Origin of the sequence: Streptomyces sp. NPDC052687 (assembly GCF_040678395.1) — a bacterium.
Taxonomy (GTDB): Bacteria; Actinomycetota; Actinomycetes; order Streptomycetales; family Streptomycetaceae; genus Streptomyces.
The window spans coordinates 1-55,492 of the sequence record NZ_JBFATR010000039.1 but is presented as its reverse complement, the minus strand read 5'-3'; the positions used below and the strand labels follow the sequence as shown (position 1 = coordinate 55,492).

Sequence of the window (55,492 nt, the reverse complement as noted above, 5' to 3'; positions counted from 1 at the left end):
GTGGTCCACGCGCGGCTCCCGCGCGAGCCCGGAGTCGACGACCACCCGCACGCCCGGGACCGTCAGCGAGGACTCCGCCACCGCCGTCGCCAGCACCACGCGGCGGCGCGCGCCCGGCGAAAGCACCGCGTCCTGCACCGCCGCCGGCGCCCGTCCGTGCACCTGGAGCACCTCGACGTCCCCGAGATCCCCCAGCTGCGCGGCGACCCGCGCGATCTCGCCGACGCCGGGCAGGAAGCACAGCACGTCCCCCGGCCGCTCGGCCAGCGCCCGGCGCACCACCGACGCCACGTGCGTCAGCAGCGCCGGATCCACCCGCGTCCCGTGCGGCGGCCGCACCGGCCTCGGAGGCGGCGCCCAGACGGTCTCCACCGGGTGGGAGACGCCCCGCGCCTCGACCACGGGCGCCCCGCCCAGCAGCCGCGCCCACCCCTCGGCGTCGGTCGTCGCCGACGCGGCCACCAGCCGCAGCTCGGGCCGCAGGGCCTCCCGTACGTCCCACAGGAAGGCCGCCGCCGTGTCCGCGTCCAGATGCCGCTCGTGGCACTCGTCGAGCAGCACCACGTCGACCCCGGTCAGCTCCTGGTCGCGCTGCAGCCGCTGGAGCAGGACACCGGTCGTGACGACCTCCACGCGTGCGTGACGTCCCACGACCCGCTCCCCGCGCACCGTGTAGCCGACGCTCTCGCCGACCCGCTCACCGAGCAGCCACGCCATCCGCCGGGCCGCCGCCCGCGCGGCGATCCGCCGGGGCTCGGCGACCAGCACCCGCCGCCCCGGCCCGTCGCCCAGCAGCCCCGCCAGGGCGAGCGGCACCAGCGTCGTCTTGCCGGTGCCGGGCGGCGCCACCAGCACGGCGGCGCCGGGCCCCTCCAGGGCGTCGCGCAGCGCGGGGAGGGCACCACGCACGGGCAGGGCGTCCAGAGCGTCGTAACGGATCACGCCCCCAGTGTCGTACGACGGGGAAACGCCACCGGACCGGAGCGGCCCCCACGCGCGCGTGCCCGCGGCGCGCGTGCCTGCGGGCAAGCGTCGGACACCGGGACACGGCGCGGGGAGGACCTCAGTCCCGCTCGCACACGAAGATCGCCGTCCCCGGGATCAGCTTCCCGCGCAGCGGCGACCAGCCGCCCCACTCGGATGTGTTCCACGCGGGCCACTCCGGCTCCACCAGATCCACCAGCCGGAAGCCCGACGCCACGACGTCCCGGACCCGGTCGCCGAGCGTCCGGTGATGCTCGACGTACACCGCGCGGCCGACCCCGTTCTCGACGTACTCCTCCACGTACGGAGTGCGGTCGAAGTACGACCCGGAGACCGTCAGCCCCTCGGGGCCCGGCTCGTCCGGGAAGGCCCAGCGGATCGGATGGGTCACCGAGAAGACGAACCGGCCGCCGGGCCGCAGCACCCGGTGCACCTCCCGCAGCACCAGCCGCGGGTCCGCGACGAACGGCAGCGCCCCGTAGGCCGAGCACGCCAGGTCGAAGGAGGCGTCCGCGAAGGGCAGGGCGCTCGCGTCCGCGCACACCAGGGGGAAGGAGCCGCCGATGCGCAGGGCGTGCTGGAGCTGGCGGTGGGAGAGATCCAGGGCGACCGGGCGCGCCCCCTGGGCGGCCAGCCAGCGCGCGCACTGCGCCGCGCCCGCCCCGATCTCCAGGACGTCCCGGCCCTTCAGCTCCTCCGGCGGGCCCAGCAGCCCGGCCTCCACCTCGTCCAGGCCCTCGGGGCCCCACACGAACCGGTCGTCCCCGAGGAACGAGCCGTGCTCGATCTGGTACTCGTCCGCGTTGCGGTCCCACCAGCCCCGGTTGGCGCGGGCGCTCTCGGCGACGCCGGCATCACGCCGGGTGGCCTCCGGCTCGTCGGCCTCGGCGGGTGGTGCGGCCTCGGCGGATTCGGGCTCTTGGATGATGGGCTCCCTCGTCGTACTCTTCCGTCCAACCCGTCCCGGGGGTGTCACCGTAGGGGCGCGCCGGTGCCCGCGTGGCCTCACGGGACAAGTTTTCTGCCGGGAATGCGGCGATCCGCCCCGGGTGTGCGTCTTCGCGCATTGACCCTGCCCGGCTGCCCCCGTATGCTACAAGTTGCGCTGCGGGCCTGCGCACCTCAGACGTAGCAGGCTGCGCTCGCATCTGTTGTATGTCCCCTCGGTTGTCGAGGCGCCAACACCGGCTTCCGGCTGGTGAGGCGCTTCCTTGGCTGTCCGGCTTCTGCAGAGCGAAACGGGCTCCCGGCGTAGCAGTACCTACGACTTCAATGTCCGTACCGGAGCCCTTTCCCACATGACGAGCAGCACCGAGACCACCGCCACCACCCCGCAGGTAGCGGTCAACGACATCGGTAACGAGGAAGCCTTCCTCGCAGCGATCGACGAGACGATCAAGTACTTCAACGACGGCGACATCGTCGACGGCGTCATCGTGAAGGTCGACCGGGACGAGGTCCTGCTCGACATCGGTTACAAGACCGAAGGCGTGATCCCGAGCCGCGAGCTCTCGATCAAGCACGACGTCGACCCCAACGAGGTCGTCGCCGTCGGTGACGAGATCGAGGCCCTCGTCCTCCAGAAGGAGGACAAGGAAGGCCGCCTGATCCTCTCGAAGAAGCGCGCCCAGTACGAGCGTGCCTGGGGCACCATCGAGAAGATCAAGGAAGAGGACGGGATCGTCACCGGTACCGTCATCGAGGTCGTCAAGGGTGGTCTCATCCTCGACATCGGCCTCCGTGGCTTCCTCCCGGCCTCCCTGGTCGAGATGCGCCGCGTCCGCGACCTCCAGCCCTACGTGGGCAAGGAGCTCGAGGCCAAGATCATCGAGCTGGACAAGAACCGCAACAACGTGGTCCTGTCCCGCCGTGCCTGGCTGGAGCAGACCCAGTCCGAGGTCCGCCAGACCTTCCTCACCACCCTCCAGAAGGGGCAGGTGCGGTCCGGCGTCGTCTCCTCGATCGTCAACTTCGGTGCCTTCGTGGACCTGGGTGGCGTCGACGGTCTGGTCCACGTCTCCGAGCTGTCCTGGAAGCACATCGACCACCCGTCCGAGGTCGTCGAGGTGGGCCAGGAGGTCACCGTCGAGGTCCTCGACGTCGACATGGACCGCGAGCGCGTCTCCCTGTCGCTGAAGGCGACCCAGGAAGACCCGTGGCAGCAGTTCGCCCGCACCCACCAGATCGGCCAGGTCGTGCCCGGCAAGGTCACGAAGCTGGTTCCGTTCGGTGCGTTCGTCCGCGTGGACGAGGGCATCGAGGGTCTGGTCCACATCTCCGAGCTGGCCGAGCGCCACGTGGAGATCCCGGAGCAGGTCGTCCAGGTCAACGACGAGATCTTCGTCAAGGTCATCGACATCGACCTCGAGCGCCGTCGCATCAGCCTCTCGCTGAAGCAGGCCAACGAGTCCTTCGGTGCCGACCCGACGGCGGTCGAGTTCGACCCGACCCTGTACGGCATGGCCGCGTCCTACGACGACCAGGGCAACTACATCTACCCCGAGGGCTTCGACCCGGAGACCAACGACTGGCTGCCGGGCTACGAGAAGCAGCGCGAGGAGTGGGAGCGCCAGTACGCCGAGGCGCAGGCCCGCTTCGAGCAGCACCAGCAGCAGGTCATCAAGTCCCGCGAGGCGGACGCCCAGGCCGCTGCCGAGGGTGGCGAGGCCGCCGCTCCGGCCGCGACCGGCGGTTCGTACTCCTCCGAGGGCGGCGACAACTCCGGCGCCCTGGCGTCGGACGAGGCGCTGGCCGCGCTGCGCGAGAAGCTGGCCGGCGGCCAGAGCTGAGCGCAGCCCGCTGAGCACGGCTCCCTGAGGGCCGGCCGATAACGGGCCGAGGGCCCGCATCCCATCCGGGGTGCGGGCCCTCGGTGCGTCCGGGAACCGTCCCGCGACGCGGCCGTCGCGACGCGACCGTCCCGCGACGCGGCCGTCGCGCGCGTCCGCCCCGCGGCCGCGACCGTCCCCGGCGTCCCAATGAGGCCACCGCGCGGGGCAGTTGACGGGCAATTGCCGCTCGACTCGTACGGAGGGGAATGCCCATGTCCCTCACCACGTTGTTCCGTACGAACACGAGGAGGAGCGGTCACTGTGCTAGATCCACAGGGTTTGTACACGTGGGAGCCGAAGGGCCTGGCCGTCGTCGACATGGCGCTCGCCCAGGAATCGGCCGGTCTTGTCATGCTCTACCACTTCGACGGATACATCGACGCGGGCGAGACCGGCGACCTGATCGTCGACCGGCTCCTCGACTCGCTGCCGCACCAGGTCGTCGCCCGCTTCGACCACGACCGGCTCGTGGACTACCGAGCCCGCCGCCCGCTGCTCACCTTCCGGCGCGACCGCTGGGCCGGGTACGAGGAGCCCACGCTCGCCGTCCGGATCGTCCAGGACGCCACCGGGGCGCCCTTCCTGCTGCTGTCGGGACCGGAGCCGGACGTGGAGTGGGAGCGCTTCGCGGCGGCCGTCGAGCAGATCGTGGAACGGCTGGGCGTACGCCTCGCCGTGAACTTCCACGGCATCCCGATGGGCGTCCCGCACACCCGCCCGGTGGGCCTGACCCCGCACGGCAACCGGGCCGACCTGGTGCCCGGCCACCGCAGCCCCTTCGAGGAGGCGCAGGTGCCCGGCAGCGCCGAGTCGCTGGTCGAGTACCGCCTCATGGAGGCCGGTCACGACGTCCTCGGCGTCGCCGCGCACGTCCCGCACTACATCGCCCGCTCGCCCTACCCCGACGCGGCGCTGACCGTCCTGGAGGCCATCACCGCGGCCACCGGGCTGGTCCTGCCGGCCATCGCGCACTCCCTGCGCACGGACGCGTACCGCACGCAGACCGAGATCGAGCGGCAGATCCGGGAGGGCGACGAGGAACTGACCGCCCTCGTCCAGGGCCTTGAGCACCAGTACGACGCGGTCGCCGGCGCGGAGACGCGCGGCAACATGCTCGCCGAGCCCGTGGAGATCCCCTCGGCGGACGAGATCGGGCGGGAGTTCGAGCGGTTCCTCGCGGAGCGGGAGGGGGACGGCTGAGGCGGCGCGTGCTCCCGCGTGGGCGGGGCCGGAGCGTGGGAGGGCTGGGCGGGTGACCGGGTGACCGGGTGACCGGGGGATCGGGGGATCGGGGGATCGGCGGAGGTTTCCGCCCCCGCCCGTGCGTGGTCACCGGCAGGGCCTAAGCTTCCGCTCATGCTGACTGTGGGGCTGACCGGCGGGATCGGGGCCGGCAAGAGCGAGGTGTCGCGACTGCTGGTGGAGTGCGGTGCCGTGCTGATCGACGCCGACCGCATCGCGCGCGAGGTCGTGGCGCCCGGGACTCCCGGCCTCGCCGCGGTCGTCGAGGCCTTCGGGACGGACGTACTGGCTCCGGACGGCGGCCTCGACCGGCCCAGGCTGGGCGCGATCGTCTTCGCGGACCCCGAGAAGCTCGCCGTGCTCAACTCGATCGTGCACCCCCTCGTCCGGGCCCGCTCCGAGGAGCTGCAGGCCGCGGCGGCGGAGGACGCCGTCGTCGTGCACGACGTACCGCTGCTCACCGAGAACGGCCTGGCACCGCTGTACGACGTCGTGATCGTCGTCGACGCCGCCCCGGAGACCCAGCTCGACCGGCTCGTCCGGCTGCGCGGCATGACTGAGGAGGACGCCCGCGCGCGGATGGCCGCGCAGGCCGGCCGGGAGAAGCGCCGGGAGATCGCGGACATCGTGATCGACAACGACGTACCGCTGGAGGAGCTGGAGCGGCGGGTGAGGGAGGTGTGGGCGGAGCTGGTGCGCCGGGCCCGCGCGCCGAAGGAAGCGGGCGGGGAGTAGCGGTGGGGTGGTTTGCCCTGGGGGTGCTCTGGATGTGCCCTGGGGTGGTGGCGCCGCGGGAATAGCGGCGTCGTGCCACGGCGTTGAACGGGTGCAGCAAGGGAAGGAATGTGCCGTGCCCGAGACCAGCGGTTCGACCGGACGTTCACCGTCACCGGAGACGCACGTCATCGACTTCCGTGCCGCCGAGCAGTTGCTCGCCGCGCGGGACCCGCGCGGCGCGGTGAAGCTGCTCGACGGAGTCATCGCCGCCCACCCCGAGAACACCGCCGCCCGGCTGCTGCGCGCCCGCGCCTTCTTCGCCGCCGCGCAACTGCGTCCGGCGGAGCTGGAGTTCACCATCGTGCTGGAGCGCGAGCCGGACAACGCGTTCGCGCACTTCGCGCTCGCTCGCACCTACGAGCGCCAGGGCCGTCCCGACCAGGCCAAGCGCCACTTCCGGCTGGCGGCGGCGCTGGACCCGAACCCGCAGTACCTGAAGGCGGCCCGTTTCGAGTAGGGCCGGTCTCCTCCCCCGGTTGCCGTGACGGCGCACGACCGCGGGGAGCGCTGCCGTACGGCCGCTACCGGCGCCCGGGGCCCTCCGGCGGCCGGTACGGCGGGACGTCCGGGCCGGGCTGATAGTGCGGGCCCTGACGGATGTGGCGCAGGACCACGAGCATGTCGATCGTCGCCACCAGCCACAGCACCCCACAGGCGATCGCCCAGCCGACCCGCCCGGCCAGGGCGAACGCGGCCGTGCCGAAGACCGCCCAGACCAGCCCCCACACGCTCAGTCAGAACCGCGCCCGCAGCGCACTGCGCGCGGTCACCGGCTCACTGCCCGTACGCATCCGGACCACCATCCTCCTTGCAACGTACTCCGGCGTGCCGCCTCGCTCCAGCGCGGTTCCGACCGGTGTGAGCAGGGCTTCACGCGGCGCGGCCCGGTGTCACTCGAACGGGTGGTATGGGGGGAGGGGGGAACGGACGTGCGGGGCCGGGCCGTTGGCCGGGTATGGAGCTGAGGATGCGAGCGGGACATCAGGGGACGGGGCCGGGGCCGATCACCCCGGACGGCTGCGCGGTGGAGCTCTACACCCGGCTTCCGGTCGGGCCGGAGCCGGACATCATCGCCTCCGCCGTACCGGCGGGCGCGCGTCTGATCGAGCTGGGATGCGGGGTGGGGCGGATGACCCATCCGCTGGTGGAGCGCGGTTTCCGGGCGACGGCGGTGGACGAGTCCCCCGAGATGCTGGAGCACGTCCGCGGGGCGCGTACGGTCCTCAGCGCGATCGAGGACCTGGACCTTGGCGAGACCTTCGACGCGGTGGTGCTCGCCTCGTTCCTCGTGCACGCCGGTGACGAAGAGATACGGCGCGGGCTGCTCCGGACCTGTCTGCGGCACGTGGCGGAGGACGGCTGTGTGCTGATCCAGCGGGAGGGCGAGGACTTCCACACCGACCTGCCGCGCGAGCGGGTCGACCCCAGCGGGTTCACCGTGCGGATCGTGTCCTCCGAGCCGGTCGGGGAGGGGGTGCGCTCGGTGCGCGCGGAGTACGTGTTCCCGGACGCGACCTGGACCCAGACGTTCCGGGCGCGGCCGCTGACGAAGGAACAGTTCGAGGAGGCGCTGGGCGAGGTGGGGCTCAGGGTGGACAGGTATCTGACGGAGGACCGGATGTGGGTGAGGGCGGTGCCGGTGGCGGTCGGGTAGTGGCTGGTGGGCGGATGGGGGCGGACGGGGGCGTACGGGGGGCGGGCGTACGGGGCGCGCACTTCATGGCGGAGAGTTGCGGTGCGGCGATGGACTCGCGGTACGGCGATAAGTTTCCCTACGGCGATGAGTTTCCCTGCGGGCCGGGGTCTGTCTCTGTGACGACAGCACGAACCGCTTCCCGCAGGAGACCTCCATGTCCCGGACCACCGCTTCCCACCCCGCCACCGCCACCGGCACCCCCGCCAGAGCCGCCACCGGCACCGGCACCGCGCCGGCCTCGCGCGGCGTTCGCGCGGCCCGTATCGCCCTGCGTGCCGTGCAGGTGCTGCTGGCCCTCTTCTTCGCCGTCGCGAGCGCGCTGCCGAAGCTGGTCGCACACTCCTCGGCCGTAGAGCCGTTCGAGCGGATGGGCTGGGGGGACGTGGGGATGTACGGCATCGGCGCGCTGGAACTCGCTGGAGCCGTAGCCCTGTTGATCCCCCTGCTTCAGTCGGTGGCGGCGCTGGCACTGAGCGGGCTGATGGTGGGCGCGTTCGTCGTCCAGCTGACCGTCTTCGACGGGGAGCACGCGGCGACACCGCTGATCCTGCTGGTGCCGCTCACCCTCGTCGCCTGGGCGCGACGAGGGCACACCGCGGAGCTGCTGCGGAGGCTGCGGCCGGTGCGGCACTCGGTGTGACCGTGCCGGTCATCACCCTCCGGGGCGGCCGCCGAGGCCGCCGAACCCGCCGAGGCCGCGGAGGCGTTCCAGCTCGCGACGGTCGCGCTTGGTCGGCCGGCCGGCGCCGCGGTCGCGGATGCCGGCCGGTGCCACGGCCTCGCGGGGCGGGGGCGGCGGGCTGTTGTCGATGTAGCACTGGGCGGCGACCGGGGCACCGACGCGCTTGCGGATCAGACGCTTGACCACGACGATCCGCTCGCGCCCCTCCTGCCGCAGGCGCACCTCGTCACCGATCCGTACGGAGTGGGCCGGCTTGACCCGCTCGCCGTTCACCCGGACATGCCCGCCCTTGCAGGCGGCGGCGCCGAGGGAACGGGTCTTGACCAGCCGTACCGACCAGATCCAGCTGTCGATCCGCACGTTCTCACCGTTCGGGGGAGCCGCGGCCTCGGCGGCGGCGATCGCAGCGGCGACCTTGGGATCCGGGGCGTTTTCGGGGCTCGCGGGCGCGGGGGAGCCCTCGGGTGCGGCGGCCTCGGAGGCCGGGGCGCTCACGGGTGCGGGGTCCCCGGCCTGCCGGACCTCATCGCCGGCGCTCAGCCGACGGTCGTCCTGGCGGTCGTCGCCCCTGTTCCTGTCCGTACGCTCGGAAGCCATGCCCCGACCTTAACGCCGTCACCCGTACCGTTGAGCCATGGACAGCCTGGCCGACCTGGACGCGCGGATCGCGGGCTGTGCGGCGTGCCCGCGGCTGGTCGACTGGCGGGAGGAGGTGGCCCGCGCCAAACGCGCCGCCTTCGCGGACTGGACGTACTGGGGGCGCCCCGTCCCGGGCTTCGGACCGGCGGACGCCCGGCTGCTGATCGTCGGGCTCGCGCCGGCGGCGCACGGCGGCAACCGCACCGGCCGGATGTTCACCGGTGACCGCTCGGGGGACGTGCTGTACCGGGCGCTGTACGACGTGGGGCTCGCCTCCCAGCCCACCTCCGAACGCCCCGACGACGGCCTGGAGCTGTACGGGGTGCGCGTCACCGCGCCCGTGCACTGCGCACCGCCCGCCAACAAGCCGACGCCCGGGGAGCGGGACACCTGCCGCCCCTGGCTCGTCCAGGAGCTGCGGCTGCTGCGCCCGACGCTGCGGTCGGTGGTCGTCCTCGGCGCCTTCGGCTGGCAGGCGGCGCTGCCCGCGTTCGCCGAGGCGGGGTGGACGGTACCCAGGCCGCGCCCCGCGTTCGCCCACGGCACGCACGTCCGCCTCACCGCTGCCTCCGCTGCCACCGCCGCCTCCGCTTCCGATGCCACCGCCGGCTCGACCGGCCGCGCCGCCCCGGCCGCCCCCGATGGCCTCGATCTCTTCGGCTGCTTCCACGTCAGCCAGCGCAACACCTTCACCGGCCGCCTCACCCCCGAGATGCTGCGCGAGGTGCTGCGCACGGCGGCGACCGCGGCCGGACTGCCGTAGCCGAAAGGGTTCCGGGCCGCTGTACGGAAAGCGCCGCGACACGGCCCGTGCCGCGGGGTTACGGTGCCCGGATGCCTCTCTACCCGGAGACCGAACCGTACGACCACGGCATGCTCGACGTCGGTGACGGCAACCGCGTCTCCTGGGAGACCAGCGGCAACCCGCACGGCAAGCCCGCGCTGGTGCTGCACGGCGGGCCCGGCTCCGGCAGCCTCCCCTCCTTCCGGCGCCTCTTCGACCCCGCCGCCTACCGGATCGTCCAGCTCGACCAGCGCGGTTGCGGGCGCTCGACGCCGCACGCGAGCGCGTACGAGACCGACATGAGCGTCAACACGACGGCGCACGTGATGGCGGACCTGGAGCTGCTGCGCCGCCACCTCGGGATCGAGCGATGGCTGGTGTGGGGCGGGTCGTGGGGCTCGGTGCTGGGGCTGCGGTACGCGCAGACACACCCCGGAGTGGTCTCCGAACTGGTGCTCACCGGGATCGCCACCGGGTCCAATCCCGAAGTGGCGCTGATGACCAGAGGCTTGGGCAAGATCTTCCCGGAGGCCTTCGCACGCTTCGTGGCGCTGGTGCCCGAGGACCAGCGGGACGGCAACCTCGCGGCGGCCTACAACCGGCTGCTGGAGTCCCCGGACCCGCGCGTGCGGGAACGGGCGGCGCGCGGCTGGACCGACTGGGAGACGGCGATCGTCCCCGCCCCGCCGCGCTCGGTGGAACGCTACGAGGACCCGGTGTTCCGCATGGGCTTCGCCCGCACCGTGACGCACTACTGGGGCAACGACCACTTCCTCGGCGACGGCAACGACGAGGGGGTCGTCCTGCGCGACGCCCACCTGCTGAAGGGCATCCCCGGCATCATGGTCCAGGGCGCTCTCGACTTCGGGAACCTGCTCGGCGTCTCCTGGCGCCTGCACCAGGCCTGGCCCGGCAGCGAACTGCGGATCGTGGACGAGGCCGGGCACAGCGCGGGCGCGCCCGGCATCGCGGATCTGCTGGTCGAGGCGACGGACGTGTACGCCCGGCACCGGGGTGTCCGGCACTAGGGCGCCCGGTTCCAGGGTGCCCAGCACCAGGGTCTCCGGCGACAGAGGCCGACGGCAGAGGCAAGGTCACGCCTCATCCGAGGACGCCCGTTCCGTACGCGCCTGATACGCCTGATCAGGGCGCCAGACATACCGCACGTCCGGCTCCCGCTCCTCGTTCCCGCTGCCGTCCGTCCACTCGACGGCGACGAAACCGTGACGCTCGTAGAAGCGGTGGGCGGGTGTGTTGACCTGGAAGGTCCACAGGTCCAGGCCGCGCGGCCGGCGCTCCTTGGCGAGGGCGACGAACCGGTCACCGAGACCGTGGCCGCGCCAGTCGGGGGCGAGGTAGAGCTGGGACAGCTCCGCCTCGTCGAGCACCATGACCCCGACGAGTCCGGTCCCGTCCGCGGTCTCGGCCACCCAGGTCTCCTGCCGGGGCACCACGACCGCCCGGAACCAGTCGCGGACCTCGTCGTCGGAGTGCGCCCGCACGACACCCGGCAGCGCGGCGGTGAAGGACCGCAGCCATACGTCGGCGGCGGGGCGGGCGTCGGCCGGGGCGGCCCGGCGCAGAACGACGGCCGGCGTCACGGCCGTATCTCCCCGGAGACCCGCGCCTCACCGGAGACCCGCGCCTCACCGGAGACCTGTGCCTCGCCGGAGACCCGTGCCTCTGCCGGTGCCCGGGTGTCCGTGTGCTCCGGGACGACGGCGGTGGCGGTGATCTCCACCAGCTGACCGGTGTAGCCGAGGCAGGCCACGCCGATCAGGGTCGACGAGTGCGGTCCGGTGCTCAGCCCGGACGCCTCCACCACGTCCCACACGCGGGAGAGGACCGACGGTTCGTCGCTCACCACGTACACGTCGGTCGCCACGACATGCGTCAGATCACTTCCCACGGCCGCCAGTTGACGCTCCAGATTGGCCATCACCTGCCGTGCCTGCCGGACCGGGTCGCCCTCGCCGACGAGCTTCCCCTCGGCATCGAGCGGGACGGACCCGGCGAGGAAGGCCAGCTTGGCGCCGGCCTCGACGACGGAGGCGTGCGCATAGCGCGGGGGTGGGAAGAGTTCGGGGACGGTGACGCGCTGGATCACGAGCGCTCCTGAGCCGGTCGGGACTTACGGCGGGTGATCAGTCGATCATCCAGGCGTCGGGACGCGCCCGCACCCGAATTCGGCCCGCGCAGCGGCGCCGCCGGGCGTCGTCCTTGCCGAGGCCCGCCGTGCCGGGGCGACGACGCGTTCGCCGCCTGCGCAGCGCCGTCGTCCGCGCCTCGGCGGTGCGCCGGGCCGCGGCGGCAGCGATGGCCCGGAACTCGTCGCCGCGCTCGGCGGCTTCGACGCGCTCGACGCGATACAGGCGGATCTGCCGGGCCGTTCGGAACAGCGGGTGGGGGCGCAGCAGATCGGGCTCACCGAGGAGCCTGCGGACCAGGGCGGCGGTCCAACCGCGCGCCCGCAGCCCGGCCATGGACAGATGCGTCCGGGTCTGCCGCCCCGGCTGGGGCCGCCGCGCTTCCCGGACCTGCCGGGCCCGTCCGGCGCGCTGCGGTTCGCCGTCCCGAGGCGTGTCCTGCGGCGGCGGCGTCGTCATCATCACTGTTCCCCCTGTCGTCATCACCCTGCGTGACGTACGACTTCATTGATAACGCGCCCCACTGACAATCGAGTCCGGCGAGCGGTACGGGCTGCTGACCGTCGTGCGGGGGCCCCCGACCCGACATGCGGGGACTGAGGCAGAGGAAAGACAGGGCGGACCCCCGAAATCCGGTGCGAAACCGCATCCCCGCGCGTAACCTGCCCCCCTCGCTGTCCCTTCGGTGCGGCCGCAGGCCCCAGCCCGACAGCAGCCAGGCCGCCGCACCAGGTACGCACGACGTATGACGACCGCCCGGAGCCGCCCATGCCCGCCCTCACCGACGCCGCCTTCCTCGACTTCCTCGCCGACCACCTCGCCGCCCTCCCCACCGTCCAGGCCGTCTCCCTCGGCGGCTCCCGCGCGCAGGGCACCCACCGCGCCGACAGCGACTGGGACGTCGGCATCTACTACCGGGGCCCCTTCGACCCCGCCGACCTGCGCGCGCTGGGCTGGGAGGGCGAGGTGTCCGAGATCGGCGGCTGGGGCGGGGGCGTGTTCAACGGCGGCGGCTGGCTGACCGTGGACGGCCGGCGCGTGGACGTCCACTACCGGGACCTCGACGTGGTGGAACACGAGATGGCGGAGGCCGAGCAGGGCCGGTTCCACATCGAACCGCTCCTCTTCCACCTCGCCGGCATCCCCAGCTACCTGATCGTCGCCGAACTCGCCGTCAACCAGCCCCTGCGCGGCACCCCGCCCCGCCCCGCGCGCTACCCCGACCGGCTCCGCCGCGCCGCCACCGACCGCTGGCACGGCCTCGCCCGCGCCACCCTCGCCTACGCCGAGGCCAACCACGCCCCCGCCACCCGCCACACCGAACTGGCCGGCGCCCTCGCCGTCGCCGCGACCCAGACGGCCCACGCCGTACTCGCGGCCGCGGGCGAGTGGGTGACCAACGAGAAACGTCTGCTGGAGCGAGCGGGATTGCGAGAGGTGGACCACATCATCGCGTCGCTGGGAGCGGCGAACGCGGACGCCATGATCGAGGCGGTCGGAAGGGCGGCAGCACTCTTCGACGCGCGCGTGCAGGAGGCTCGGGCCACGAGCGCATGAGGCGCGGATCCGCCTCGCAGAGTCCGTCACCCACCCGACCGTCACACCCCCGAAACACGCCCGTCCCACCCCCTCCAACAACGGCCCCTACCGTGGGCAGCACACTCACCGCCCGGCCACCGTCGCCCGAAGGCACATCCCGCCCTCGTCTCGGCAGGAGCCCTGTTGTCTCGTCTGTTCCGCCTGTTCCGCCCTTCCCGTGTATTCCGCCCGTTCCGGCGGCCGGCGGTCGCGCTGCCCGCCTGGCTCGCCCACGCGTTGCGGGCTCAGCGGGGGCCCGTGGTGTGGGGTGCGGTGGGGCGGGGGGCGCTGGCGGCGGGGCCGTTGGTGGCGGGGGCGCTGGTGGTGGGGCGGGGGTCCGCCGGGGTGGTGGCGGCCATCGCGGCGATGCTCGCGGGGATCAACGACCGGCCCGGGAGCAGGCGGGCCGCCGTGAAGCGGCTCGGGGTGCCGGCGCTGGCCGGGGCGGCCGGGATGGTGGCCGGGACGTACGCGGGGGAGTTCGGCGGGGCGGTCACGCTGACGGTGGTGATGGCTTTGCTGGGGCTGCTCGCGGGGTGTGTCAGTGCCGTGGGGCCCGTGGCGTCGGCGGCCGGCACGCAGGTGCTCGTCGCCTGCGCCGTGGGCGCCGGGATGCCGCTGCCCGAACCGGGATGGGTGCGGGGGCTCGTGTTCCTCGGCGGGGCCGGGTGGCTGCTGGTGCTGCGGCTGGTGCTGCCGTCGCCGGGCGCGTTCGCCGGGGACTACCGCTTCGACGGGGAGCGCAGCGCCATCGCGGGGGTGTACGACGCCGTCGCCGATCTGCTGGAGGCCGTGGGCGGACCGCGGGCCACCGCCCGGCGCGCCGCGCTCACCGCCGCCCTCGACCACGCCCAGGACGCCCTCGCCGGACCCCGGCTGCGGCGGTACGCCGGGTCGGGCGCCGAGCGGCGGCTGCACGCGCAGTACGCCGCCGCGCTCCCCCTCGCCGAGGCCGCCACCGCGCTCGCCTGGGCCGCGGAACCGGTCTCCGCGCGGGCCGCCGAGGCGCCCCGGCGGCTCGCCGCCGCCGTCCGCCGCGCCACGCACACGGGACCGCTGCCCGCCCCCTCGCGCTCCGCGCCCGCCCTGCGGGCCCTGGACGACGCGCTGCTGCGGGCCGCCGAGGCCTTCGACCGGGGCGACGGCGACGCCCCGCACCGCCGTCGGCGCACCGCGCGGCAGCTGCTGCGCGTGGCGTTCGGGACGGGCGGCCGGGAGTACGGGACGCGGGTAGCCCTGTCCTTCGGGGCCGCCGCGGCCGTGGCGCAGGCGTTCCACCACGTCCACTGGTACTGGCTGCCCGCCACCGCCGTGTTCCTCGTCAAGCCCGACCTGGGGCCGCTCGCCTCACGGGTGCTGTGCCGGGCCGCGGGGACCGTCCTCGGGGCACTGCTGTTCGCCGGACTCGCCGGGGTGCTGCCCCAGCCCGCCGGGCTGGTCGCGGTCGTCACGGTCAGCGGGGCGCTGATCCCGGTCGCCACCCGGCACTTCGCCGCGCAGACCGCCGTCGTTACCGTGCTCGTGCTCGCCCTGGTGATGCTCGGCGGCGAACCGCAGGCCTCCGCGAGCCGGATCGCCGAGACCCTGCTGGCCTGCGCGATCGTCCTGATCGTCGGGCATCTGCCGATGCCGGGGGAGCGCGGCGGCGGGGTACGTGCCCGGCTCGCGGCGGCCGGCGGGGCCGCGCACGCCTACCTCACCCACGTCCTGACCGGCTCCGCCGACCGGCCCGCGCGGTGGGTGCTGCGCCGCGAGGCCTATCGCGCCCTCGCCGAGGCCCGTACGGCCATCGCCGTGGCCTCCGCCGAACTGCCCGCCCTCGCCCGGCACACCGAGGGCGCGGACCGGGTGGCGGCCCTGCTGGAACGGTTCGTCGACACCGTGACCGCCTGCGCCGTGCACCTGGACGACACCGGACGGCTCACCCCGCTCCACGTCCACCGGCTCGACCGGCTCCTCGGCGACCTGGAGACAGCCGACGGCCTCGGGGTTCTGGACGGCCTCTGTGGCCAGCGCGGCCGGCTCCGCGCGGCCGCCCTGCCTCTCGCCGGATAGCCGGGAAAGCCGGACGGCTGGCCGGGAGACCCGGACGGCTGGCCGGGAGACCCGGACGGCTGGCCGGGAGACCCGGGCAACTGGTCGGAAAGCCGGACAGCCGTCGGACGGGAGCCGACGGACGGCTCGGGGCCGACCGGTCGGTGACCCTAGTCGACCCGCACCCACACCGGCGCGTGGTCCGAGCCCGCAGCGTCCCGGCGGCCGGCCGGGTCCTCGCTCACCGAGGGCAGCCGGGGAGCGGTCTCGGCGGGCAGTCCGGTGCCCGCGACCGCGATCCGGCGGGCCAAGCGGTGGCTGACGAGGACGTGGTCGATCAGTTCCGGGCGTCCGGAGTTGATCCGCGAGTAGCACTGTCCGGCCGGAATGAGCGGGGCCACGTTCCACAGCCGGGCCGCGTCTCCCCGGTCGGCCCGGTCGAACCCGGGCGTGCCGATCTCCGAACCGGGCGGCCCGAGCAAGAGCTGGGTGGTCCCGGCCTGCACCTCGTCGTTCAGGTCGCCCAGCACCACCACGTCCCGTTCCCGGCCGTCGCCCGCCAGCAGCGTGTCGGCCAGGGCGCGCAGCGCCGCCGCCTCGCAGGCCCGGCGGTGCAGCGCGTAGACGCCGTAGCGGGCGCGTTCGCCCTCGTCGTGCGGGTGGAAACGGTTCACCGGGTACGACAGCAGCTTGGACTTCAGGTGCGCGACCGCGGCGCACACGCCCTCCGTCTCCACGGCCAGCAGGCCCCGCCCGGCCGCCTCGGTGGTCTGCCCCGTGTCGTCCGTCTGCACGGGACGCAGCATGTCCGGGAAGGCCGTCGTGTCGGCCAGCAGGCGCAGGGGCGTACGGCTGAGGAAGCCGACGCGTATGCCCCGGCTGTCGGGATGGGTGGAGACCGCGGTGTGCCACTCGCCGTCCAGCATGCCGACCAGGTCGGCCAGCGCGACCGGCTCGCCGATCTCCTGCACCCCGAGCAGGTCCGGGTCCAGCTCGGTGATCACGGCGGCGAGGGAGGCGAGCTTGGCCTCGTACGCGGTCTGGTCGCGCGGGCCGAACAGCCCGCCGGGCCGGTAGAGGTTCTCCAGATTCCAGGTGCCCACGAGCATGCCGGGCTCCTTTCGCAGAGCCGGGTGGCGGGTTGTGGTGAGGCCAGGGTGGCTGCCCGGGCCGCCCCACGACAGGGACCGGAACCGGATGCGCGATCCGGCTCACGTCGCGGTACCACCCCGCCGTACGTTGGCGTGATGACGACTTCTCCCGCCGACCTCATCATCACGGGATGCACCGCACTTGTGCATGTCGAAGGCCGGGCCGACCACGAGCGGATCGCGTTCCGCGACGACACCGCGATCGTCGTGCGCGACGGCGTCATCACTGCCGTCACCGGCACCGCGCAGGTCACCGGGGTGCCGGCCGCCGAGCGCATCGACGCGCGCGGGCAGGTCGCGCTGCCCGGACTGATCAACTGCCACACGCACGCGCCGATGGCCGCGCTGCGCGGCGTCGCCGAGGATCTGCCCACCGAGGAGTGGTTCAACGACGTCGTCTGGCCCGTCGAGTCCAACCTCACCGCGCGGGACGTCGAACTCGGCGCCCGGCTGGCCTGCGCGGAGATGATCCGGGGCGGGGTGACCTGCTTCGCGGACCACTACTTCCGCATGGACACGGTCGCCGCCGTCGTCGCGGAGTGCGGCCTGCGCGCCCAGTTGGGCCAGGTCTTCTTCTCGTCCCAGGGACCGCGGGGCCGGGAGGACTCGCTGGAGTTCGCGCTACGGCACCGGGGCGGCGCCGGCGGCCGGATCACCACCGCCCTCGCCCCGCACGCCCCCTACACGGTCGACGACGCCGACCTCGCCCGCACCGCCCGGCTGGCCCGCGAGCACGGACTGCCGGTGCACCTGCACGCCGCCGAGAACCGCGACCAGACCGAGGCAAGCCTCACCCGGCACGGCGTCACCCCGATCGAGGTCCTGGAGCGCACCGGCCTCCTCGGCGCCGACGCGCGCGACGCGCCCGACGCGCGCCACGTGCCCCAGCCGCCGGAGGCGTCCCACGCGCCCCCAACGCTCCACGCGCCGGACGCGCTCCACGCGCCGGACGCGCTCCACGCGCCGGACGCGCCCCACCCGCCGGACCTGCCCCACGCGCCCGCCGCGCCCGCCGTGCCCGCCGTGCCCGCCGCGCCCGTCGAGGTGCTGATCGCGCACGGCACCGGCATCATCGAACGCGACCTGCCCGTCCTGGAACGGGCCGCCGGGCGGGTCGCCGTCGCCACCGCACCGCGCGGGTACCTGAAATTCGCCTGGCCCACCACCACGCCGGTACGGGCCCTGCGCGCGGCCGGCGTTCCCGTGGGGCTCGCCACGGACGGCGCCGCCTCCAACAACTCCCTCGACGTGTGGGAGTCCATGGCGCTCACCGCCCTCGTCCAGAAGTCCGCCGAGGGCGACCCGCGCTGGCTGACCTCCCGTCAGGCCCTGCACCACGCCACGCTCCAGAGCGCCCGCGCGGTCGGTCTCGACGGCGTCGTCGGTTCCCTCGCGCCGGGACACCGCGCGGACATCGTCCTCGCCGATCTGACCGGCCCGCACACCCAGCCCGTCCACGACCTCGCCGCGACCCTGGTGCACAGCGCCCGCTCCTCCGACGTGCGCACCACGATCGTCGACGGCCGCGTCCTGATGCGCGACCGCGAGCTGCTGACCCTGGACGTGGCCTCCGTCGTACGGGAGTTGGGGGAGCGGCTGCCCACGCTCCTCGACCGCGGGCACGGTCGACGGGTCCAGCGGTACGACACCTGACGGGAACGTACGTACGACACCCGGCGCGAGACGACGTACGGCCCGCGGCGGTGAGCGACGCACGACGACCCCCCGGCGCGGCCCCGACCGGAGAAATCTCCTGCCCGCGCGATGAGTGGAGAAGGCACTCACGCGCGCGGGAGGCGCTCGACGCGCAGCGGAGCGGGCTGCCGATGGCGAAGGTGCCCCCGGCCGGCAGGAAGCGTGGGAGGAACCGAAGGGGCGTGCGTCGGCCTTCGGGGCGCCTGTGGGCGATGAGGCAGTCCGGTATCACGACCAGTGCGGGGAGAGACACGCCGAGTAGCCGAAACCACCCGTTTGCCGAGACTTGCCTCACGCACTGCCGTGAACGAGTGTCAACTAGGTCTCAGTCCCGTCACCGAACGAGGCGTTTATCTGTCGCCAGGCGTTAACTCATACAGGTACGACGCTTTCTGGAGGTGCAGGGTGAACGGGCGAATGGTGCTCGAGCGCTTTCCCGCCGGCGGTCCGCGTGGATCGTGGCCGGCCGAGGAGTTCGCACACGCGCGACGTCTGGAGGGCATGCCGGCGGAGGTCGTCATGGACCTCTCGACGGATACGTTTCTGGTGATCGTCCGCGAGCCCGTCCCTGCGGAGGTGGCAGCGTGACCGCGCGGGGTGCGGTGACTGCACTGCCGGGTGACCGCGCCGGGTGCGGTGACTGTGCTGCCGGGTGACCGCGCGAAGTGCGGCGAGCCCGTCACCGGGTGACCGCGCGTGAGCCCTCGGCCCCCTGGCGCGGCGAAGTCGCTCGGTCGGCCGAAGGGGATCGTGAGTCCCCGCGGTGCCTGCCGAAGCCGGTGCTGTCGTGCTACGCGCTGACCACCTGCGACCACGTCGGCGTGGTGCCCGTGAGCTGGCACAGGGCGAGGTAGAGCGGGATCGGCGGGGTGTACGGAAGCTCGCCGTCCGGTCGGTGGATCAGGCGCGGTGCGTCGGAGGTGATCGCGTCGACCGTGTACCGCGCGGGCGCGGGCCACTCCAGGGCGTAGTCGGAGTCCGACGGGACGAGCCACCACCAGTGGGTGTCGTCGGCGTAGACGCATCCCACGCGGGGCAGCCGGGGCAGGACCTGTGGCCCGAAGCGGGCGGGCATCGCGACGGCGTCGCAGCCCAGCGGGGCGGTCATGCCGTCCGGGACGGACAGCGGGCGGGGCGAGCCCGGCGTGTGCAGGTCGCGCCGGAGGCGGACCAGCGTGTCCAGGCTGCGCACCCGCCCGCCGCCGGACGCGGGTGTCACACGCCCCCCCAGGCGTGGCCGCGTCCGAACGGGGGGACTCCCGGGTCCCCCGTTCGCCGGTATGGCGTGTGGCGCGCACGTGTGCGCTCCGGAGCGGCCGGGGTACGGCCGCGGCCGCGTCCCTCGGACGGCAGCAGATCCTGCGCCTCCGTCTCCTCCTCCTCGCCGGGGCCGCCGTCCGTACGGCCCGGCTTGGGAGGGGCGCCCCAGCCCAGGTCCGCGCGCGGGGCCTGTGCCTGGCGGGGCAGCTCGGCCCAGACGAGCAGACCGGGACCGTGTTCCTGGGCGCCCCAGGCATGGCTGAGCGCGTCGACGAGAAACAGTCCCCTCCCGTGCTCCTCGTCGGCCCGCTGCGGGGAGGGGCAGGGTTCACCCGGTGCGCACCCCTGGTCGCGCACGGCTATGCGCACCAGGTCGTCGCCGTCGTGCAGCTCGCAGACGACGACGTCGCTCGCGGTGTGCACTATGGCGTTGGTGACCAGCTCGGACACCACCAAGGCGGCCGAGTCGCAGGTGTCCTCGCAGACCGACCAGTGGGTCAGCCGGGCCCGGGTGAGGCGTCTGGCCTGCGCGGCGGAGCCCGGATGTGCGGCCAGTTCGAAGCGGAACCGGCGCTCGGCGGCGCCCTGGGAGGGAACGGCTTCCTCGCCCGCTCTCGACCCGGCTGGTCGAACGGGGACATCGCCATCGCCACCGAGGCCGAGAGGCCGGCCTGCGGCGGAGTCTGTTCCTAAGGGCGCGGACGGAATCACGCTTGCCACTATCTCCCCGGCGCGGACACTTGGCAAGCGTCACTCTGAAAATTGCAGAGTGCCGTATGACTCTCTGAACGGTCATGGCACACTGCTCGCAACAGCACGTCGCGCGGCGCCACTTGGGATCGCCGAGGGTCCGCCCACCTGATTCCGGCTGTTTTCGGCCGTTTGAGGTGGGTTTCGACCGGCCAGTCGAGCCGGCCGGGACGGACCCTCGCACGGGTCTTCGAATGGCGCCGCCGGGCTGTCCGGAAACCCTTGACTGGAGGTGGAGCGTGAGCGAGCCGCGGTCCGCACCGACGGTGGGCCAGGTCGTCCTCGGCCGGCGCCTGCTGGACCTGCGGGAGCGCGCCGGGCTCAAGCGTGAGGACGCCGCTCGCGTCCTCCACGTCGCGCCCGCCACGGTCCGCCGCATGGAGACAGCCGAGGTCGCCCTCAAGATCCCGTACGTCCAGCTGCTCCTGAAGGCCTACGGCGTCCCCGAGGACGAGGCCGAGTCCTTCGTGCGGCTCGTCGAGGAGGCCAACCAGCCCGGCTGGTGGCAGCGGTTCCACGACATCCTGCCCGGCTGGTTCTCGATGTACGTCAGCCTGGAGGGCGCCGCCAGCCTCATCCGCAGCTACGAACCGCACTTCGTCCCCGGCCTGCTCCAGACCGAGGACTACGCGCGCGGGGTCCTGACCTCCGGAGCCGTCGGCCAGACCCGGCCGGAGGACATCGAGCGGCATGTCGCCCTGCGCATGCAACGCCAGGAACTGCTCACCCGTCCCGACGCCCCGCGCCTGTGGATGGTGATGGACGAGACGGCCCTGCGCCGCCCGGTCGGCGGCCCGGAGGTGATGCGCGCGCAGATCGACAAGCTGCTCGAGGCCACGAAGCTGCCCCATGTGACGTTGCAGGTCATCCCGTTCTCCACGGGGCCGCATCCCGGCACCTACGGGCCGTTCGTGCTGTTCCGATTCGCCATGCCCGAACTTCCGGACATGGTCTACAGCGAGTACCTGACCGGCGCCGTCTACCTCGACGCGCGCGCCGAGGTGGCGACCCACCTGGAGGTCATGGACCGCATGGCGGCGCAGGCCGCCACGGCACAACGCACGAAGGAGATCCTGCGGGATCTCCGCAAGGAGCTGTAATGGATCGCATCACGTCCCAACCCCAGCCGAGAGTCCGCGCGGAGCGGATCTACAACGGCATGCCCGCGCGGGAGCTGGGCAGCGAGGGCTGGCACAAGCCGTGGAGCGGTGGCAACGGGGGCAACTGCCTGGAGGCGATGAAGCTCGCCGACGGCCGGATCGCCGTCCGGCAGTCCACCGACCCCGACGGGCCGGCGCTGATCTACACCACCGACGAGATGACGGCGTTCATCGAGGGGGCCAAGGCGGGGGTGGCGGACTTCCTGCTGTCGTGAGCCGGCCCCGGTGGCCTGATTGCTTTTCAGCTTCTGTCTTGCGTCTCTGTCTCTGTCTCTGTCTATTTCTATCTGTTTTCTGTCTGTCTCTGCGTGACGTCTCTGCTCGGCTCGCCTTCACGGACCGGTACGAGAACTTGAATACTCAGTGCGGCGCCCGGTGCGCCGCCGGACGCTTACGGAGTGCCGTATGACCGGGCAGGACCCTGCCGGTGCCATCCGGATCGACACCGCCAAGCCGCATCCCGCGCGGATGTACGACTGGTATCTCGGCGGCAAGGACAACTACCCCGTCGACGAGGAGATGGGCCGGCAGATGCTGGCCCTCGATCCGCGCGTGCCGGTGATGGCGCGCGTCAACCGCGCGTTCATGCACCGGGCCACCCGCTGGCTCGTCGGGCAGGGCGTACGGCAGTTCCTGGACGTCGGCTCCGGCATCCCGACCGAGCCGAACCTCCATCAGATCGCCCAGGGCATCGCACCCGACAGCCGGGTCGTCTACTGCGACAACGACCCGATCGTGCTCGCCCACGCGGCGGCCCTGCTGCGCGGTACCCCGGAGGGTGCCACCGAGTACCTCCAGGCGGACGTGCGCGATCCGGACGCCATCCTGGAAGGCGCCAGGAAGGTCCTGGACTTCGGCCGGCCGGTGGCGCTCTGCCTGGTCGCGCTGCTGCACTTCGTCCCCGACGAGGACGGCGCGCACGACCTGGTGCGGCGCCTGCTGGCCGAACTGCCCTCCGGCAGCCACCTGGTGATCACCCATGCCACCGCCGACTTCACCCCGGAGGAGTCGGCCGCGGCGACCGCCAAGCTCAAGGCGGCGGGGGTGACGCTGGCGCTGCGCTCCCGCGCGGAGTTCACCCGCTTCTTCGACGGCCTCGACCTCGTCGAGCCCGGCGTCGCCGTGGTCAACGAGTGGCGACCGGAACTGGGTGAGCCGGTTGCGGGGGAGGAGGACGGGGTGATCCCGGGGTACGGGGCGGTGGGGCGCAAGCCCTAGGAGACGGGCGCGGGTGCGGGCGTGAGCGCGGGCGGGGGAGGGCCGCCGTGCACGTCCTGTGCCGGAGAGGGCGCCTGGACGCCCCTCCCGCGCCTCCGCCCCCGTCGCGTCAAGGCGGCGGCAGCACCCCGCACAGCGCGTCCAGCGCCGCGCCGTACGCGTGCTCCGACGGCGTCGCGTACCCCACGACCAGACCGTCCGGCGCGTCCATCGGGGCCTCCGGGTGGCGGAACGCGGCCAGGCCGTCGAGGGCGATGCCCTGCCACGCGGCGGCCTTGACGGCGGACGGCTCGGTGTCCGGCGGCAGCCGCAGCACCGCGTGGAGCCCCGCCGCGACACCGGTGACCTCGATGTGCGGGGCCCGCTCGGCGAGCGCGGCGACGAGCCGGTCCCGACGGCCGCGGTACCGCTGCCGCATCCGGCGCACATGACGGTCGTACGACCCGCAGGCGAGGAAGTCGGCGAGGCTCAGCTGGTCGAGCACGCTCGCCCAGCCCTCCCGCTCGCCCTTGGCCGCGAGGACCCCCTCGACGTACCGCTCCGGCAGCACCAGCCAGCCCAGCCGCACCGCCGGCGACAGGCTCTTGCTGACCGAGCCGAGGTAGATCACCCGCTCCGGGTCCAGGCCCTGCACCGCGCCGACGGGCTTGCGGTCGTAGCGGAACTCCCCGTCGTAGTCGTCCTCCAGGACCACGCCTCCACGCGCGCGTGCCCAGTCGACCACGGCGGCCCGGCGGGTGGGGTGCAGCGGGCCGCCGGTCGGGAACTGGTGCGCGGGCGTGAGCAGAACGGCCCGCTCGCCCGCCAGCAGATCGACCCGGGCGCCGTCCTCATCGAGGGGCAACGGGACCGTGCGGACGCCTCCGGCGGACAGCAGGCCGCGGTGGAAGCCGAGCCCGTACGACTCGACGGCCAGCGGGCCGCGGAGGACGGACGGGGCCCCGCTGTGGCCGTTCGGGTGGAACAGCAGCCGCAGCGCGTGAGCGAAACCCGAGCAGATCACGATCCGGTCCGGCTCGGTGCGTACCCCGCGTGCCCGTGCCAGGTACTCCGTCAGCGCCTCGCGCAGCTCCCGGCGCCCCGCCGGATCGCCGGGCCCGAACACCTCGTTGGGCGCCTGCTGCAGGGCCCTGCGGTAGGAGGCCAGCCAGGCCGCGCGGGGGAACGCCGACGCGTCCGGGGTGCCCTGGCGCAGGTCGTGTCGGGGCCCACGCGCGCGTGGAGGTGCTTTTCGGGGCACGCGCGCGGCGCGGTTCGCGGTGCCGTTGCTCGCGGTGCCGTTCCTCGCGGTGCGGTTCGCAGCGCGGTGCGTACCGCGGTTCGCGGTGCGGTTGAGGGGTTCGGCGCGTTCGGCGACCCGCGTGCCGGACCCCTGACGGGCGGTCAGCCAGCCCTCGGCGACGAGTTCCGCGTACGCGTCGGCCACCGTGTTCCGCGCCACGCCGAGGTCGGCGGCGAGCGAACGGTAGGGCGGCAGCCGGGTGCCCGGCGCGAGCCGGCCGCTGCGCACGGCCTCGCGCAGCGCGCGGATGAGCGCGGCCCGCCGCCCGCCCGGTCCCGACAGCTCCAGGTGCAGGTCGGCACCGATCCGCTCCGCCTGATTGACCCACGAATCAGCCATGGAAATGCACCCTACAGCCGGTCTTTGCGGACCGTAGCGTGAAGCCATGACGACGAACGCGACACGGACGAACCCCACCGGCGCCCCGACCCTCCCGGCCCCCCGGCCCCTGCCCGAGAAGCGCCCCCGCCTGGACTTCGCGCGGTCCGCCCCGAAGGCCTTCCGCGCCCTCGTCGGCTTCGACGCCGCCGCCCGCGCGGGGCTCGATCCGGCTCTGGTCGAACTGATCCAGATCCGCGCCTCCCACCTCAACCACTGCGCGTACTGCCTCCACATGCACACCGGCGACGCGCGCCGGGCCGGCGAGAGCGAGGAACGGCTGCACATGGTCGCCGTGTGGCGCGAGGCCCGGCACTTCTTCACCGAGCGCGAGCAGGCCGCCCTGGCTTTGACGGAGGCCGTCACCCTCGTCGCCGACCACGGCGTCCCCGACGAGGTCTACGCGGAGGCCGCCGCCCACTTCGACGAGGAGGAACTCGCCCAGGTCATCGCGCTCGTCCTCACCATCAACACCTGGAACCGGATCGCCCTGGCCACGGCCAAGACGGCGGGCACGGACGAACGCGGCCGCCGCTGAGCCGGGCGGCTCCGCGGACGCTGGTCCCGGCGGCCGCCCCAGCCCCGTGGCGCGCTGCCCAGGAGCCGGGGCCAGGCGCCGGGGCCGGGCGCGGGGCCGGACGCCGGATGCAGGCACCCGGGCCGGGCGCCGAAGTCCGACGCCGACGCCGGGGCCGGGCGCCGGATGCAGGCGCCGGGACCGGGGGCCGGATGCAGACGCCGGGCCGGACGCCGGGTCAGACGCCGGGTCAGACGCCGGAGCCAGGCGGCCGCCACCCGGACGCCCGCCCCAGGCGTCGGACTCCGGACGCCGGATCCGGGGCTGCCCGCCCGCTACACGTCCATCGGCCGGTCGTACGGTCCGATGGGTGCCGGCAGCCGGGTGCTGCCCGTCAGGTGGCGGTCGACGGCCGCGGCCACCGCCCGTCCCTCCGCGATCGCCCACACGATCAGCGACTGTCCCCGGGCGGCGTCACCGGCCGCGAACACGCCGGGCACATTGGTCGCGAAGCCCTCGTCGCGCGCGATGGTGCCGCGGGGGTCGAGGGCCAGGCCCAGCTGATCGACGATCCCGTCCTCCCGGTCCGGCCCCGAGAAGCCGAGCGCGAGCAGCACCAGGTCGGCGGGGAGCGTCCGGACGGTCCCCGGCAGCGGGCGGCGCCGCTCGTCCACCTCGACCAAGTGCAGCGCGCGCACCCGCCCGTCCGCGTCGCCCGTCAGGCGCAGCGTCGACGCGGCGAACAGCCGGGCGTCGGCGTCGGCCGCCGGCGCCGTCCGCAGCGCCGCCGCCTCCTCGTGCGCGGCGGACAGCCGGTAGACGCGCGGTACGTGGGCCAGGGCTCGGTGTCCTCGTCCCGCTCGGTGCCCGGCTGCGCGTAGATGTCCAGCTGGGTCACGGACGCGGCACCGTCCCGCACGGCGGTGCCCAGACAGTCGGCCCCCGTGTCCCCGCCGCCGACGATCACCACGTGCTTCCCGGCGGCGGACAGCGGGGACGTCTCCAGATCGCCCGCGCACACCCGGTTGGCCAGCGGCAGGTACTCCATCGCCTGGTGCACCCCGGCCAGCTCCCGCCCCGGCACCGGCAGCTCCCGCCACGCCGTGGCCCCGGTGGCGATCACCACCGCGTCGTAGCGGGCCCGCAGCCCGGCCGCGTCGACGTCCCGCCCGACCGCCGTCGAGGTGCGGAACCTCGTCCCCTCGGCCCGCATCTGCTCCAGCCGCCGCTCCAGATGGTGCTTCTCCATCTTGAACTCGGGGATGCCGTACCGCATCAGGCCGCCGAGCCGGTCGTCCTTCTCGTACACCGCGACCGTGTGCCCCGCCCGGGTCAGCTGCTGGGCGGCGGCCAGGCCGGTGGGGCCCGAGCCGATGACCGCCACCGTCCGCCCGGACAGCCGGTCCGGCGGGCACGGCGGCGCCCACCCCTCCTCCCAGGCACGGTCCGCGATCGCGCACTCCACGTTCTTGATGGTCACGGCCGGCTGGTTGATCGCGAGCACACACCCCGCCTCGCACGGCGCCGGACACAACCGGCCGGTGAACTCGGGGAAGTTGTTCGTCGCGTGCAGCCGGTCCGCCGCCGAGCGCCAGTCGGCCCGCGCGACCAGGTCGTTCCACTCCGGGATCAGGTTCCCCAGCGGACAGGCGTGGTGGCAGAACGGGACACCGCAGTCCATGCACCGGTCCGCCTGCTCGCCGATGATGGGCAGCAGCGCTCCCGGAACGTACACCTCGTGCCAGTCCCGCACCCGTTCCCCGACGGGTCGGCGGGGCCACTCCTCGCGGGGCGTGGTCATGAATCCCTTGGGATCGGCCATGGCCGGCTCCCCAGCTTCCCGGCGTACGTCCTCGCGCACGCGTGCGGCGGCCGTGCGTCCTCGCCGGCACTTTTCGGACACGGACACGATACGTCCCCTTTGCCGCCCCCGCAGGGACTCGGAATGTCGGGCCGTCGAACCGTCGAACCGTCGGGCTGTGGGGCCGTCGGGCCGTCGGGCCGTCGCGGTGCGTCAGTCAGGTCAGCGCGAGGACGTAGGCGAGCGCGGCGGCGGCCGAGGCGACGGTGCGCACGTGGTTCCACGCCGTCCACTCCCGCACGTACGACGACCAGTACGCGGCGGCCTCCGCCGTACCCGGTTCCAGCCGCGCCAACGCGTCGTTGCGCGGCACGTTCGCCACCACGGTGACCCCGAACGAGCCGACCAGATACGACCCGCTGCCCAGCAGCAGCTCCACCGCCCCCTCGTCCGGCCACACGACGAACGTCACGACCGCTGTCACCGCGCACAGCACCGCCGAGCCGAGGAAGACGGCCATGAAGGCCGGCCGCACGGCCGCCACGTTCACCGCCCGCATCGCGGCGGCACCCTGCGCGGGCGGCAACGCGGCCAGCCCGCGCATCACGAACGTGGAGAACGCGCAGAAGACACCGGCCACCAGGCCGGTCCCGAGCACCCCCAGCACCACCAGCAGGAAGTACGGACCGTCGATCATGTCGCCCTCGTCTCCCCTCTCCGACCATCGGCCGCGTGGTGCCGCCTCCGCCGTCCCGGCCAGTCAATCCCGCCCCGGCCGCCCGCGACCATGCCCGAACGCCGCACGCGCATAAGCGAACGTCCAGCCACGGGTCCGTGAGCGATCGGCCGGCCCACGTGTCCATGAGCGATCGACCGGGGGGCCGTACCTCCCTGCCTGAGCCGGTGTCCAATGCCGCGCCGGGCCCCCGCCCCCTCCCCGCCCCCCCGCCCCCTCCCCGCCCTCCCCTCCGCCCCGCCCCGCCCCGTCGCGTCACCTGGCAGACTCGGTCTCCGCCTCCCGCCACGCCCGCAGCACCGTCTCCACGGCCGCCGCGATCCGCTGCCGCGCCTCGTGCCGGGGCACCCCGCTCATGAGGAGCCGGTCGTACGGCGTGTCCACATGCCGTACGGAGGCCACGACCGCCGAGGTCACCGCACCCTCGGACAGGGCCCGTCCCGCCGCGCTGCGGCCCACCCGCCCGCTGCCCCGCACCGAGGCGTGGGCGGCGATCTCCCGCGCCCGCTCCGCCGGACATCCGGGGAAGAGCCGCCGTATCGCGGTGGCGAACGCCTCGGTGAACCGCGCGTCCTGCTCCGTACGCCGCCGCGCGTCCCGCATGCGCCGGCGGCGCCGCGCCTCCGCGTCCGCCAGACAGCGCCGCTCGGCTTGGGCGAGCCCCGCCGCCTCGACCAGGACGCCCTGCCGCTCGTAGCGCCCCTTGCGCCGGTTGAACCGTACGACCACCACCGACAGCCCGCTCTCCTCCCGTGCCCGGCGGGTCAGCGCCGTGTCGCCGCGCGGCAGGAACACCAGATGCCCGAGGTCGGCGCAGTCCAGACAGCGCGGCACCCCGTCCTCCAGGACGAGCATCGGCAGCGGCCCGCGCCGGCACGCGGCACACCGCTTGCGCCTGAGCGGCTGGACGGCGAGAAGCCCCGCACCGGCCGGGGGAGTTGCGGGTACGGCCATATCCGGTTCATGCCCTCGCCCCTCCGGTGTCTATCCGCGGCCTGCGCCCGCACCCCCCTCCCCCCGGCTCCCCGCCCGTCTGCGCGCGGAGCGCGATGGCGCGGCCGACCGGGCGTTGCCCACCCGGGCGATGCCCACCCGGGCCCGCCGACCGCGCGCTGCCGCATCATGGGCGGTGTGCGACTCGAACCGATCACCTGGGACCGGCTCGGCGATCTGCTGGCCGAGCGGCTGCTGGACCTGAAGCCGGGCGACGGCGGCGCCTGGCCGCGCGTCGCCATCGACGGCGCCCCGGCGGCCCGGCCCGGGGACCTCGCCGACCGGGTCCACGAGGCGTTGCGGCTGCGCGGCCGGCCCTCCCTGGTGGTGAGTACGGAGGGCTTTCTGCGTCCCGCCTCGCTCCGGCTGGAGCACGGCCACCGGGACGTGGACACCTACTACGACGGCTGGTTCGACACCGGAGCCCTGTGGCGCGAGGTCTTCGGCCCCCTGGAACCCGGCGGCGACGGCCGTGTCCTGCCCGACCTGTGGGACCCGGTCACCGACCGCGCCACCCGCAGCCCTTACGTCCGACTCCCGCCCGGCGGCGTGCTGTTGCTGCACGGCCCCCTCCTCCTTCGGCACTGGTTCCCCTTCGACCTGACCGTCCATCTCCTCCTCTCACCGGGCGCCCTGCGCCGCCGCACCCCCGAGGCCGACCACTGGACCCTCCCCGCCTTCGAGCGCTACGACGAGGAGATCGACCCGGCCGGCACGGCCGACGTGCTGGTGCGCACGGACGACCCGCGCCGCCCGGCCTGGCGGGGCTGAACGGCGAGACCCTGGTCCCAGGGCCCTCGTCCCGGGACCCTCGTCCTGGGGCCCTCGTCCCGGGGCCCTCGTCCCGGGGCCCTGGTCCAGGGGCCCTGCTCCGGGTGCGGGTGCCGGTCCGCGCGGTCAGAATGAAGTGCGCCGGGACCAGCGGTGCCTCCTGCGCCGCGCCGGCCGTCCGGCACCGGGAGGTACCTCATGACCACTGCCGGAGACATCATGCACCGCGGTGCCCAGTGGATCCCCGCCCACGAGACCCTGGACCGCGCCGCCCAGCTGATGCGCGAACTCGGCGTCGGCGCCCTGCCCATCAGTGACGAGAACGAACGCCTCTGCGGCATCCTCACCGACCGTGACATCGTCGTCGGCTGCGTGGCGGTGGGCCACGACCCGGCCAAGGTAACCGCGGGCGAGATGGCCCAGGGCACGCCGCGCTGGATCGAGGCGGACGCCGACATCAGCGAGGTGCTGCGGGAGATGGAGGACCACCAGATCCGCCGGCTGCCCGTCATCGACAACAAACGCCTCGTCGGCATGATCAGCGAGGCCGACCTGGTCCGCCATCTGCCGGAAGACCAGATCGCGGAGTGGGCCGAGCGGGTCTACGCGAGGAACTGACCGCCGCGCCGGTCCCGCTGCCGCGGCGACCGGTGACCGCGACCGGCGCCTGGCGATCGGTGACCGCGACCGACGGCCGGCACCCCCCGCCCGCAGCTCCCGCGCACGCAGCTCCCGCGCTCAGAGCCAGCCGTTGCGCCGGAAGCCGCGGTACAGCGTCAGACACGCCAGCGATATGACACCGATGACCATGCCGTAGCCGTACCGCCAGTGCAGTTCCGGCATGTGGTCGAAGTTCATGCCGTACATGCCGCACACCATCGTCGGCACGGCGACGATCGCCGCCCACGCCGTGATCTTCCGCATGTCCTCGTTCTGCGCGACCGTGACCTGCGCGAGGTGCGCCTGGAGGATCGAGTTGAGCAGTTCGTCGAAGGCGGCGATCTGCTCGGCGGCGCGCAGCTGGTGGTCGGAGACGTCGCGGAAGTACGCCTGTATCTCCGGGTCCACCACCCGTATGGGAAGGCCGGCCAGGTCCTGCAGCGGCCGGCCCAGCGGGACCACGGCCCGCTTCAGCTCCAGCAGCTCCCGCTTGAGCTGGTACATACGACCGGGATCGGCCCGCGCCCCGTGCTCCGCGAAGACGTCCGTCTCGACCTGGTCGATGTCCTCCTGCACCGCCTCGATGACGTGCAGATAGTCGTCGACGACGTTGTCCGCGATCGCGTGCAGCACCGCCGAGGGGCCCTTGGAGAGCTGGTCGGGCCGGGACTCCAGATCCTCGCGCAGCGGACCCAGCGAGCCGTGCCGGCCATGGCGCACGGTGATCACGAAGTCCTCGCCGACGAACACCATGATCTCGCCGGTGTCCACGACCTCGCTGGTGGCCGTCAGCTCCTCGTGCTCCACGTAGCAGACCGTCTTGAACACGGCGAACAGCGTCTCGTCGTACCGCTCCACCTTCGGACGCTGATGGGCCTCGATCGCGTCCTCCACCGCGAGCGGATGCAGGTCGAAGAGTTCGGCGACGCCCGCGAATTCCTCGTCCGTCGGCTCGTGCAGGCCGAGCCAGACGAAACCGTGGCCGCTCTTGCGGACCCGACGCACGGCGTCGTCCAGGTCGCCGCCCAGGGGAACCCGGACGCCGTCCTCGTATGCCACGCAGTTGACGACCGAGGAGCCCAGCGGGGAGCGGGCGGGGTGGCTCAGGTCGACGCGCGGGCGCCGCCGGGCCAGCCGTGCCACTCTGCGGAGGCCGCCGACCCTGCCGAGGCTCGTCACCTTCCGCAGATTCCCTGCCATGGACATCTGGATCTCCTTGCGTGGACCCTCACGTCGCGTTTCCGCGCTTTCGCGCCAGTGTGCCAGGGGCGCGAGCAGGGCGGGGAAGCCTGGGGAAGGCATGGGTTCCGTTTTGTTCCCGCCTGTGGACAACGGGACTTCGGGTACCGCCGGAGCGTCGCCCACTCTCGGCAAGTCCGACAAATGGGATGATCGCGGCATGACGCTGACCGACGGGAATCTCCTTCCATACCAGCAATCCGGGGCGACGGAGCGCTCGGCCGCGCTCGCCGCCCTGTTCGACCCCACGACGTTCCGGCACCTCGAAGGGTTCGGCGTCGGACCCGGCTGGCGCTGCTGGGAGGTGGGCGCGGGCGGCACGACCGTCGTCTCCTGGCTCGCCAAGAGGGTCGGCCCCACCGGCAGGGTCGTCGCCACCGACGTCGATACCTCCTGGACCGTCGGGGCCGCCCGTCCTCCGGTGGAGGTGCGCGTCCACGATGTGAGCGCCGACGAGCCGCCGGGTGAGGGCTTCGACCTCGTGCACGCCCGGCTGGTGCTCGCCCGGGTGCCCGACTGCACACGCGCGTTGCGGTCGATGGCCAAGGCCCTGCGCCCCGGCGGACGGCTCCTCGTCGAGGACGTCGACCTCGCCCTGCAACCGCTGGTCTGCCCCGACGAGCACGGGCCCGCGCAGCAACTGGCCAACCGGCTGCGGCAGGCGCTGCGCCAGCTCCTCGCCGCCCGCGGAGCCGACCTCGCCTTCGGGCGCGCCCTGCCGCGTCTGCTCCGCGCGGCCGGGCTGCGGCGGGTCGAGGCCGAGGCCTACTTCCCCGTCACCGCGCCGGCCTGTGCCGTGCTGGAGTCCACGACGATCCGTCAGATCCGCGACGACCTGATCGCCGCCGGCCTCGCCACCGCCGAGGAGATCGACCGCCACCTCGTCAACATCGCCGCCGGCACACTGGACCTGGCCGGCCCGCCGATGATCTCGGCGTGGGGCCGCAGGGCGTAGGGGCAGGGTCCGCTCCCGCTTACGGTTCGGAACCACCCACGACGCCCGAACCGCTTACGGCACCCGAACCGCTCGCGATGCCCGAACCGCTTACGCCGCCCGAACCACTCACGACCGAACCACTCAGAGCGCCCGTACCACTCGCGCGACCCACACCCCTTCGCCCCGCACACCCTGGAAGCGCACGCACCGCTCCCGCCCTCCCGACCCGTTCGCGAGCGCACGCACCGGGCCCGCCCTCCCGACCCGTTCGCGAGCGCACGCACCGGGCCCGCCCTCCCGACCCGTTCGCGAGCGCACGCGAACCGCTCCCGCCCGCCCGCACCACCAGGAGCCCACGGGAACCGCGCCCGCCCCGGCGCCACGCCCCCTCAGCCCACCCCGGGCGGCCTGCCCCCCACCCGCTCCACCGCCCGCGCCCCCGCCGCGCAGCCCGCCCGTGCCGCCTCCTCGGGCTCCGCGCCCGCGAGCAGCGCGGCGAGGAACGCGCCCGTGAACGCGTCCCCGGCGCCGGTCGTGTCACGAGGCGTCGCCGGTACGGCGGGGACCCGCGCGGTCACCGTTCCGGACCGCGCCACCAGCGCGCCCTCGGCGCCCTGCTTGACCACCACCAGCGGAACCCGCCGGCTCAGCTCGGCAGCGGCGGCCACCGCGTCGCGCGAACCGGTGAGCAGCCGGGCCTCGTCGCGGCTGGGCAGCAGTACGTCGACCCCGTCGACGAGCGACAGGAAGCGCTCCGCGCCCAGCTCCGCCAGGAAACCCGCGGAGGCCGGATCCAGGCTCACCGGCACCCCACGCGCGCGTGCCGCCGCCAGGGCCGTCGCCACCAGCGCCCGGCTCGGCTCGGAGAACAGCAGGTAGCCCGACAGGTGCAGCCGTACGACACCGTCGAGCAGCGCGTCCGACCAGTCACCGGGGCCCAGCCGCAGGGACGCCCCGCTGTCCGTCAGGAACGTCCGCTCGGCCGCCGCGTCCGTGTCGACGAGGCAGATCACCGTGCCCGTGGGCGCCTCCGGATCGACGACCAGCCGCGCGGACACCCCGCAGGCCGCCAGCTCCCGCTCGTGCCAGGCGGCGGCGTCCGCCCCCACCCGGCCCAGCAGCCGCACCTCCGCGCTCCCCGAACGAGCCGCCCAGCAGGCCACGTTGGCGCCCGCCCCGCCGGGCACGGTGCGTACCACGGCCGCCGTGTCCGTACCGGGCGCCAGGGAACCGCTGTGCCGGGCGACCACATCGGTGACGACGTCCCCGACGACGAGCAGCGCGCCCGCACCGGGGGACCCCGCCCCCGCCGTGCCGTCCGCCCCCGTCACGCCCCGGCCCAGGCCGCCGCGATCCGCGCCGCCAGCCGTACGTTGCCCCGCACCGCCGCCAGGTTGGCGCTCAGCGAGGCCCCGTCCGTGTGCCGCACCAGGTAGTCGAGCAGGAACGGCGTGACCGCCTGACCGGTGACGCCCTGCTCCTCGCAGGCGCGCAGCGCGTCGGCGAGCACGCGCGCGTGCAGCCCCGGATCCAGCTGCTCGGCCTCGGGCACCGGATTGGCCACGATCAGCGCCGACTCCGGCAGCGCGAGCGCGTCCTGCGCCCGCATCACCCGCGCCACCTGTTCCGGACTGTCCAGCGTCCAGTCCACCGGATGCCCCGAGTCCGACAGATAGAAGCCGGGGAACCGGTCCGTGCGGTATCCGGCCACCGCCACGCCCAGCGTCTCCAGCCGCTGCAACGTGGCCGGCACGTCCAGGATCGACTTCACCCCCGCGCACACCACCGTGATCCGGGTGCGGGCCAGCAGACCCAGGTCGGCCGACTCGTCCTGCGTCACCGTCCACTGCCGGTGCACCCCGCCGAGCCCGCCGGTGGCGAACACCCGCAGGCCGGCCCGGGCCGCGAGCAGCGCCGTCGCCGAGACGGTCGTCGCCCCGCTCGCCCCGCGGGCCGCGGCGAGCGCCAGATCACGGTGGCCCAGCTTGCGGATCCCGTCCCCGCCCGCGATCCGCTCCAGCTGCTCCTTGTCCAGGCCGACGTGCGGCCGGCCGTCCAGGACGGCGACGGTCGCGGGAACGGCGCCCTCCTGCCGTACGGCCTCCTCCAGCTCCCGCGCCACGCGCAGATTGCGGGGGCGCGGCAGCCCGTGCGCGATGATCGTGGACTCCAGGGCCACCACGGGGCGACGCGCGGCGAGCGCCTCGCGCACCTCTTCCGACACGACCAGCTCCGGCACCTGCGTCACGCGACCGCCTCCCGTCCGTCGGTTCTCCCTCATCTCTGGCGGGCGGCGTGTCCTCTCAAACGCTTGCGGCCTGTGGGGGACACCACCAGCCTGGGGCGCATGACCGAAAACTCGACACGTCTCGACCATGTCGTCCTCTGGGTGCGCGACCCGGTCGCCTCGGCGACGTTCTACGAGACGGCGGTGGGCCTCACCCCGCTGCGGCTCACCGACTTCGTCGCGGGCCAGGTCTCCTTCCCTTCCGTCCGGGTGAACGAGGAGACGATCCTCGACCTGGCCCCGCTGACCATGGCCGAGCGCATGACCATGCTCCCCGGCGCCCCCGAGAGCGCCGGCCACCCCGTCAACCACGTCTGCCTGTCCCTGCCGCCGGACGCCTTCGACGCCCTCCTCGCGCGCCTGCGCGCACACGAGGTGCCCGTGTCGGAGATCTCCCACGATTCCTACGGCGCACGCGGCCCGGCCAGGCGCAGCTTCTACTTCCGCGACCCCGACGGCAACGTCTTCGAGGCCCGTCACTACACGTGAGACCTCCGGCGGACGTCTCAGAACAGCGGCTCGGGCAGCACGCCCTCCAGCGCCAGCAGCTTCCGCTTGGCCTCCAGACCGCCGCCGAACCCGCCGATCCCGCCGTCGCGCTCGACGACCCGGTGGCAGGGCACGACGACCGGCAGCGGATTGGCGCCCATCGCGGCCCCCACCGCCTGGGCCGCGCCGGGCTGACCGACCCGGTCCGCCAGATCGCCGTAGCCCACCACCGAGCCGTACGGCACGCCGACGGCCAGTTCGCGCAGCACCTGGCGGTTGAAGCCGGAGATCAGCGACCAGTCCAGCGGCAGGTCGAAGTCCCGCCGGGCGCCCCGGAAGTAGGCCTCCACCTGGCGTATCGCCTCGGCCAGGAGCGGGGAGCCGGGCGCGTGGACGGGCTCGGTCCCCAGCCGGGACGCGAGCCGTTCCAGCGCCTTGTCCCGCACGGCGTCCGTGGCGTGGAACACCACGTTGACCAGACCGTCACCGGTCGCGGCCAGCAGCAGCGGACCGATGCCGGTGCCGACCACGGCCCACACCACACCCACGTCCTGCCGCCCGTCCCGCCCATCGCTGTTCATGCGACCCACCGTACGACCCGCCACTGACAACGCCCGCCCGCCGACCCTCCGTCCATCCCCGCCCGCCGGCCCTTCGTCCTTCCCCGCTGCCGGCCCGCCGTCCCTGCCCGTCCGCCGGCCCGCCGTCATTCCCCGCCCGCCGGCCCGCGCGTCACTCCCCGTCCAGCGCCTCCCGCACCACGTCCGGCCGGTTGGTGATGATGCCGTCCACCCCGTACGCGGCGACCGTCCGCGCGGTGTCCGCCGAGTCCACCGTCCAGGTGGACACCTGCAGCGCCCGGCCGTGCGCCCCGGTGAAGGCGTGCACCGAGGCGACGTAACCGGTGGACAGGGCGCCGTACGGCGGGTTGACCTGGTCCACGAACGTCGCGTACCCGGGAAGCTCCGCGATGGGCGGTGCCCCCAGGAACCCCGTCCGTACGGCGGGACGCAGCTTGTGGACGGTCCGGATGCTGTCCGCGCTGAAGCTCTGCACGACCAGGCGCCCCGTCACATGGCTCCGGTCGAGCCAGCCCTCGTTGGCCAGCACCTTCAGGGTGTCCCGCTCGATGCCCGGATACAGCTCCGGCTTCTTGATCTCCAAGAGCAGCTTCTGGTGGTGGGACTCGACGCGGCGCAGATACTGCTCAAGCGTCGGTACGCGCGCGCCCGCGTACGCCGGACCGAACCAGCTTCCCGCGTCCAGGCGGGCGATCTCGGCGGCGGTGAAGTCGCCGACCTTCCAGGGAGCCCGGTCGGGGAAGACCGTCTCGACGTCGGTGGTGCGCTGCAGACTGTCGTCGTGGATCACCACGAGTTCGCCGTCCCTGGTGCGCTGGACGTCGTTCTCGACCCACTCGACGCCCAGCTCGGCCGCCTTGTCGACGGCGGCCAGGGTGTTCTCCGGCGCGTGGCCGGAGGCGCCCCGGTGGGCGATCACGGCGGGCCGCTGCGCCGCGGCCTCGGCCCGTGCGTGGGGAACCGGGAACAGCAGTGCGGCGGTCCCCAGGAGCGAGGTGATCGTGGCGGTGGCTGCGCGCGGGTGCATGCGTACTCCTCGCGTCGAGCGGTCACGGACAGCTCAACTGTGACAGCACAGGGTCAACGCGAGGGGGGTGCGGGATGGCCACCGATTGAATGGTGTTGCCGAACGCCCGTCACCTGGGCCGCACAAGTGGGGCGAGGCCGTGTTTCTTTGCCGGAAAGTCGTTCGACCATTCCGGTGGGAGTCATACTCTCTGCCTCGACCCTGACCGCTTGGGCGGTTCTGGGAGGGGGCGCATTTCAGGAACTTCCGGGATGGAAGAGGGCGGAAGGGCAGCCGCGCATGCAAGGCACGGTCGACGGATTCAGCTATGGCCTCGTCACCCCGCTGGTGGCCTATCTCATGGCCTGCCTCGGCGGTGCCCTCGGCCTGCGGTGCACCACCAGATCCATGCTCGTGGCCGGATCGTGGCGCTCCGGCTGGCTCGCCCTCGGCTCGGCGGCCATCGGCTCCGGCATCTGGACCATGCACTTCGTGGCGATGATGGGGTTCACGGTCGAGGAGGCGCCGATCCACTACGACAAGCCGATCACGTACGCCAGCCTGGGCGTCGCCATCGTCATGGTCGGCATCGGGATCTTCATCGTCGGCTACCGCGGCGCCACCGGAACCGCCCTGTTCACCGGCGGCACCATCACGGGCCTGGGCATCGCCTCGATGCACTACCTGGGCATGGCCGGAATGCGGCTGAACGGGCAGCTGGAGTACAACACCCTCACCGTCGCCGCGTCCGTCGTCATAGCGATGGCCGCCGCCACGGCGGCCCTCTGGGCGGCCGGACAGGTCCGGGGGTTCCTGTGGAGCATCGGCGCCAGCCTCGTCATGGGCCTCGCCGTCAGCGGCATGCACTACACCGGCATGGCCGCCCTCAGCGTCCACCTGCACGGAGGCACCGGCGGACCGGCCACGGGCGACTCGCCCGCCACCCTGCTCGCCCCCATGTTGATCGGCCCGCTGGCGTTCCTGTGCCTCGCGGGCGTCGTCGTGCTGTTCGACCCGCTGATGGTCATGGGCAAGCCCGACTGGCCCCGCCCGGAGAACAAGCCGGGCGTCCCGGCCCACGTCCCCGTCCGCAACCAGGGCGGCCGCTTCCCGCTGAGCGCCCGCCGCCGCCCTACCGGCCGCCGCACCCGCACCCCGCAGGACCACTGAGCCGGAGAACCGCTGATCAGAGCCGGTTGTCAGTGGAGGGTCGTACGGTGGATGACATGCGGCCCGTTTCCCAGATCGAACGTACGGTGGCGCCCTTCGAGGTCGTCAGCCCCTACCAGCCGAGCGGCGACCAGCCCGCGGCCATCGAAGAGCTCGCCCGGCGCATCGAAGCCGGCGAGAAGGACGTCGTGCTGCTCGGCGCGACCGGCACCGGCAAGTCCGCCACCACCGCGTGGATGATCGAGAAGCTTCAGCGCCCCACCCTGGTCATGGCGCCGAACAAGACACTGGCCGCCCAGCTGGCGAACGAGTTCCGCGAGCTCCTGCCGAACAACGCCGTCGAGTACTTCGTCTCGTACTACGACTACTACCAGCCGGAGGCGTACGTCCCCCAGTCGGACACCTACATCGAGAAGGACTCCTCGATCAACGAGGAGGTCGAGCGGCTGCGCCACTCCGCGACCAACTCGCTGCTCACCCGCCGCGACGTCGTCGTGGTCGCCTCGGTGTCCTGCATCTACGGCCTCGGCACGCCCCAGGAGTACGTGGACCGCATGGTCCCCCTGCGGGTCGGCGACGAGATCGACCGGGACCAGCTGCTGCGCCGCTTCGTGGACATCCAGTACACGCGCAACGACCTGGCCTTCACCCGAGGCACCTTCCGGGTCCGCGGCGACACCATCGAGATCTTCCCGGTCTACGAGGAGCTGGCCGTCCGCATCGAGATGTTCGGCGACGAGATCGAGGCCCTCTCCACGCTCCACCCGATCACCGGCGAGATCGTCAGCGACGACCAGCAGCTCTACGTCTTCCCGGCCTCCCACTACGTCGCCGGCCCCGAGCGCATGGAACGGGCGATCAACGACATCGAGAAGGAGCTGGCCGAGCGCCTGGCCGAGCTGGAGAAGCAGGGCAAGCTCCTGGAGGCCCAGCGGCTGCGCATGCGCACCACCTACGACCTGGAGATGCTGCGCCAGATCGGCACCTGCTCCGGTGTCGAGAACTACTCGATGCACTTCGACGGCCGTCTGCCCGGCTCCCCGCCCAACACCCTGCTGGACTACTTCCCGGACGACTTCCTCCTCGTCATCGACGAGTCACACGTCACCGTCCCGCAGATCGGCGCCATGTACGAGGGCGACGCCTCCCGCAAGCGCACCCTCGTCGACCACGGCTTCCGCCTCCCCTCCGCCCTGGACAACCGCCCCCTGAAGTGGGAGGAGTTCCAGGAGCGCATCGGCCAGACCGTCTACCTCTCCGCCACCCCCGGCACCTACGAGCTGTCCCGCGCGGACGGCGTCGTCGAGCAGATCATCCGCCCGACCGGCCTCGTCGACCCCGAGGTCGTCGTCAAGCCCACCGAGGGCCAGATCGACGACCTGGTGCACGAGATCCGCACCCGCGTGGAGCGCGACGAACGCGTCCTGGTCACCACCCTCACCAAGAAGATGGCCGAGGACCTGACCGAGTACTTCCTGGAACTCGGCATCCAGGTCCGCTACCTGCACAGCGACGTCGACACCCTGCGCCGCGTGGAACTGCTGCGCGAGCTGCGCGCCGGTGAGTACGACGTACTGGTCGGCATCAACCTGCTGCGCGAGGGCCTCGACCTGCCCGAGGTGTCCCTGGTGGCGATCCTCGACGCCGACAAGGAGGGGTTCCTGCGCTCCGGCACCTCCCTGATCCAGACCATCGGCCGCGCGGCGCGCAACGTCTCCGGCCAGGTCCACATGTACGCCGACAAGATCACCCCGGCGATGGAGCGCGCCATCGACGAGACCAACCGCCGCCGCGAGAAGCAGATCGCTTACAACAAGGCGAACGGCATCGACCCGCAGCCGCTGCGCAAGAAGATCAACGACATCGTCGCGCAGATCGCCCGCGAGGAGGTCGACACCGAGCAGCTGCTCGGCAGCGGCTACCGGGCCAAGAAGGACGGCCGCGCCACCAAGGCCCCGGTGCCCTCGCTCGCCGAGCACTCCACCAAGGGCGCGAAGGCCGGCAAGGCCAAGGCGGCCAAGGGCAAGGCCAAGGAGACCGTGCCGACGGACCGCCCGGCGGCCGAACTCGCCGAGCAGATCGAGGAGCTGACCGCCCGGATGCGGGCCGCCGCCGCCGATCTCCAGTTCGAGATCGCGGCCCGGCTGCGCGACGAGGTCTCCGAGATGAAGAAGGAACTGCGCCAGATGAAGGAGGCGGGCCTGTCCTGACGCCCGACGGGCGCCGGGAACCGGCGCCCCCGCAGCCCCGCCGGCCCCGCCACCGGCTGGGCTGTGTTGCAAGACCGACACAAAGTCCGGGCCGGGGTACGGCACTGTCAGTGCCCCTGCGTAGGGTTCAGGTCAACCGCGGCATCGCGGCAACAGGGGACTGCTCGAGAGGGGAATCAGCGCGTGACCGTCAACATGACCAAGGGTCAGGCCATCAGTCTGCAGAAGAACGACGGCGGCAGCCTGACCGCGGTGCGCATGGGTCTCGGCTGGCAGGCGGCCCCGCGGCGTGGCCTGTTCGGCTCGCGCACCCGCGAGATCGACCTCGACGCCTCCGCCGTGCTGTTCGCGGACAAGCAGCCGGTCGACGTCGTCTTCTTCCGCCACCTGGTGAGCGACGACGGCTCCGTGCGCCACACCGGCGACAACCTCGTCGGCGGCGTCGGCCAGGGCGGCGACGACGAGGCGATCCTCGTCGACCTCCAGCGCCTGCCGGTCCACATCGACCAGATCGTCTTCACCGTGAACTCCTTCACGGGGCAGACCTTCCAGGAGGTGCAGAACGCGTTCTGCCGCCTGGTCGACGAGACCAACGGCCAGGAGCTGGCCCGCTACACCCTCGCGGGCGGCGGCGCCTACACGGCCCAGATCATGGCGAAGGTGCACCGGGTGGGCACCGGCTGGTCGATGACCGCCCTCGGCACCCCGGCCAACGGCCGTACCTTCCAGGACCTGATGCCGTCCATCCTGCCGCTGCTCTGACGCGGCCCGGCGAGCGGCACACCACACACCTACACAGCGACAGCAGGGGGACGAAGGCGATGACGGCCGAGCTGGTGCGGGGGCAGAACCACCCGCTCTCCCAGGCTCGTCTCGAGATCAGGGTCTCGGCCGCCACGCCGGTCGTGGCCGCGGCGACACTCGGCGACGAGAACGGAAAGGTCCACGGCGCCGAGGGGGTCGTCCATCCGGGCGCCCCCACCCTGCCCGGCCTGGAGGTCTCCCGGCAGGCGGCCGCCGCCCACCGTCTCGCGGTGGACCTGGACGCCATGCCGGACACCGTGCACCGGGTCACCGTGCTGCTCGCCCTGCCCGCCGGCACCCCGGGCGGCCCCGCCCGCTTCGGTGCCGTCGCCGCGCCCTCCGTCGCCGTCACCGGACTCGACGGCGACGAGATCGCCACCTTCACCCTCACCGGCCTGGAGGCCGAGACGGCCGTCGTCGCCCTGGAGCTCTACCGCCGGCAGGGCGCGTGGAAGGTGCGCGCCGTCGGCCAGGGCTACGCGGGCGGCCTGGCCGCGCTCTTCGCCGACCAGAGCCTGCCCGAGGCCCACCGGCTCGCCGCCGCCGTCGACGAGGCGGTGGCGCGGGGCGCGGCCCGCTCGATCGCCGCGCCCCCGCCGCGTACGGCGGACTCCGACCGCACCCGGCAGACTCCCGCCCCCGCCCTCGGCCCCGACCCGAGCGGGTCGCCCTACGGCACGCAGAGCCCTCAGGGCACGACCGGCCCCACGCCCGGCTCCGCCGCCGACCCGGCACCCGCCGACCCGTCCGGCCTCACCCAGCAGACCGCGCCCACCACGGGGCCCACCGCCGGACCCACCGGGTCCATCGCCGGACCCACCTCCGGGTCTACCGCCGGATCCACCGGGACCACCACCGGCGGCCCGATCGACTACCACCACCCCCGCCGGCGCACCACCGCCCCGCCCCCGCCTCCGCCGGCCGCGCCCCCGGCGGCACCCGGGCAGCCCGCGCGCCCCGTCGCGGGCGACGCGACCGGCTGGACGATGGACGAGCGGCTCTACAACCAGGTGTGGGGCATGTTCGAGGACCTGGCCCGCGCCACGGCCGCCTTCCGCAGCGCCGTCGACTTCGCCGACTCGCGCATGGAGAAGGAGCTGGAACAGGTCCTCTCCGATCCGCGCAGCAGGATCGGCGGACAGGCGGACGCCGCCCGCGAGGCGGCCCGCGCCAAGCACACCCAGCTCGTCGACCAGGCCCGCCAGGCCCTCGACCGGGACGTTGCCCAGCTCACCGCCGAGGCGGCCGTCGTCGAACCCGCGCTGCCGCCCGCGTACGCCCGCTGGGACAACCCCGTCTGGCACGGCTACCGGGTCCCCATGGAACTGCCGATGGCCCTGCGCCTCGGTGACCTGCACCTGTCCGAATGCGCCCAGCTGCGCATACCCATGCTGGTCCGGCTGCCGCTGGAGCGCGGCCTGTGGATCGACAGCGGCCGGACGGGCTCGCTCGACGGCTCGTTCGCCGACGCCCACGACACGCGCCGCATGGCGATGGAGTCGGCGGTCGCGCACGTGGCCCGGCTGCTCGCCGTCCATCCGGCGGGCGAGTTCAGCGTCTACGTCATCGACCCGGCCGGGACCGGCGCCCAGGCGCTGGCACCGCTGGTGCAGACCGGTGTGCTCGCGGCGCCGCCCGCCCTGGGTGCCGCCGGAGTGGCGGAGATCCTGGCCAGGCTGACCCAGCGGGTCGACCTGGTGCAGATGGCCGTCCGCGGTGGCGCCGCCGACGCCCTCCCGCCGGACCTCGACACCGCCCAGCACCTGCTCGTCATCAACGACTTCCCGCACGGCTTCGACGACCGGGCCGTCACCCAGCTGCGCTACCTCGCGGACGAGGGCCCCTCCGTCGGCGTCCACCTGATGATGGTCGCCGACCGCGAGGACGCCGCGGCCTACGGCCCGCTGCTCGACCCGCTGTGGCGTTCGCTGCTGCGGCTGACCCCGGTGCCGGACGACCACCTCGCCGACCCGTGGGTCGGACACGCCTGGACCTACGAGCCGTCGCTGGTGCCGCCCGGCAGCCAGGTGCTCCAGCAGGTCCTCACCCAGGTCGCGGCGGCCCGCCGCGCCTGGCGCCGATGACCCGCACCGGCCCCCGCCGTCCGCCCGCACCGGCCCCCGCCGCTGACCCGCACCCACCACCGTGCCAAGCGCCAGTAAAGGACTCTGACCAGCGCTTTTGGCCCTTCTTTTACTGATCACTTTACCTTTCCTTGGTGATTGGGTAGTCTTATCCGCACGGAGGGGAGTACTCCCTGTCTGCTGCGGCGACCCCGTCAATACGGATCCGGCCGGATCCCGGGGCGTCGGCCCTTCACCGGGTGGAAGAGACCTCCGGCAGCGCGACGACGCTGACTGTTCTGTTCGCCGTTACGTACTGCCGGAGGCGCAGTGGAAGTTTCCGTGACCCTGTGGGTCCTGACGGTCGTGGGCCTCGCCGCCCTGATCGCGGTCGATTTCTTCATCGGCCGCAAGCCCCATGACGTATCCATCAAGGAAGCCGGGATCTGGACCGTCGTCTGGATCGTCCTGGCCGCCCTCTTCGGCCTCGGTCTGCTCGTCTTCGGCGGCGGTCAGCCGGCCGGCGAGTTCTTCGCGGGCTTCATCACCGAGAAGTCGCTGAGCGTCGACAACCTGTTCGTCTTCGTCCTGATCATGGCGAAGTTCGCGGTCCCGTCGCAGTACCAGCAGCGGGTCCTGCTCATCGGCGTCCTGATAGCCCTGGTGCTGCGCGCGATCTTCATCGCCGCCGGCGCCGCGATCATCGCCAGCTTCTCGTGGGTGTTCTACCTCTTCGGCGCCTTCCTGATCTGGACCGCCTGGAAGCTCATCCAGGAGGCCCGGGCCGACGAGGAGGACGAGGAGTACGAGGAGAACAAGCTCCTGAAGGCCGCCGAGCGCCGCTTCGGCGTCGCGGACCGGTACCACGGCACCAAGCTGTGGATCCAGGAGAACGGCAAGCGGGTCATGACCCCGATGCTGGTCGTGATGCTCGCCATCGGCACCACCGACGTGCTGTTCGCCCTGGACTCCATCCCCGCGATCTTCGGCCTCACCCAGGACCCGTACATCGTGTTCACCGCCAACGCCTTCGCCCTCATGGGTCTGCGGCAGCTGTACTTCCTCATCGGCGGCCTGCTGAAGAAGCTGGTCCACCTCTCGTACGGTCTGTCGATCATCCTGGGCTTCATCGGTGTGAAGCTGGTGCTGCACGCCCTGCACGAGTCCGGCGTCCACGTCCCGGAGATCAGCATCCCGGTCTCCCTCGGCGTGATCTGCACCGTCCTGATCGTCACCACGATCACCAGCCTGATGGCCTCCAGGAAGCAGGCCGCCGCCGAGGCGGCGCAGGCGGAGGACACGCGGATTCCGAAGGACAGCATTGACGCCTGACCCCCGTCGGTCCCTCAGCGCACCCGGCACCGGGAGCGGCGCGGCGCCTCGCCGACGTCGCTCCCGGTGCCGCGTCGTGTCCGCGGGCGCCGAGACACCCATCGGTCACCGCCCGCGCGGGACCGCAAGACCCCCAGGAGAGCGATCGGCACCAAGCGACGACGAGACCGAGCGACGAGCACCGAACGCGAGGAGGAGATGTGGCAGCCGGCCGCAAGGACCACCTGACCAGCGCAAGGGGACCGCGGAGCGGCCCGCGGACCGGACCGCGGAGCTTCGGCCCGACCCCGACGGGAAGCCCCCTGCCGACTGGAATGCGAAGCCCCGGTCCGTCTGCGACGATCGCGGCATGATCGCTCGGCTCAGGTCGCTCACGCGCCGGTGGACGTCCCTCGTGCCGGTGCTCGGGGTGATCCTGCTGATCTTCACCTGGGGACGTGATCTGCCCGGCCCGCTCGTGGCGCTGGTGACCTTGGTGCTGGCCGGCGCGGTGCTCGCCGCCGTGTACCACGCGGAGGTGGTCGCGCACCGGGTCGGCGAGCCCTTCGGCTCACTGGTCCTCGCCGTCGCCGTCACCGTCATCGAGGTCGCCCTGATCGTCACCCTGATGGCCGACGGCGGCGACAAGGGCTCCACGCTCGCACGCGACACCGTCTTCGCCGCCGTCATGATCACCTGCAACGGCGTGGTCGGCCTGACGCTCCTGGTCGCCTCCCTGCGCCACCGCACGGCCGTCTTCAACCCCGAGGGCACCGGCGCGGCCCTCGCCACGGTCGCCACCCTGGCCACCCTCAGCCTGGTGCTGCCGACCTTCACCACCAGCAAGCCCGGCCCGGAGTTCTCCGGGCTGCAGCTCACCTTCGCCGCGATCTCCTCCCTCGTGCTGTACGGCCTGTTCGTTGCGACCCAGACGGTCAGGCACCGCGACTACTTCCTGCCGATCACCCGGCAGGGCGAGGTGATAAGCGAGGACCACCACGCCGACGCGCCGTCCGCGCGCACCGCCCGGATCAGCCTGGGCCTGCTCGGCCTCGCCCTGATCGGCGTGGTCGGCCTGGCCAAGGGGGTGTCGCCGACCATCGAGTCCGGCGTGGCGGCGGCGGGGCTGCCGCACGCCGTGGTCGGCGTCATCATCGCCCTGCTGGTGCTGCTCCCCGAGACCATCGCCGCCCTGCGCTCCGCCCGCCGCGACCGGGTGCAGACCAGTCTGAACCTGGCCCTCGGCTCCGCCATGGCCAGCATCGGACTGACCATCCCCGCCGTCGCCCTGGCTTCCGTCTGGCTGTCCGGGCCCCTCGTCCTCGGGCTCGGCGCCACGCACATGGTGCTGCTCGCCCTGACGGTCGTCGTGGCCTCGCTGACGGTCGTACCCGGCCGCGCCACCCCGCTCCAGGGCGGCGTTCACCTGGTGATCTTCGCGGCGTATCTGGAGCTGGCGATCAATCCATGACCGGCGCCGGCTTCGCCACCGCGCCCGGCACGGGCCGGGTCTCCGGCAGCAGCGCGAAGCACCCCAGGCTGAGCAGGGCGATCCCGGTCAGATACGCCCCCACGCCCCACGGCACCCGGCCGCCCTGCTCGGCCAGCGCGGTCGCCGCGATCGGGGTGAGCGCGCCGCCGACCACCCCGCCGAGGTTGTAGCCGACGGCTGCGCCGGTGCAGCGCACCCGCGGCTCGTACAGCTCGGGCAGATAGGCGGCGACCACCGCGAACATCGTGATGAACGCGAGCATCGCCCCGAGGAACCCGGCGAACATCAGCAGCGGCTCTCCGGTCGCGAGCAGCCCGACCAGCGGGAACATCCACACCGCGGCGGCCGCGCAGCCGGCCAGGCACATCGGCCGCCGCCCGTACCGGTCGCCGAGCATGGCCGCCGCCGGGGTGAGCGCGCCCTTCACCACCACCGCGGCCAGGACGCAGGTCAGCATGACGCTCCGGCTCACCCCGAGCCGCTCCGTGGCGTAGGCGAGGGACCAGGTGGTGACGGCGTAGAAGACCGCGTAGCCGACGGCCAGCGCGCCCGCGGTCAGCAGGACCAGCCGCCAGTGGTCGCGCACCACCTCGGCGAGCGGTACCCGCGCGGGTTCCTCGATCTCCAGGAAGCGAGGGCTCTCGGCCAGCGACGAGCGCAGCCACAGGCCCGCCGCGGCGAGCACCCCGGCCGCCCAGAACGGCACCCGCCACCCCCACTGGGCGAACTGCGCCTCGGACAGGGTCGCCGACAGCGTCAGCATCGAGCCGTTGGCGAGCAGGAAGCCCACCGACGGACCCACCTGCGGGAAGCTCGACCACAGGGCGCGGCGCTCGGGCGGCGCGTGCTCGACGGTCAGGAGCACGGCCCCGCCCCACTCCCCGCCGAGCCCCAGCCCCTGGAGGAAGCGCAGGGTGACCAGCAGCAGGGGAGCGGCGACCCCGATCGCGTCGTACGTCGGCAGGCAGCCGACCGCGACCGTCGAGGCGCCCGTCAGCAGCAGCGAGACGACGAGGACCGGCCGGCGGCCGTGCCGGTCCCCGATGTGCCCGAACAGCACCGAACCCAGCGGCCGGGCCACGAATCCCACGCCGAACGTCGCGAACGCGGCCAGGGTGCCCGCCAGCGGCGAGACGGTCGGGAAGAACAGCGGTCCCAGGACCAGCGCCGCCGCTGTCCCGTAGACGAAGAAGTCGTAGAACTCGATGGCGGTGCCGGCCAGGGCGGCCATCGCGAGCCGCAGCATGGAGGGCGCCCTTACGGTGCGTACGTCGTGCATGGACCGTCAACTACCCACAGTGACCGGCAGTTACGGGGGCGTGTGGAGGTGGCCGGTCGTCGTCAGTACGTGACCGCAATGCGCCGGGCCGGGCCGGGCCGTCGACGCGGATCGACGACATGCGCATGGCGCGCAGGACGGCCTCGCGCTGGTCGGCGGCGTAACGGGCCGCCTCTTCGGGGCTGTTGGGGTGGGTTCAGGACCAGGTCCTCGCGCGGGCCGTCAGCAGGGCGGAGAACTGCCGCAGCAGCCCGCGCTCACCCATGTTGCGCAGGGTGCGGCGTCGGCGAAGGCCGCGTGGATGTCGTCGGCCCGCTCCCGCGGCGTCGAGCCCGTCTTCCGGGTCGCCGGGTACTCCACCGGCACCAGCCCGTACCCGGTGCGCAGCCGCTCCAGCCCCAGCTCGTGGGGAGCGGACAAAGACCCGGCAGCCCGCTGGACGGCGAGATGACGGCTGTCCGGCCGCCGGGGGACGGTTCGGGCGGGTACACGGGTGTGATCACGACCGGCAGGGCAGGGCCGCCCGAGCCGCCGGAGCACCGTGATAAACCGGGGGCGAGCAGCGGTCCCGCCGGACCGCGACCCCCGAACGGACCGGAGGAACAGTGCCCCGCACCCTGGCCAACGCGCCGATCATGATTCTGAACGGCCCGAACCTGAACCTCCTCGGGCAGCGCCAGCCGGAGATCTACGGCTCCGAGACGCTCGCCGACGTCGAGGCGCTGTGCGCCAAGGCGGCGGCCGCGCACGGCGGCACGGTGGACCTGCGCCAGTCGAATCACGAGGGCCGGCTGGTCGACTGGATCCACGAGGCGCGCGAGAACCACTGCGGGATCGTCATCAACCCCGGCGCCTACACGCACACCTCCATCGCGCTGCTGGACGCGCTGAACACCTGCGACGGCATGCCTGTGGTGGAGGTCCACATCTCCAACATCCACAAGCGGGAGTCGTTCCGGCACCACTCCTACGTCTCCCTGCGCGCCGACGGCGTCATCGCCGGATGCGGCATCCAGGGATACGTCTTCGGCGTGGAGCGGGTCGCCGCGCTGCTCGGGACGGTGCGCGCGGAGGCGTAGGGGCGCGCGGACGGATAAGGAGCGCGCGGCGGGATAAGGGGCGCGCGGAGGCACGGGGGCATGCGGAGCCACGGGGCGCGCGGAGTTCCGTACACGCGTTCCTACAGGCGCCCGGCCTCCACGACGCGCCGCAGGAAGCTCCGGGTGCGCTCCTGCCGCGGGTCTCCGAAGACCTGCTCGGGGGTGCCGCGCTCCAGCACCACCCCTCCGTCCAGAAAACAGACCTGGTCGGCGACCTCCCGCGCGAACCCCATCTCGTGCGTCGCCAGCACCATGGTCATGCCGTCGTCCTTGAGGTCGCGGACGACGGCGAGGACCTCGCCGACCAGTTCGGGGTCGAGCGCCGCGGTGATCTCGTCGAGCAGCAGCAGCCGGGGCTGTACGGCGAGCGCGCGGACGATGGCCACGCGCTGCTGCTGGCCGCCGCTGAGTCGGTCCGGGTAGGCGCGGGCCTTGTCGCCCAGTCCCAGCCGCTCCAGCAGCCGTACGGCCCGTTCCTCGGCCTCCGCGCGGGGCAGGCCGTGCACCCGGCGCGGGGCGAGGGTGATGTTCTCCAGCACCGTCATGTGCGGGAACAGGTTGTACGCCTGGAAGACCACGCCGATCCGGCGCCGCACCGCGTCCTGGTCCACGCGCGGGTCGGTGATCTCCTCGCCGTCCAGCCAGATCGCCCCGTCGTCGATCTCCTCCAGCAGGTTGGCGCACCTCAGCAGGGTCGACTTCCCCGAGCCGGAGGCGCCGATCAGCGCGGTCACCGTGTGCGGCGCGACCTCCAGGCCGACGTCGCGCAGTACGACGGAACCGCCGAAGGTTTTGCGGACGGACTCCATCCGCAGCACCGGGGCGGCGGGGGCGTCGCTCATGTGATTCCTCCCTGGGCCCGCCGGCGGTCCATCCGCGCCGTCACCCAGTCCGTGAGCCGGGTCATCGGAATGGTCAGCGCCACGAAGACCAGCCCGGCGACGATGTACGGCGTGTAGTTGAGGCTGCGGCCCACGATGATGTCCGCGGCCCGCACGGCGTCCACCGCGCCGCCGATCGACACCAGGCCGGTGTCCTTCTGCAGCGACACCAGGTCGTTCAGCAGCGGCGGCACCTGCCGGCGCACCGCCTGTGGCAGCACCACGTGCCGCAGCGCCTGCCGGTTGGTCAGGCCCAGCGAACGGGCCGCGGCGCGCTGGGAGGGGTGCACGGACTCGATCCCCGCGCGGAACACCTCCGCGACGTACGCCGAGTACGTCAGCGTCAGCGCCGTACCGCCCAGCAGCACCGGATCGACCGTCACGCCCTGCAGCCGCAGTGCCGGGACGCCCAGGACCACGATCATCAGGTTGATGATCAGCGGCAGTCCGCGGAAGAAGTCCGTGTACGCGGCGGCCAGCGCGCGCAGCGGGAAGAACACCGGGCCCCGCAGCGTCCGCGCGACGGCGATGAGCATGCCGAGGACCAGCACGGCGGCCCCGCACACCAGCAGCAGCCGGACGTTGAGCCATAGCCCTTCCAGGACCTTCGGGAGCGCCTCGCGCGCGTACTCCCCGTCGAAGAACGTCTCCCTGGTGCGCGGCCAGCCGGGCGCGCTGACCACGACCACGTACAGCACCGCGCCGGTGACCAGCGTCGACACGGCCGCGATCGCGGTGGCGCGGCGCGCGCGGGCCCGCTTGTACCGCTCGCGCTCCAGCCGCCGCGCCGAGGGGACGTACGGGTCGCGCGTGTCCTCGGCGTCCTTCGTGACGGTCACTTCAGCACCGGGGCGTCGACGGCGTCGGAGAGCCACCGCTGCTCCAGCTTCGCCAGGGTGCCGTCCGCGCGGAGGGCGTCCACGGCGTCGGTGACGCACGCGGTGAGCGCGCTGCCCTTGTCGAGGACGAGCCCGAACTGCTCCTGTGTGGAGCCCTGGTTCTCGAACTGGCCGACGATCTCGGCCTCGGTCACCTCGGCGGCCGTGATGTAGAAGGCGGTGGGCAGGTCGGTCACGATGGCGTCGACCTGACCGTTCTTCAGGGCGGACTTCGCCTGGTCGTTCTTGGCGTAGACGGCGGGCTCCCGCTCGGGCCGCACCACGTCGTTGATGTAGTCGAGGCTGGTGGTGCCGACCTGGGCGCCCAGCCTGACGCCCTTGAGGTCGGCGACGTCCTTCGCCTTCGCGGCCTTCGAGCCCTTCAGCGCGATGACGGCCTGGCGCACGTCGTAGTAGCCGGAGGAGAAGTCCACGGCCTTCTTGCGCTCGTCGCTGACGGAGACCTGGTTGATGTCGAAGTCGAAGGTCTTCTCACCGGGCGCGAACGCCTTGTTGAAGGGCACCCGCTGCCAGACGACGGCGCTCTTGCCGTAGCCGAGCCGCCCGGCGACGGCGTAGGCCACCGCGGACTCGAAGCCCTTCCCGTTGGCCGGGTCGTCGTCCTGGAACCACGGCTCGTACGCGGGCTCGTCGGTGGCGATCGTCAGCTTCCCGGCGGTCTTGGTGGCCAGCGCGCCCTTGGCGCAGCTCTCCCCGGCCGTCCCGGACGGCTCGGCGGCCGCGTTCTCCTCCGGCTGCGGAGCGCAGCCGACGGCGGCGGCGAACAGGGCTACGGTGACGGCGGCGACGGCGCGGCGCGGCGCACGGAGGACAGATCGCATGGCGGGAGAGTGGCAGCGCCGGCCGAGTTTGTCGAGGTCACGCCAGTCGATGTCCGCATAGTGGGAACGGGTGTTGCGGTCATGTGAACGCGGTCCGCCGCGCGCGGCCTTGGGCCGCCGGTCGAGGGCGGGGGGTGAGGACCGGCGGCCCCTGCCGCGCGGATACCGTCGTCCCGCGCGGGGCTGTCCCCAGTGGACCGCGCGATCCCGTACGCCGGGAGCGCGCGCGGGGCGCCGGTGTGTGCGAAGCGTTCACACGGGGCGCGAATCGAGTTCCGCGCGCCCGCCTCGCCGGGTTCACCACCCCCGCGCGCGCCACTCCGGCAGATGCGGACGCTCCGCGCCCAGGGTGGTGTCGTTGCCGTGCCCCGGGTAGACCCAGGTCTCGTCGGGCAGGACGTCGAAGATCTTGGTCTCCACGTCATGAATCAGGCTGGCGAAGGCCTCGGGATCCTTGCGGGTGTTGCCCACACCGCCGGGGAAGAGGCAGTCCCCGGTGAACACATGGGGGTGGCCGTGCGGATCGTCGTAGACGAGCACGATCGACCCGGGCGTGTGGCCGACCAGATGGCGCGCGGTGAGTTCCACGTGCCCCACGCGGATGACGTCGCCGTCGTCGACCGGGACGTCGGTCGGCACGGGGATGCCCTCGGCGTCCTCGCGGCCGGCGTACGTCCGGGCGCCGGTGGCCGCGACGACCTCGGCGAGCGCCTGCCAGTGGTCGGCGTGCCGGTGCGTGGTGACGACGGACGCGATGCCGTCGTCACCGATCATGCCGAGCAGCGTGGGGGCCTCGTGGGCCGCGTCGATCAGCAGCTGTTCGTCGGTGGCCCGGCAGCGCAGCAGATAGGCGTTGTTGTCCATCGGGCCGACCGCGATCTTGGTGATCATCAGGTCCTTGAGCTCGTGCACGTCCGCCGGGCCGCCGACCGTCACCTGTCCGCTGTACGTCATGGCCGTCAGTCTAGGTCCGCGACGTGCCCCGAGCAGGTCGCGCCCACGGCGGTGAAAGTCCCGCCACGGCGGCGGAAGCCCTGTCACGGCAGCAGACGCGGCAGGCGGCCGCAGCGGCTACAGCGGCGGCAGGGACGGCAGCGGCCCGCCCTCCACGGTCAGCCCCGAGCCGTCGCGGCGGCCGGCGAGCCAGCCCAGCAGGTCCGCTCGGGTGCCCCGCACGGTGACCTCGGGGTCGTCCGCGGCGCGGCCGGTGCTCCACGCGCGCGTGCCGTCCGTCAGCCGGGTCGGCGGCACGTCGGGGTGCCCGGTGAAACGGTCGGCGAGGAAGTCGATCTCCCGCTCGGTGAACTCCGCCGGCAGATCCTCCAGCTCGTAGCCGATGCCGAGGTCCACGTGGTGCAGCTCGACCTCGACCCAGCGCCGGAACGGCACCCGGGACGCCGAGTCGGTGACCCCGTTGCGCAGCTCCACGGTCCGCGACCAGTCGGCGGGCGCCGCCCCGGTCTCCTGGAAGCGCTCGGCGCTCGCGCGGACGTCGGCGAGCTGCGCGTCCAGGGGGCGCGGGGCGTCCCGCTCGATGTCGGCGTCCCGGGCCTCGGCGGAGACGTACATGGGGCGCCCCTCCAGAACGTTCACGAGGGCGTCCGCGTTGCGGGCGAGGTGGGCGAGGACATGGCCCCGGCTCCAGCCGGGCAGCCGTGACGGATGCGTCACGTCCGCGTTGTCCAGCTCGGCGGCTGCGCTGAGCAGCCGATCGGTCGCCTCCCGTACAGACACCAGGTCACGCGCGTGATCAATCATGGGCCCGACCCTAGCCCCGCCACTCCTTCGGGTGAAGGTGGCGGACCGAGACCGTAAATCGAAAGCACGTGCTATATGGTCGGTGGCGGCGTCGGGCATGCTGGATGGCCGGGGATTGTTAAGCAGTTAAGCAACCGGGGAATCCGAACCGGCGCTGTCAGTGGCTCCCCCTAGTCTGGGAAAGACGGGGGCCCCGCCCCTGTCACTTCTCTCAAGAAAGGTGCGGACCGGCGTGGCCGACCGTCTCATCGTCCGTGGCGCGCGCGAGCACAACCTGAAGAACGTCTCGCTCGACCTGCCTCGGGACTCGCTCATCGTCTTCACGGGCCTGTCCGGGTCGGGCAAGTCCTCCCTGGCCTTCGACACGATCTTCGCCGAGGGCCAGCGGCGCTACGTGGAATCGCTGTCGTCGTACGCCCGCCAGTTCCTCGGCCAGATGGACAAGCCGGACGTCGACTTCATCGAGGGCCTGTCCCCGGCGGTCTCCATCGACCAGAAGTCGACCTCGCGCAACCCGCGCTCCACGGTCGGCACGATCACCGAGGTCTACGACTACCTGCGGCTGCTCTTCGCCCGCATCGGCAAGCCCCACTGTCCCGAGTGCGGCCGCCCGATCTCGCGGCAGTCGCCGCAGGCCATCGTCGACAAGGTGCTGGAGCTGCCGGAGGGCAGCCGCTTCCAGGTGCTCTCGCCGCTGGTGCGCGAGCGCAAGGGCGAGTTCGTCGACCTCTTCGCCGACCTCCAGACCAAGGGCTACTCCCGCGCGCGGGTGGACGGCGAGACGATCCAGCTCTCCAACCCGCCCACCCTGAAGAAGCAGGAGAAGCACACCATCGAGGTGGTCGTCGACCGCCTCACGGTGAAGGACTCCGCCAAGCGCCGCCTCACCGACTCCGTCGAGACCGCCCTCGGCCTGTCCGGCGGCATGGTCGTGCTCGACTTCGTCGACCTCCCCGAGGACGACCCCGAGCGCGAGCGGATGTACTCGGAGCACCTGTACTGCCCGTACGACGACCTGTCCTTCGAGGAGCTGGAGCCGCGCTCCTTCTCCTTCAACTCGCCCTTCGGCGCCTGCCCGGAGTGCACCGGCATCGGCACGCGCATGGAGGTCGACCCCGAGCTGATCGTCCCGGACCCGGACAAGTCCCTCGACGAGGGCGCCATCCACCCCTGGTCGCACGGCCACACCAAGGACTACTTCAGCCGCCTGATCGGCGCCCTCGCCGACGCTCTCGGCTTCCGCACCGACATCCCCTTCGCGGGCCTGCCGCAGCGCGCCAAGAAGGCCCTGCTGTACGGCCACCGCACGCAGATCGAGGTCCGCTACCGCAACCGGTACGGCCGCGAGCGGGTGTACACCACGCCGTTCGAGGGCGCCGTGCCGTTCGTCAAGCGCCGCCACAGCGAGGCCGAGTCTGACGCCAGCCGTGAGCGTTTCGAGGGCTACATGCGCGAGGTGCCCTGCCCCACCTGTGAGGGCACGCGCCTGAAGCCGATCGTCCTCGCGGTCACGATCATGGGGAAGTCGATCGCCGAGGTCTCCGCGATGTCGATCAGCGACTGCGCGGAATTCCTGGGCGAGCTGAAGCTCAACGCGCGCGACAAGAAGATCGCCGAGCGGGTGCTGAAGGAGGTCAACGAGCGGCTGCGCTTCCTGGTCGACGTCGGCCTGGACTACCTGTCGCTCAACCGGGCGGCCGGCACCCTCTCCGGCGGCGAGGCCCAGCGCATCCGCCTGGCCACCCAGATCGGCTCCGGCCTCGTCGGCGTGCTCTACGTCCTCGACGAGCCGTCCATCGGTCTGCACCAGCGCGACAACCACCGGCTGATCGAGACCCTGGTCCGGCTGCGCGACATGGGCAACACGCTCATCGTCGTGGAGCACGACGAGGACACCATCAAGGTGGCCGACTGGGTCGTCGACATCGGCCCCGGCGCCGGTGAGCACGGCGGCAAGGTCGTGCACAGCGGCTCCCTCAAGGAGCTGCTCGCCAACCCCGAGTCGCAGACCGGTCAGTACCTGTCGGGCAAGAAGGTCATCCCGGTGCCGGACGTCCGGCGCCCGATCGACCCGTCCCGGCAGCTCACCGTGCACGGCGCGCGCGAGAACAACCTCCAGGACATCGACGTCTCGTTCCCGCTGGGCGTCTTCACCGCGGTCACCGGCGTCTCCGGCTCCGGCAAGTCGACCCTGGTCAACGACATCCTGTACACCCACCTGGCGCGCGAGCTGAACGGCGCGCGCAACGTCCCCGGGCGGCACACGCGCGTGGACGGCGACGACCTCGTCGACAAGGTGGTCCACGTCGACCAGTCGCCCATCGGCCGCACCCCGCGCTCGAACCCGGCGACGTACACCGGTGTCTTCGACCACATCCGCAAGCTGTTCGCCGAGACCACCGAGGCGAAGGTCCGCGGCTACATGCCCGGCCGCTTCTCCTTCAACGTCAAGGGCGGCCGCTGCGAGAACTGCGCGGGCGACGGCACCATCAAGATCGAGATGAACTTCCTCCCGGACGTCTACGTCCCGTGCGAGGTCTGCCACGGCGCCCGGTACAACCGGGAGACCCTGGAGGTCCACTACAAGGGCAAGTCCATCGCCGAGGTTTTGAACATGCCGATCGAAGAGGCGATGCACTTCTTCGAGGCCGTCCCGGCGATCAACCGCCACCTGAAGACGCTCCACGACGTCGGCCTGGGGTACGTCCGGCTCGGCCAGTCCGCGACCACCCTGTCCGGCGGTGAGGCGCAGCGCGTGAAGCTCGCCAGCGAGCTGCAGAAGCGCTCCACCGGCCGCACGGTCTACGTGCTGGACGAGCCGACCACCGGTCTGCACTTCGAGGACATCAGCAAGCTGCTGAAGGTGCTGTCCGGCCTGGTCGACAAGGGCAACACGGTCATCGTCATCGAGCACAACCTCGACGTGATCAAGACCGCCGACTGGATCGTCGACATGGGCCCCGAGGGCGGCGCGGGCGGCGGCCTGGTGGTCGCCGAGGGCACGCCCGAGCAGGTCGCCTCGGTCGCGGCCAGCCACACCGGCAAGTTCCTGCGGGACATCCTCGGCGACCGGATCAGCGACGCCGAGCCGGTGCACGCCTCCGCGCGCGGCACGGCCAAGAAGGCCACCGCGCGGAAGACGGTCGCGGCCCGGTCCACGACGCGGAAGACGGTCACCGCCAAGAGCGCCGACGGCACGGCGACCGCCAAGGCGGCGGGCACCGCGAAGAAGGCGGCGCCCGCGAAGAAGACGGCGCGGGCCCGCAGGGCCTGATCCGCGGCCGGCCAGAGCACCGACGCGGGGGGGCCCGGGGGCCCCCCCGCCCCCCCGGCCCCCGGCGGCCCCGCGCGGCCCGGCCCGGGGGCGGGGGGCCCGGGGGCCCCGGCGGCACCCACGGC

At 73.0% G+C, this 55,492-nt stretch carries 52 protein-coding genes and 2 pseudogenes (1 of these 54 cut by a window edge); 28 read left to right on the top strand and 26 right to left on the bottom strand.

Features of this window, described 5'->3' with window-relative positions; translation table 11 throughout:
• On the bottom strand, positions 1 to 942 hold the beginning of the coding sequence (gene hrpB / locus AB0K92_RS25655) for an ATP-dependent helicase HrpB (RefSeq protein WP_365926527.1). It extends 1,626 nt beyond the left edge of the window; only the first 942 of its 2,568 coding nucleotides appear in the window; the start codon lies at positions 940 to 942; its stop codon lies beyond the left edge, outside the window.
• A 121-nt stretch (positions 943 to 1,063) separates the two neighbouring features.
• Positions 1,064 to 1,960 (bottom strand): class I SAM-dependent methyltransferase, encoded by an 897-nt coding sequence (locus tag AB0K92_RS25650; protein ID WP_365926525.1) that lies wholly within the window; start codon positions 1,958 to 1,960, stop codon positions 1,064 to 1,066.
• A 322-nt stretch (positions 1,961 to 2,282) separates the two neighbouring features.
• Between AB0K92_RS25650 and rpsA the strand changes: the two genes are divergently transcribed.
• The 4 genes from rpsA to AB0K92_RS25630 all read left to right on the top strand — a co-directional run bounded on the left by rpsA (position 2,283) and on the right by AB0K92_RS25630 (position 6,291).
• On the top strand, positions 2,283 to 3,773 hold the full coding sequence (gene rpsA, locus AB0K92_RS25645; protein WP_165997502.1) for a 30S ribosomal protein S1: 1,491 nt from the start codon (positions 2,283 to 2,285) through the stop codon (positions 3,771 to 3,773).
• 303 nt (positions 3,774 to 4,076) lie between these two features.
• A complete protein-coding gene (locus AB0K92_RS25640) occupies positions 4,077 to 5,015 on the top strand; it encodes a PAC2 family protein (protein WP_365926523.1) in 939 nt (312 codons plus the stop codon).
• 156 nt (positions 5,016 to 5,171) lie between these two features.
• Positions 5,172 to 5,792: a dephospho-CoA kinase gene (gene coaE, locus AB0K92_RS25635; protein WP_365926521.1), complete on the top strand. Its 621-nt coding sequence runs from the start codon at positions 5,172 to 5,174 to the stop codon at positions 5,790 to 5,792.
• A gap of 115 nt (positions 5,793 to 5,907) precedes the next feature.
• Positions 5,908 to 6,291 carry a tetratricopeptide repeat protein gene (locus tag AB0K92_RS25630; RefSeq protein WP_165997499.1) on the top strand — a complete coding sequence of 128 codons (384 nt, stop codon included), beginning with the start codon at positions 5,908 to 5,910 and terminating at the stop codon, positions 6,289 to 6,291.
• Between the two features lie 64 nt (positions 6,292 to 6,355).
• Here AB0K92_RS25630 and AB0K92_RS25625 read toward each other — a convergent pair whose 3' ends face one another.
• The gene (locus AB0K92_RS25625) at positions 6,356 to 6,568 is read right to left on the bottom strand and encodes a DUF6343 family protein (RefSeq protein ID WP_365926539.1); all 213 of its coding nucleotides are present in this window, start codon (positions 6,566 to 6,568) and stop codon (positions 6,356 to 6,358) included.
• Positions 6,569 to 6,801: 233 nt separating this feature from the next.
• On the opposite strand from AB0K92_RS25625, the gene AB0K92_RS25620 reads away from it, so the two are divergent.
• Together AB0K92_RS25620 and AB0K92_RS25615 are read left to right on the top strand one after the other, a co-directional pair.
• The gene (locus AB0K92_RS25620; protein WP_365926519.1) at positions 6,802 to 7,488 is read left to right on the top strand and encodes a class I SAM-dependent methyltransferase; all 687 of its coding nucleotides are present in this window, start codon (positions 6,802 to 6,804) and stop codon (positions 7,486 to 7,488) included.
• 196 nt (positions 7,489 to 7,684) lie between these two features.
• Positions 7,685 to 8,170 (top strand): DoxX family protein, encoded by a 486-nt coding sequence (locus tag AB0K92_RS25615; RefSeq protein ID WP_365926517.1) that lies wholly within the window; start codon positions 7,685 to 7,687, stop codon positions 8,168 to 8,170.
• Positions 8,171 to 8,182: 12 nt separating this feature from the next.
• Here the strand turns inward: AB0K92_RS25615 and AB0K92_RS25610 are convergent, their stop codons facing one another.
• The gene (locus AB0K92_RS25610) at positions 8,183 to 8,809 is read right to left on the bottom strand and encodes an RNA-binding S4 domain-containing protein (RefSeq protein WP_365926515.1); all 627 of its coding nucleotides are present in this window, start codon (positions 8,807 to 8,809) and stop codon (positions 8,183 to 8,185) included.
• A 37-nt stretch (positions 8,810 to 8,846) separates the two neighbouring features.
• On the opposite strand from AB0K92_RS25610, the gene AB0K92_RS25605 reads away from it, so the two are divergent.
• Both AB0K92_RS25605 and pip read left to right on the top strand, forming a co-directional pair.
• Complete coding sequence (locus tag AB0K92_RS25605) at positions 8,847 to 9,614, top strand: uracil-DNA glycosylase (RefSeq protein ID WP_365926513.1); 768 nt, start codon at positions 8,847 to 8,849, stop codon at positions 9,612 to 9,614.
• Between the two features lie 71 nt (positions 9,615 to 9,685).
• Entirely contained in the window at positions 9,686 to 10,663 is a 978-nt protein-coding gene (gene pip / locus AB0K92_RS25600) for a prolyl aminopeptidase (RefSeq protein WP_365926511.1), read from the top strand.
• 66 nt (positions 10,664 to 10,729) lie between these two features.
• On the opposite strand, the gene AB0K92_RS25595 is transcribed toward pip, so the two are convergent.
• Genes AB0K92_RS25595 through AB0K92_RS25585 form a run of 3 tightly spaced genes read right to left on the bottom strand, consistent with a single transcriptional unit; the run spans position 10,730 to position 12,244 of the window.
• Positions 10,730 to 11,236, bottom strand: a complete 507-nt coding sequence (locus tag AB0K92_RS25595) for a GNAT family N-acetyltransferase (protein WP_365926509.1) — start codon at positions 11,234 to 11,236, stop codon at positions 10,730 to 10,732.
• Positions 11,233 to 11,742 (bottom strand): RidA family protein, encoded by a 510-nt coding sequence (locus AB0K92_RS25590; RefSeq protein WP_365926507.1) that lies wholly within the window; start codon positions 11,740 to 11,742, stop codon positions 11,233 to 11,235. Before AB0K92_RS25590 ends, AB0K92_RS25595 begins: the two co-directional genes overlap by 4 nt.
• Before the next feature lie 37 nt (positions 11,743 to 11,779).
• Positions 11,780 to 12,244, bottom strand: coding sequence for a hypothetical protein (locus AB0K92_RS25585; RefSeq protein WP_365926505.1), 465 nt, complete (start codon positions 12,242 to 12,244; stop codon positions 11,780 to 11,782).
• Positions 12,245 to 12,550: 306 nt separating this feature from the next.
• Here AB0K92_RS25585 and AB0K92_RS25580 point away from each other — a divergent pair, with 306 nt between their 5' ends.
• Both AB0K92_RS25580 and AB0K92_RS25575 read left to right on the top strand, forming a co-directional pair.
• Positions 12,551 to 13,339 (top strand): nucleotidyltransferase domain-containing protein, encoded by a 789-nt coding sequence (locus AB0K92_RS25580; protein WP_365926503.1) that lies wholly within the window; start codon positions 12,551 to 12,553, stop codon positions 13,337 to 13,339.
• A 174-nt stretch (positions 13,340 to 13,513) separates the two neighbouring features.
• Positions 13,514 to 15,415: an FUSC family protein gene (locus tag AB0K92_RS25575; RefSeq protein WP_365926537.1), complete on the top strand. Its 1,902-nt coding sequence runs from the start codon at positions 13,514 to 13,516 to the stop codon at positions 15,413 to 15,415.
• A 149-nt stretch (positions 15,416 to 15,564) separates the two neighbouring features.
• Here the strand turns inward: AB0K92_RS25575 and AB0K92_RS25570 are convergent, their stop codons facing one another.
• Positions 15,565 to 16,503, bottom strand: a complete 939-nt coding sequence (locus AB0K92_RS25570) for an endonuclease/exonuclease/phosphatase family protein (RefSeq protein ID WP_365926501.1) — start codon at positions 16,501 to 16,503, stop codon at positions 15,565 to 15,567.
• 138 nt (positions 16,504 to 16,641) lie between these two features.
• Here AB0K92_RS25570 and AB0K92_RS25565 point away from each other — a divergent pair, with 138 nt between their 5' ends.
• Both AB0K92_RS25565 and AB0K92_RS25560 read left to right on the top strand, forming a co-directional pair.
• A complete protein-coding gene (locus AB0K92_RS25565; protein WP_365926499.1) occupies positions 16,642 to 18,198 on the top strand; it encodes an amidohydrolase in 1,557 nt (518 codons plus the stop codon).
• A gap of 447 nt (positions 18,199 to 18,645) precedes the next feature.
• Positions 18,646 to 18,828 (top strand): hypothetical protein, encoded by a 183-nt coding sequence (locus AB0K92_RS25560; protein WP_365926497.1) that lies wholly within the window; start codon positions 18,646 to 18,648, stop codon positions 18,826 to 18,828.
• Between the two features lie 202 nt (positions 18,829 to 19,030).
• Here the strand turns inward: AB0K92_RS25560 and AB0K92_RS25555 are convergent, their stop codons facing one another.
• Together AB0K92_RS25555 and AB0K92_RS25550 are read right to left on the bottom strand one after the other, a co-directional pair.
• Positions 19,031 to 19,459: a hypothetical protein gene (locus tag AB0K92_RS25555; RefSeq protein ID WP_365926495.1), complete on the bottom strand. Its 429-nt coding sequence runs from the start codon at positions 19,457 to 19,459 to the stop codon at positions 19,031 to 19,033.
• On the bottom strand, positions 19,456 to 20,220 hold the full coding sequence (locus tag AB0K92_RS25550; RefSeq protein ID WP_365926493.1) for an ATP-binding protein: 765 nt from the start codon (positions 20,218 to 20,220) through the stop codon (positions 19,456 to 19,458). Before AB0K92_RS25550 ends, AB0K92_RS25555 begins: the two co-directional genes overlap by 4 nt.
• A gap of 269 nt (positions 20,221 to 20,489) precedes the next feature.
• Here AB0K92_RS25550 and AB0K92_RS25545 point away from each other — a divergent pair, with 269 nt between their 5' ends.
• The 3 genes from AB0K92_RS25545 to AB0K92_RS25535 all read left to right on the top strand — a co-directional run bounded on the left by AB0K92_RS25545 (position 20,490) and on the right by AB0K92_RS25535 (position 22,628).
• Positions 20,490 to 21,350 carry a helix-turn-helix transcriptional regulator gene (locus tag AB0K92_RS25545; protein WP_365926491.1) on the top strand — a complete coding sequence of 287 codons (861 nt, stop codon included), beginning with the start codon at positions 20,490 to 20,492 and terminating at the stop codon, positions 21,348 to 21,350.
• Entirely contained in the window at positions 21,350 to 21,625 is a 276-nt protein-coding gene (locus AB0K92_RS25540) for a DUF397 domain-containing protein (RefSeq protein ID WP_043499903.1), read from the top strand. Before AB0K92_RS25545 ends, AB0K92_RS25540 begins: the two co-directional genes overlap by 1 nt.
• Before the next feature lie 190 nt (positions 21,626 to 21,815).
• The gene (locus AB0K92_RS25535; protein WP_365926489.1) at positions 21,816 to 22,628 is read left to right on the top strand and encodes an SAM-dependent methyltransferase; all 813 of its coding nucleotides are present in this window, start codon (positions 21,816 to 21,818) and stop codon (positions 22,626 to 22,628) included.
• 109 nt (positions 22,629 to 22,737) lie between these two features.
• Here AB0K92_RS25535 and AB0K92_RS25530 read toward each other — a convergent pair whose 3' ends face one another.
• A complete protein-coding gene (locus AB0K92_RS25530; protein WP_365926487.1) occupies positions 22,738 to 24,249 on the bottom strand; it encodes a PLP-dependent aminotransferase family protein in 1,512 nt (503 codons plus the stop codon).
• A gap of 46 nt (positions 24,250 to 24,295) precedes the next feature.
• Between AB0K92_RS25530 and AB0K92_RS25525 the strand changes: the two genes are divergently transcribed.
• Complete coding sequence (locus AB0K92_RS25525) at positions 24,296 to 24,826, top strand: carboxymuconolactone decarboxylase family protein (RefSeq protein WP_365926485.1); 531 nt, start codon at positions 24,296 to 24,298, stop codon at positions 24,824 to 24,826.
• A 314-nt stretch (positions 24,827 to 25,140) separates the two neighbouring features.
• Here the strand turns inward: AB0K92_RS25525 and AB0K92_RS25520 are convergent.
• The 3 genes and pseudogenes from AB0K92_RS25520 to AB0K92_RS25510 form a co-directional block, all read right to left on the bottom strand.
• Positions 25,141 to 26,627: pseudogene (locus tag AB0K92_RS25520) on the bottom strand (glutamate synthase subunit beta).
• A gap of 196 nt (positions 26,628 to 26,823) precedes the next feature.
• Positions 26,824 to 27,303, bottom strand: a complete 480-nt coding sequence (locus AB0K92_RS25515; RefSeq protein WP_365926483.1) for an anthrone oxygenase family protein — start codon at positions 27,301 to 27,303, stop codon at positions 26,824 to 26,826.
• A 294-nt stretch (positions 27,304 to 27,597) separates the two neighbouring features.
• Complete coding sequence (locus AB0K92_RS25510) at positions 27,598 to 28,296, bottom strand: DUF2293 domain-containing protein (protein WP_365926481.1); 699 nt, start codon at positions 28,294 to 28,296, stop codon at positions 27,598 to 27,600.
• A gap of 168 nt (positions 28,297 to 28,464) precedes the next feature.
• On the opposite strand from AB0K92_RS25510, the gene AB0K92_RS25505 reads away from it, so the two are divergent.
• Both AB0K92_RS25505 and AB0K92_RS25500 read left to right on the top strand, forming a co-directional pair.
• Complete coding sequence (locus AB0K92_RS25505) at positions 28,465 to 29,106, top strand: uridine kinase (protein WP_365926479.1); 642 nt, start codon at positions 28,465 to 28,467, stop codon at positions 29,104 to 29,106.
• A 198-nt stretch (positions 29,107 to 29,304) separates the two neighbouring features.
• Positions 29,305 to 29,724 carry a CBS domain-containing protein gene (locus AB0K92_RS25500; protein ID WP_365926477.1) on the top strand — a complete coding sequence of 140 codons (420 nt, stop codon included), beginning with the start codon at positions 29,305 to 29,307 and terminating at the stop codon, positions 29,722 to 29,724.
• Positions 29,725 to 29,844: 120 nt separating this feature from the next.
• On the opposite strand, the gene AB0K92_RS25495 is transcribed toward AB0K92_RS25500, so the two are convergent.
• A complete protein-coding gene (locus tag AB0K92_RS25495; RefSeq protein WP_365926475.1) occupies positions 29,845 to 30,972 on the bottom strand; it encodes a magnesium and cobalt transport protein CorA in 1,128 nt (375 codons plus the stop codon).
• A gap of 193 nt (positions 30,973 to 31,165) precedes the next feature.
• On the opposite strand from AB0K92_RS25495, the gene AB0K92_RS25490 reads away from it, so the two are divergent.
• Positions 31,166 to 31,960 carry a methyltransferase domain-containing protein gene (locus AB0K92_RS25490; RefSeq protein WP_365926473.1) on the top strand — a complete coding sequence of 265 codons (795 nt, stop codon included), beginning with the start codon at positions 31,166 to 31,168 and terminating at the stop codon, positions 31,958 to 31,960.
• Positions 31,961 to 32,331: 371 nt separating this feature from the next.
• Here AB0K92_RS25490 and AB0K92_RS25485 read toward each other — a convergent pair whose 3' ends face one another.
• A complete protein-coding gene (locus AB0K92_RS25485; RefSeq protein ID WP_365926471.1) occupies positions 32,332 to 33,273 on the bottom strand; it encodes a PfkB family carbohydrate kinase in 942 nt (313 codons plus the stop codon).
• A complete protein-coding gene (locus AB0K92_RS25480; protein ID WP_365926470.1) occupies positions 33,270 to 34,190 on the bottom strand; it encodes a pseudouridine-5'-phosphate glycosidase in 921 nt (306 codons plus the stop codon). The genes AB0K92_RS25485 and AB0K92_RS25480 overlap by 4 nt, the downstream gene beginning before the upstream one ends.
• A 99-nt stretch (positions 34,191 to 34,289) precedes the next feature.
• Here AB0K92_RS25480 and AB0K92_RS25475 point away from each other — a divergent pair, with 99 nt between their 5' ends.
• On the top strand, positions 34,290 to 34,718 hold the full coding sequence (locus AB0K92_RS25475) for a VOC family protein (RefSeq protein WP_365926468.1): 429 nt from the start codon (positions 34,290 to 34,292) through the stop codon (positions 34,716 to 34,718).
• Positions 34,719 to 34,735: 17 nt separating this feature from the next.
• Here the strand turns inward: AB0K92_RS25475 and AB0K92_RS25470 are convergent, their stop codons facing one another.
• Together AB0K92_RS25470 and AB0K92_RS25465 are read right to left on the bottom strand one after the other, a co-directional pair.
• Positions 34,736 to 35,299, bottom strand: a complete 564-nt coding sequence (locus AB0K92_RS25470) for a methylated-DNA--[protein]-cysteine S-methyltransferase (RefSeq protein WP_365926466.1) — start codon at positions 35,297 to 35,299, stop codon at positions 34,736 to 34,738.
• A gap of 151 nt (positions 35,300 to 35,450) precedes the next feature.
• Positions 35,451 to 36,326, bottom strand: a complete 876-nt coding sequence (locus tag AB0K92_RS25465; protein WP_365926464.1) for a glycerophosphodiester phosphodiesterase family protein — start codon at positions 36,324 to 36,326, stop codon at positions 35,451 to 35,453.
• Positions 36,327 to 36,605: 279 nt separating this feature from the next.
• On the opposite strand from AB0K92_RS25465, the gene AB0K92_RS25460 reads away from it, so the two are divergent.
• The 6 genes from AB0K92_RS25460 (at position 36,606) to AB0K92_RS25435 (ending at position 45,334) form a co-directional block, all read left to right on the top strand.
• A complete protein-coding gene (locus AB0K92_RS25460) occupies positions 36,606 to 37,475 on the top strand; it encodes an MHYT domain-containing protein (protein WP_365926462.1) in 870 nt (289 codons plus the stop codon).
• A gap of 56 nt (positions 37,476 to 37,531) precedes the next feature.
• Positions 37,532 to 39,685, top strand: coding sequence for an excinuclease ABC subunit UvrB (gene uvrB / locus AB0K92_RS25455; protein ID WP_365926460.1), 2,154 nt, complete (start codon positions 37,532 to 37,534; stop codon positions 39,683 to 39,685).
• A gap of 183 nt (positions 39,686 to 39,868) precedes the next feature.
• A complete protein-coding gene (locus tag AB0K92_RS25450; protein ID WP_086172259.1) occupies positions 39,869 to 40,447 on the top strand; it encodes a TerD family protein in 579 nt (192 codons plus the stop codon).
• A 59-nt stretch (positions 40,448 to 40,506) separates the two neighbouring features.
• Positions 40,507 to 42,573 carry a TerD family protein gene (locus tag AB0K92_RS25445; RefSeq protein ID WP_365926458.1) on the top strand — a complete coding sequence of 689 codons (2,067 nt, stop codon included), beginning with the start codon at positions 40,507 to 40,509 and terminating at the stop codon, positions 42,571 to 42,573.
• Positions 42,574 to 42,882: 309 nt separating this feature from the next.
• Entirely contained in the window at positions 42,883 to 43,884 is a 1,002-nt protein-coding gene (locus AB0K92_RS25440; protein ID WP_365926456.1) for a TerC/Alx family metal homeostasis membrane protein, read from the top strand.
• Positions 43,885 to 44,233: 349 nt separating this feature from the next.
• Entirely contained in the window at positions 44,234 to 45,334 is a 1,101-nt protein-coding gene (locus AB0K92_RS25435; RefSeq protein ID WP_365926454.1) for an ionic transporter y4hA, read from the top strand.
• Here AB0K92_RS25435 and AB0K92_RS25430 read toward each other — a convergent pair.
• Entirely contained in the window at positions 45,324 to 46,634 is a 1,311-nt protein-coding gene (locus AB0K92_RS25430) for an MFS transporter (protein WP_365926452.1), read from the bottom strand. The two genes, AB0K92_RS25435 and AB0K92_RS25430, sit on opposite strands and share 11 nt — an antisense overlap.
• 121 nt (positions 46,635 to 46,755) lie before the next feature.
• Positions 46,756 to 47,137: pseudogene (locus AB0K92_RS25425) on the bottom strand (hypothetical protein); the annotation flags it as partial.
• A gap of 102 nt (positions 47,138 to 47,239) precedes the next feature.
• Here AB0K92_RS25425 and aroQ point away from each other — a divergent pair.
• A complete protein-coding gene (gene aroQ, locus AB0K92_RS25420; RefSeq protein ID WP_365926450.1) occupies positions 47,240 to 47,713 on the top strand; it encodes a type II 3-dehydroquinate dehydratase in 474 nt (157 codons plus the stop codon).
• Positions 47,714 to 47,814: 101 nt separating this feature from the next.
• On the opposite strand, the gene AB0K92_RS25415 is transcribed toward aroQ, so the two are convergent.
• The 5 genes from AB0K92_RS25415 to AB0K92_RS25395 form a co-directional block, all read right to left on the bottom strand.
• Entirely contained in the window at positions 47,815 to 48,576 is a 762-nt protein-coding gene (locus tag AB0K92_RS25415) for an amino acid ABC transporter ATP-binding protein (RefSeq protein ID WP_365926448.1), read from the bottom strand.
• The gene (locus AB0K92_RS25410) at positions 48,573 to 49,454 is read right to left on the bottom strand and encodes an amino acid ABC transporter permease (RefSeq protein WP_365926446.1); all 882 of its coding nucleotides are present in this window, start codon (positions 49,452 to 49,454) and stop codon (positions 48,573 to 48,575) included. The genes AB0K92_RS25415 and AB0K92_RS25410 overlap by 4 nt, the downstream gene beginning before the upstream one ends.
• Positions 49,451 to 50,335, bottom strand: a complete 885-nt coding sequence (locus AB0K92_RS25405; RefSeq protein WP_365926444.1) for an ABC transporter substrate-binding protein — start codon at positions 50,333 to 50,335, stop codon at positions 49,451 to 49,453. Before AB0K92_RS25405 ends, AB0K92_RS25410 begins: the two co-directional genes overlap by 4 nt.
• A 297-nt stretch (positions 50,336 to 50,632) precedes the next feature.
• A complete protein-coding gene (locus AB0K92_RS25400; RefSeq protein ID WP_365926442.1) occupies positions 50,633 to 51,289 on the bottom strand; it encodes an MBL fold metallo-hydrolase in 657 nt (218 codons plus the stop codon).
• 117 nt (positions 51,290 to 51,406) lie between these two features.
• Positions 51,407 to 52,093 (bottom strand): maleylpyruvate isomerase family mycothiol-dependent enzyme, encoded by a 687-nt coding sequence (locus tag AB0K92_RS25395; protein ID WP_365926440.1) that lies wholly within the window; start codon positions 52,091 to 52,093, stop codon positions 51,407 to 51,409.
• Between the two features lie 232 nt (positions 52,094 to 52,325).
• Between AB0K92_RS25395 and uvrA the strand changes: the two genes are divergently transcribed.
• Complete coding sequence (gene uvrA / locus AB0K92_RS25390; RefSeq protein ID WP_365926438.1) at positions 52,326 to 55,367, top strand: excinuclease ABC subunit UvrA; 3,042 nt, start codon at positions 52,326 to 52,328, stop codon at positions 55,365 to 55,367.
• Positions 55,368 to 55,492 lie beyond the last annotated feature (125 nt).

What these genes read in the sequence shown, in the direction of transcription:
- rpsA (WP_165997502.1), top strand. Translation starts at nt 2,283, where the DNA reads ATGACGAGCAGCACCGAGACCACCGCCACCACCCCGCAGGTAGCGGTC.
- coaE (WP_365926521.1), top strand. Translation starts at nt 5,172, where the DNA reads ATGCTGACTGTGGGGCTGACCGGCGGGATCGGGGCCGGCAAGAGCGAG.
- AB0K92_RS25620 (WP_365926519.1), top strand. Translation starts at nt 6,802, where the DNA reads ATGCGAGCGGGACATCAGGGGACGGGGCCGGGGCCGATCACCCCGGAC.
- AB0K92_RS25615 (WP_365926517.1), top strand. Translation starts at nt 7,685, where the DNA reads ATGTCCCGGACCACCGCTTCCCACCCCGCCACCGCCACCGGCACCCCC.
- AB0K92_RS25610 (WP_365926515.1), bottom strand. Translation starts at nt 8,809, where the DNA reads ATGGCTTCCGAGCGTACGGACAGGAACAGGGGCGACGACCGCCAGGAC.
- AB0K92_RS25605 (WP_365926513.1), top strand. Translation starts at nt 8,847, where the DNA reads ATGGACAGCCTGGCCGACCTGGACGCGCGGATCGCGGGCTGTGCGGCG.
- pip (WP_365926511.1), top strand. Translation starts at nt 9,686, where the DNA reads ATGCCTCTCTACCCGGAGACCGAACCGTACGACCACGGCATGCTCGAC.
- AB0K92_RS25585 (WP_365926505.1), bottom strand. Translation starts at nt 12,244, where the DNA reads ATGATGACGACGCCGCCGCCGCAGGACACGCCTCGGGACGGCGAACCG.
- AB0K92_RS25580 (WP_365926503.1), top strand. Translation starts at nt 12,551, where the DNA reads ATGCCCGCCCTCACCGACGCCGCCTTCCTCGACTTCCTCGCCGACCAC.
- AB0K92_RS25570 (WP_365926501.1), bottom strand. Translation starts at nt 16,503, where the DNA reads ATGCTCGTGGGCACCTGGAATCTGGAGAACCTCTACCGGCCCGGCGGG.
- AB0K92_RS25565 (WP_365926499.1), top strand. Translation starts at nt 16,642, where the DNA reads ATGACGACTTCTCCCGCCGACCTCATCATCACGGGATGCACCGCACTT.
- AB0K92_RS25540 (WP_043499903.1), top strand. Translation starts at nt 21,350, where the DNA reads ATGGATCGCATCACGTCCCAACCCCAGCCGAGAGTCCGCGCGGAGCGG.
- AB0K92_RS25535 (WP_365926489.1), top strand. Translation starts at nt 21,816, where the DNA reads ATGACCGGGCAGGACCCTGCCGGTGCCATCCGGATCGACACCGCCAAG.
- AB0K92_RS25530 (WP_365926487.1), bottom strand. Translation starts at nt 24,249, where the DNA reads ATGGCTGATTCGTGGGTCAATCAGGCGGAGCGGATCGGTGCCGACCTG.
- AB0K92_RS25525 (WP_365926485.1), top strand. Translation starts at nt 24,296, where the DNA reads ATGACGACGAACGCGACACGGACGAACCCCACCGGCGCCCCGACCCTC.
- AB0K92_RS25515 (WP_365926483.1), bottom strand. Translation starts at nt 27,303, where the DNA reads ATGATCGACGGTCCGTACTTCCTGCTGGTGGTGCTGGGGGTGCTCGGG.
- AB0K92_RS25510 (WP_365926481.1), bottom strand. Translation starts at nt 28,296, where the DNA reads ATGGCCGTACCCGCAACTCCCCCGGCCGGTGCGGGGCTTCTCGCCGTC.
- AB0K92_RS25505 (WP_365926479.1), top strand. Translation starts at nt 28,465, where the DNA reads ATGGGCGGTGTGCGACTCGAACCGATCACCTGGGACCGGCTCGGCGAT.
- AB0K92_RS25500 (WP_365926477.1), top strand. Translation starts at nt 29,305, where the DNA reads ATGACCACTGCCGGAGACATCATGCACCGCGGTGCCCAGTGGATCCCC.
- AB0K92_RS25495 (WP_365926475.1), bottom strand. Translation starts at nt 30,972, where the DNA reads ATGTCCATGGCAGGGAATCTGCGGAAGGTGACGAGCCTCGGCAGGGTC.
- AB0K92_RS25490 (WP_365926473.1), top strand. Translation starts at nt 31,166, where the DNA reads ATGACGCTGACCGACGGGAATCTCCTTCCATACCAGCAATCCGGGGCG.
- AB0K92_RS25475 (WP_365926468.1), top strand. Translation starts at nt 34,290, where the DNA reads ATGACCGAAAACTCGACACGTCTCGACCATGTCGTCCTCTGGGTGCGC.
- AB0K92_RS25470 (WP_365926466.1), bottom strand. Translation starts at nt 35,299, where the DNA reads ATGAACAGCGATGGGCGGGACGGGCGGCAGGACGTGGGTGTGGTGTGG.
- AB0K92_RS25465 (WP_365926464.1), bottom strand. Translation starts at nt 36,326, where the DNA reads ATGCACCCGCGCGCAGCCACCGCCACGATCACCTCGCTCCTGGGGACC.
- AB0K92_RS25460 (WP_365926462.1), top strand. Translation starts at nt 36,606, where the DNA reads ATGCAAGGCACGGTCGACGGATTCAGCTATGGCCTCGTCACCCCGCTG.
- uvrB (WP_365926460.1), top strand. Translation starts at nt 37,532, where the DNA reads ATGCGGCCCGTTTCCCAGATCGAACGTACGGTGGCGCCCTTCGAGGTC.
- AB0K92_RS25445 (WP_365926458.1), top strand. Translation starts at nt 40,507, where the DNA reads ATGACGGCCGAGCTGGTGCGGGGGCAGAACCACCCGCTCTCCCAGGCT.
- AB0K92_RS25435 (WP_365926454.1), top strand. Translation starts at nt 44,234, where the DNA reads ATGATCGCTCGGCTCAGGTCGCTCACGCGCCGGTGGACGTCCCTCGTG.
- AB0K92_RS25430 (WP_365926452.1), bottom strand. Translation starts at nt 46,634, where the DNA reads ATGCACGACGTACGCACCGTAAGGGCGCCCTCCATGCTGCGGCTCGCG.
- AB0K92_RS25415 (WP_365926448.1), bottom strand. Translation starts at nt 48,576, where the DNA reads ATGAGCGACGCCCCCGCCGCCCCGGTGCTGCGGATGGAGTCCGTCCGC.
- AB0K92_RS25405 (WP_365926444.1), bottom strand. Translation starts at nt 50,335, where the DNA reads ATGCGATCTGTCCTCCGTGCGCCGCGCCGCGCCGTCGCCGCCGTCACC.
- AB0K92_RS25400 (WP_365926442.1), bottom strand. Translation starts at nt 51,289, where the DNA reads ATGACGTACAGCGGACAGGTGACGGTCGGCGGCCCGGCGGACGTGCAC.
- AB0K92_RS25395 (WP_365926440.1), bottom strand. Translation starts at nt 52,093, where the DNA reads ATGATTGATCACGCGCGTGACCTGGTGTCTGTACGGGAGGCGACCGAT.